This is a genomic window from Chromobacterium haemolyticum, from assembly GCF_002081825.1.
Taxonomy (GTDB): Bacteria; Pseudomonadota; Gammaproteobacteria; order Burkholderiales; family Chromobacteriaceae; genus Chromobacterium; species Chromobacterium fluminis.
This window is the reverse complement of the sequence record NZ_MUKU01000017.1, coordinates 1-57,671: the sequence shown is the minus strand read 5'-3', so window position 1 is coordinate 57,671 and position 57,671 is coordinate 1. Positions and strand designations below refer to the sequence as shown.

Below are 57,671 nucleotides of genomic sequence, written 5' to 3'. Positions count from 1 at the left end.
AACCGGCTCAGTTCGTGATCAACGCGCTGTCGCCGGCCGAGGTCAGCCGCATTATGGTGGATGAAGACAACCACAGCATGGACGTGGTGGTGGAAGAGGAACAGCTGGCGCTGGCTATCGGTCGTAGCGGCCAGAACGTCAAGCTGGCCGCCGAATTGACCGGCTGGTACCTCAACATCATGACCGTTGCCGAGGCTGAAGAGAAGCACCAGGCGGAAGACGCCGCCGTGCGGGATCTGTTCGTGAGCGCCCTGGGCGTGAGCGAGGATGTCGCCACCGTACTGGTGCAAGAAGGCTTTGCCGCTTTGGAAGAAGTGGCTTATGTGCCAATTGCGGAAATGCTGGAGATTGAAGGGTTTGATGAGGAGTTGGTCAACGATCTGCGCAGCCGCGCACGTGACGCTCTTTTAACACAGGCTATTGCGTCCGAAGAAAAGGTGGAAAGCGTTTCCGATGGCCTGCGCGATATCGAGGGCCTGGACGCCGAGCTGGTTCGCAAGCTGGCCGAAGGCGGCGTGATCACCCGGGACGACCTGGCCGACCTGGCCGTGGACGATCTGGTGGACATGACCGGCATGGAGGCCGAGACCGCCCGCGCTGTCATCATGAAGGCGCGTGAGCACTGGTTCGACCAGTAAGGCCTGTCCGGAAAGAATTTACAGAATTTGGGAAGACGCATGGTTTTGACAAACGTAAAACAATTTGCCAGTGAGCTGAACCTCACACCGGAACGCCTGCTGGAACAGCTGGGCGCGGCCGGCGTGAGCAAGCGCTCGCCGGATGACGCGCTATCCGCGCAAGACAAGACCCAGCTTCTAGACTATCTGAAGCGTTCCCACGGCGCGCGCGACGAAGAGTCGCGCATCGCCCTGACGCGCAAGTCTACCAGCGAGATCAAGACCGCCGACGGCAGCACCGTCAAGGTGGAGACCCGCAAGAAGCGTTTCGTGGTGCGCCCGGAAGAGGCATCCGCGGCTCAGCCCGCCGCGGCGGAATCCCGCCCGGCCGAGCCGGTGAAGGCGCCGGAACCGGCGCCGGCTCCGGTGGTGGAAGCCAAACCCGAGCCGAAACCGGAAGCCAAGCCCGAGCCTAAGCCGGAAACCGCTCCGAAAGCGGCGGAAGCCAAGCCCGAGTCCAAGCCGGCGGAAGCGCCGCGCCAGGAAGCTGCCAAGCCGGCCGCTCCCAAGCCGGCCGCGCCGGCGCAGCGTCCCACCGTGGCGTCCATCCTGACCCCGGAAGAGATTGCCTCGCGCGAAGCGGAAGAAAAGCGTCAAGCCGCGTTCCGCGCCCGTCAGGAAGCGCTGATGCGCGAGAAGATCGAACGCGAAGAGCGCCGTCAGGCCGCTCGCCAGGCCGCGCTGCAGCCGCCACCGCCGCCACCGGCTCCCGAGCCGGTACGCGCCGCAGAGCCGGCGCGCCGTGACGAACCGCGTCGCGACGACCGTCGTCCGGCAGGCGACAACCGCGGCCCGCGCCCGGCAGGCGACAACCGTGGCCCGCGTCCGGCAGGCGACAACCGCGGCCCGCGCCCGGCAGGCGACAACCGTGGCCCGCGTCCGGCAGGCGACAACCGTGGCCCGCGTCCGGCAGGCGACAACCGCGGTCCGCGTCCGGCTACGGCTGGCGCGCCCGGAGCGCCGGCGGTGCCGGCCACCGTGGCCGGCCGTCCCGATGCCAAGAAGGGTGGCAGCGGTAACAAGAAGGGCGGCGATCGCTGGGATGACAATAAGAAGGGCGGCCGCGGTCTGAGGACCAAGGGCGGCGATGCCGGCAGCGACTGGAAATCCCGCGGCGGCAAGAACCGTCACAAGCAGAACAATCAGCACGCCTTCCAGACGCCGACCGAACCTATCGTGCACGAAGTGCTGGTGCCGGAAACCATTTCCGTCGCCGACTTGGCGCACAAGATGGCCGTCAAGGCCGTTGAGGTGATCAAGGCGCTGATGAAGATGGGCATGATGGTGACCATCAACCAGGTGCTGGACCAGGAAACCGCGATGATCGTGGTGGAAGAAATGGGCCATGTGCCGAAGGCGGCTCAGGCCGACGATCCGGAAGCCTATCTCGAACTGGGCGGCGGCGAAACCGTGGAAGTGGCCGAGTTGCCGCGTTCCCCGGTGGTGACCGTGATGGGTCACGTCGACCACGGCAAGACCTCGCTGCTGGACTACATCCGCCGCGCCAAGGTTGCCGCGGGCGAAGCCGGCGGCATTACCCAGCACATTGGTGCCTACCACGTGGAAACCCCGCGCGGCATGATCACCTTCCTGGATACCCCGGGTCACGAAGCGTTTACCGCGATGCGTGCCCGCGGCGCCAAAGCCACCGACATCGTGGTGCTGGTGGTGGCGGCCGACGACGGCGTGATGCCGCAAACCATCGAAGCCATTCACCATGCCAAAGCGGCCAAGGTGCCGATGGTGGTGGCGGTGAACAAGATCGACAAGCAGGGCGCCAACGTAGAGCGCATCCGCCAGGAACTGGTATCGCATGAAGTGGTGCCGGAAGACTGGGGCGGCGACACTCAGTTCATCGAAGTTTCGGCCAAGATGGGCCTGAACATCGATGCGCTGCTGGAAGCCATCCTGCTGCAAGCCGAAGTGCTGGAACTGAAGGCTCCGGTGGAAGCGCCGGCCAAGGGCATCATCGTCGAGGCTCGCCTCGACAAGGGCCGCGGCCCGGTGGCCACGCTGCTGGTGCAGTCCGGCACCCTGAAGAAGGGCGACGTGATACTGGCTGGCACCGCTTTCGGCCGCGTTCGCGCCATGATGGACGAAAACGGCAAGGCCATCGAATCCGCCGGTCCGGCGATTCCGGTGGAAATCCTGGGCCTGTCCGACGTGCCGCAGGCCGGCGAGGACGCGATGGTGCTGACCGACGAGAAGAAGGCGCGTGAAATCGCCTTGTTCCGCGCCGGCAAGTTCCGCGACGTGCGCCTGGCCAAGCAGCAGGCGGCCAAGCTGGAGAATATGTTCGCGCAGATGGCGGAGGGCGAGGTGCAAACCCTGTCCATCATCATCAAGGCCGATATGCAAGGTTCGTACGAAGCACTGGCCGGCAGCTTGCAAAAGCTGTCCACCGACGAAGTGCGCGTGGGCATCCTGCACTCCGGCGTGGGCGGCATCTCCGAGTCCGACGTCAACCTGGCGATCGCCTCCAAGGCCATCGTGATCGGCTTCAACACCCGTGCCGACGCCGCCGCCCGCAAGCTGGCGGAGAGCGAAGGCGTGGACATCCGCTACTACAACATCATCTATGATGCGGTAGACGAAGTGAAAGCGGCCTTGTCCGGCATGCTGGCTCCGGAGAAGAAAGAACAGATCCTGGGCACGGTGGAAATCCGTCAGGTGATCCCGGTATCCAAGGTGGGCAATATCGCGGGTTGCATGGTGACCGACGGCATGATCAAGCGCACCGCTTCGATCCGTCTGATCCGCAACCACGTGGTGGTGCATACCGGCGAACTGGATTCCTTGAAGCGCTTCAAGGATGACGTGAAGGAAGTGAAGCAGGGCTACGAATGTGGTCTGATGCTGAAAAACTTCAACGACATCCAAGAAGGCGACCAGCTGGAAGCGTTCGAAATCGTGGAAGTGGCGCGCTCTCTGTAAGCGAGACGCCAGGGGCGGGCGCCGGTCTGACCGTGAGGTCGGCGGGCGCTCGCCTTTTTTAATTTTCGCCGCGAAAACCACGAAATGACATGGCGGTTCGGACCGTGCCATTTCGTGGGTTTCGTGGCCTTGAGCGGCGGCGACGCCGTGCAAAGTTGATTGGAAGTGATATGGCAAAAGCCAAAAAAGGTTTCTCCCGTTCCGACCGCATCGCCGAACAGATTCAGCGCGAATTGGCGGAACTGACCCGCAAGGGTTTGAAAGATCCGCGCGCGGGTTGGATCACCATCACCCTGGTGCAAGTGACCCGGGACTACTCGCACGCCAAGGTGTTCTACACCGTGATGGACGAGAAGACCCGCGAAGCGACGCAGGAGGCGCTGGAAAGCTCCGCCGGCTATCTGCGCTCCGAACTGGGCCGCAGCATCAAGATCTTCACCACGCCGCAGTTGCATTTCGTCTACGACGAATCGGTGGAGCGCGGCATGCACATGACCAGCCTGATCAATCAGGTGGCGCGCGAGGACGCCGAAAAATTCGGCGTCCAGGAAGCCCCGTCCGGCGAGGACGGCGCCGAGGGCAAGGAATGAGCAAGCCGCGCAGCAATCGCCGCCCGATAGATGGCGTGCTGCTGATCGACAAGCCCTACGACATCTCCAGCAACGGCGCCTTGCAAAAGGCGCGCTGGCTGTTGAACGCCGCCAAGGCCGGCCATACCGGCGTGCTGGATCCGCTGGCCACCGGCCTGTTGCCGGTATGCCTGGGCGAGGCCACCAAGTTTTCTTCTTATCTGTTGGACGCGGACAAGGGTTATTGCGCCACGGTGAAGTTCGGCGTGGTCACCACTACGGGCGATGTGGAGGGCGAGGTGGTGTCCGAGCGGCCGGTGGCTTTCGACCGCGACGGCTTGTTGGCGGCAATGGCGGGTTTCCGCGGTGAAATCTCCCAGGTGCCGCCGATGTATTCGGCGCTCAAGCATCAGGGCAAGCCCTTGTACGAGTACGCTCGCGCCGGCATCGAGATCGAGCGCGAGGCGCGGCAGGTGCACATCCGCAAGCTGGAGTTGATCAGCCTGGACGGCGACACCGCGGTGATCGAGGTGCTGTGCAGCAAGGGCACGTATATCCGCACCCTGGCCTGCGACATCGGCGAAGCCTTGGGTTGCGGCGCGCATTTGACCGGTTTGCGCCGTACCGCCACCGGTGGTTTTTCGCTGGACGAAGCCTTGCAGTTGGCCGACATCGAGGCGTTGGAAATGCTGCAACGCGAGGCCTTGCTGCTGCCGGCGGACATCCTGGTGCGCCATCTGCCGGAGGCGGAGTTGGCCGCCGACGAGGCCGGTAAATTCATGCATGGGCAGCCCGTGCGTTTTACCGAAAAATGTGCGAAAATGCAGCGTTTCCGGATTTACCGCGAGGTAAGCCGGGAATTTTTGGGGCTGGGCGAGGCGCGCGACGATGGTCGCCTGCATCCGATCCGGCTCCTGGCGAGCAAGGCGGCGACGTCTTGAACGCCGGCGGCCTTAGGGCCGCGACCGGAGTGTTGATGGGTTGTCGAGGTTTCGGCCTTGCTTGCTCGCTGCACTTGTCGGGTTGAAAAACCCCTACTGATAATTTGGAGTTACCCCAAAATGGCAATGACCGCCGCTCAAAAAGCAGACATCGTTAAAGACTTCCAGCGCAGCGAAGGCGACACCGGTTCGTCCGAAGTGCAAGTGGCTCTGTTGACCGCTCGCATCAACGACCTGACCCCGCACTTCAAAGCCAACACCAAGGATCACCACAGCCGTCGTGGTCTGTTGAAGCTGGTTAGCCGTCGTCGTCGTCTGCTGGATTACCTGAAGCGCACCGATGCCGATAGCTATCGCGCATTGATCGCCCGTCTGGGTCTGCGCAAGTAAGGTTGGGTTTTGGAAAAGTCGCAGCGTGCTGCGACTTTTTCATGCCGCATCAAGATCGCGAGCATTACTGCTGTAACAACGGGGGGAGCCTCTAAAAATTCGGATCGGCGCAACAGGTCGGAATTTTTAGGGGTTCCCGTTGTTTTTTTAGCTTGCGATTATTTGTCACACACAAAAGATTAGGGAAACCCTGTGTTCAATAAAATCACTAAGTCTTTCCAATACGGCCGTCACACCGTGACCGTGGAAACCGGCGAAGTCGCGCGTCAAGCGTCCGGCTCCGTCATCGTCTCCGTTGAAGACACCGTAGTGCTGGTATCCGTGGTTGGCGGCAAGAACGTCAAGCCGGGCCAGGACTTCTTCCCGCTGACCGTGGACTATCTGGAGCGCACCTACGCCGCCGGCAAGATCCCGGGCGGCTTTTTCAAGCGCGAAGGCAAGCAGTCCGAGAAGGAAGTGCTGACCAGCCGCCTGATCGATCGTCCGATCCGCCCGCTGTTCCCGGAAGGCTTCTTCCACGACGTGCAAATCGTCGCCACCGTGATGTCGCTGAACCCGGAAGTGGATTCCGACATCCCGGCGATGATCGGCGCTTCCGCCGCTCTGGCCATTTCCGGCCTGCCGTTCGCCGGCCCGATCGGCGCCGCGCGCGTTGGCTACGCCAATGGCGAATACATCCTGAACCCGACCCGCACCGAGTTGGCCGCCTCCGAAATGGACCTGGTGGTTGCCGGTACCGAGCGCGCGGTGCTGATGGTGGAATCCGAAGCCAAGGAGCTGCCGGAAGCCGTGATGCTGGGCGCCGTGGTGTTTGGCCACGAGCAAATGCAAGCCGCGATCAAGGCCATCAACGAACTGGCCGACGAAGTGAATCCGGTGATGTTCGACTGGGCCGCTCCGGTCGCTAATGAAGAGCTGATCGCCCAAGTGCGCGCCATTGCCGGCGAGCAACTGGCCAACGCCTTCCGCCTTCGTCAGAAGCAAGCGCGCACCGTGGCGATCAACGATGCCTGGAACGCGGTCAAGGCCGGCCTGATCAACGAAAATACCGACACCCTGAAGGCCAATGAGATCAAAGGCATCTTCAAGGGTCTGGAAGCCGAAATCGTTCGCGGTCAGATCCTGGCCGGCGAAGCGCGCATCGACGGCCGCGACACCCGCACCGTGCGCCCGATCAGCATCCGCAACAACGTGCTGCCGCGCACCCACGGTTCCGCGCTGTTCACCCGCGGCGAAACCCAAGCCATGGTGGTGACCACCCTGGGCACCAAGCAGGACGAGCAGATCATCGACGCGTTGGCCGGCGAATACACCGAGCGCTTCATGCTGCACTACAACTTCCCGCCGTACTCCACCGGCGAAGCCGGCCGCATGGGCCCGCCGAAGCGCCGCGAAATCGGCCACGGCCGCCTGGCCAAGCGCGCGCTGGTTGCCGTGCTGCCGCCGGAATCCGAGTTTGGTTACTCGATGCGCGTGGTGTCGGAAATCACCGAATCCAACGGTTCCTCGTCGATGGCTTCCGTGTGCGGCGGCTGCCTGTCGCTGCTGTCCGCCGGCGTGCCGCTGAAGGCGCACGTGGCCGGCATCGCCATGGGTCTGATCCTGGAAGGCAACCGCTTCGCGGTGCTGACCGACATCCTGGGCGATGAAGATCACCTGGGCGACATGGACTTCAAAGTCGCCGGTACCGCCGCGGGCGTGACCGCGCTGCAGATGGACATCAAGATCCAGGGCATCACCAAGGAAATCATGCAGGTGGCGTTGGATCAGGCCAAAGAAGGCCGCATGCACATCCTGGGCCTGATGAAGGAAGCCGTGGACGGCCCGCAAGAGCTGTCCGCTCACGCTCCGCGTCTGTACGTGATGAAGATCAACCCGGACAAGATCCGCGAAGTGATCGGCAAGGGCGGCGAAACCATCCGCTCCATCACCAAGGACACCGGCTGCGAGATCAATATCGAGGAAGACGGCACCATTACCATCGCTTCGGTCAGCAACGAAGGCGCGGAAGCTGCCAAGAAGCGCATCGAAGAGATCACTGTTGAAGTGGAAGTGGGCAAGGTGTACGAAGGCACCGTGGTCAAGATCCTCGACAACAACGTAGGCGCCATCGTGTCCATCCTGCCGGGCAAGGATGGTCTGGTCCACATTTCCCAGATCGCCAACGAGCGCATCAAGAATGTGGCCGACTATCTGAAAGAAGGCCAGATCGTGAAGGTCAAGGCCATCGAAATGGACGACCGCGGCCGCATCCGCCTGTCCATCAAGGCCCTGCTGGAAGAAGAAGCGAAAACCGCGCAGGCGACTGCCGATTCCTTCGGTCTGAAAACCCAGTAAGCCAGCCTGAGCGCCGTTCCAATGCGGAGCGGCCGCCGGCTCAAATCACCCCCTGCCAAGGCAGGGGGTTTTTTACGTCCGCTTTTAGCGCTCGCTTATTGCCGTCATGTAGGGTCTTTATGCCTGTCGCGCTTACTTACATGTCTTTTGATTGGAATTTTATGAATGAAAATGACAAAATCAGACGCTTTTGAATATTAGGAGTGGGTTGATGATGAGAAAAATATTGTTTTGCGCCTTGGTGTTCAATCTATTGCTAGCCAATGTCTGTAGCGCCGAAAGTGTGAAAACCCGCTATGGCACGGTTTCTGAAGATGGCGCCGGCCAACTGCACTTAGGCAAGAAACTACTGCATGACGCGGATGATAATAATATTTATCTGCAAGGAAGCTTTCAGCTCAAGGACAAAGATGTGGTCTTGTTCAACAGCCATTGCGGTGGCAGCGGCTGTGTGGAGCAAAGCTTTTATCTGCTGACGGTAAGCAAGGGAGGTGCCAGCAAAAAATTCAAGCTGGGGGATTTCTCCATGGGTGTCGAGGCGACCGCCCGTGTTGAAGGCGAACGTTTGAAAGTGGTTTTCAGTCCGGAGAACGGTAGACAGGAAACCGTGGTTTTTGATGGTGAAAAGCCGGCGAAGACGGTTAAGCGCGTCAAGTCCAAAGCGGAACTTAGCAAGGAGAACTGCCAGTGGGTTTATAAGTACGCCGATTCATGTGTAGACGCCGGTCAAAACGGAAATGATTGTAATGCAAAGCTACGCGATGATTTTCCCGGCTGGAGCGCACGCGGTATCGCCGAGCTTGATGATAGCTACAAGCCAGCAGCATTCGACAAGGCTTGCCGTTCAATGTGTTTGGCCAAGCGCAAGAATATAGGCTTTGATGCTTTTGCCAAGAGCGTGTGCAAATCGTGATGTTCTACAGGACTAGCTTCTAAAGAGAGCTTGGATATAAAAACGCCGGTACCCGTGAAAGGGGCCGGCATTTTTCATGGTCAGCGTTCAGGGCTGGGCGGGCTTGACCGCCATGCCTCGCGCCAGCAGTTTGGCGCTGTCGCGGCACCAGTCGTCGATCAGGTTTTCCAGGCTCTCCAATTTGACTGGTTCGCCGCGCTGGCGGCTCTTGTCGCTCTTGCGCAGATTGACGCTGCCGGCCAGCAGTTTGCCGCTATTGGCGTCTTCCAGTTGCCCCATGCTGGCCACCTTGGTCAGGTAAGGCTCCTTGCCGGCGGCCAGACGGCCCAGATTGAACACCGCCTTGATCGGCAGGATGTCCAGCGGCGCCACGCCCGGCCGTTCCTGGGCCATGCCGGTGACGGCCACGCGCAGGCGGGCGCTGTCTGGCAGCGCCTCGCGGCTGACCGGGATGCCGACCTTATGCAATTCCTCGGTCATCCGTCGCTGAAAATAGGCGGCGATCCGGTTTTCCTCGCCGCTCTGCAGCAATTGCCAATCGCCGTCCGGCTGGTGACGCATGAAATAGAGCGGCTCCACCACGATGGATTTGTAAGCGTTCAGTTGAGCGTCCGGGGCACGGTACAGCCGTTGCGAGGCATCGCGGTCCGCTGCCTTGAACGCGGTGAGCGGCAGGCTGAACAAGGTTTGCGGGTCTGTTGCGTCCTGGGCCAGTGCGGGCAGGGCGGCCAGCAATAGCAGGCCGAGCGATAGAGTCTTGCGCATGATGCGTTCCTGTTGGTATTGAGTGATGGCGCGCCGTCCGCCCGTAGCGGCGGATCCGGCGGCAACCGCGGCTAGACCGTCGGCATGACGCCGGCGTTCCCCGGCTTCACAGATATTTGCATTCCGCCATCATCATGCTAGCAGCCAGCGGCGGGAGAGCGCGATTTTGATCTTGAGCATTGAATACCACATTAATACCAGTTAGCCTGTGCCCACGGTGGCATGCGGATGACGAATGGGAGGCGGGCGGATAAGCTCCGCCGCGCGGCGCGCCACGCAAATCGCAGAGGTGAGCATGAGGACGAAACAACTATTGGCGGCGGGCCTGTTGTCGGCCAGCGCGCTGGCTTGGGCGCAGCCGGATGTCGCGGCGCTGGCGCGGGATCTGTCTCTGGCCGTAGTGGTGGACAGCAATAAGGGGGCGGCCGCCGGCGCGCCCTGCGTGGAGTTGGGCGCGGACTGGGGCAGCTGTTTGAAAGGGAGGCTGATCCTGCACAACCACGGTTCGGCCGCGGTGCCGGCCAAGGATTGGACTTTGTATCTGCACAGCATCCGCCGGCTGCTGCGCGTGGATAGTCTGGACTTCGAATTGAGTCATCTGACCGGCGACCTGTACCGGCTGACCCCCAAGCCCGGCTTCGCCGGCATCGCCGCCGGCGCCAAGTTGGAGCTGCCGCTGGTGGCCGAGTACTGGATGTTGCACAACAGCGACGTGCTGCCGCGGCCTTACCTGGTGGCGGAGGGTCAGGCGCCGGCGGTGCTGGCGCGCAATGACGATGACGACGCCAGCTATTTGCTGCCCTTGCCGGGCGATGAATGGAAGTCGCCGGCAGGGGAGGCGCGGCCCTTGATGGACGCCGCCGAACGCTATAGAGAGTTTGCGCGCCGGGGCCCGCAACTAGCCGCCGCCGACGTGGCCGCGCGGGTGATTCCCGCCGCGCTGCGCGTCAAGCCGGACGGCGGCAAGGCGGCTGTAGGCGGCCTGAGCTGGCGGCTGCCGGTCTTGCCCCCGGACGCGCGCGCAGCGCTGGCGCAGCGCAGCAGTCAACTGGGCCTGGCCGGGCAGGGCCTGCCGGTCAGCGGCGCGGTGGTCAAGGGTTTGCCGGCCGACATCGCCGTCGCCGGCGGCTACCGCCTGCGGGTGGAACATGGCGGCGCACGCATAGACGCGCATGACGCCGCCGGACTGTTTTACGGCGCGCAGACCTTGCTGGGCCTGATCCCGCAGGGCGGGGGAGAGATCCCGACGCTGACGGTGGAAGACGCGCCGCGTTACGGCCATCGCGGTTTCATGGTGGACGTGGCGCGCAATTTTCGTCAGCCGGCCACGCTCAAGCGCTTGATCGAGCAGATGGCCGCCTACAAGCTCAACAAACTGCATTTGCATCTTTCCGACGACGAAGGCTGGCGCTTGCAGATCAACGGCCTGCCGGAATTGACCGAGGTCGGCGCGCGACGCTGCCACGATCTGAACGAGGATCATTGCCTGTTGCCGCAACTGGGCTCTGGTCCGGACAACCGTTCCGGCGGCGGTTATTTGAGCCGCGAGCAGTATGTGGCGCTGCTGCGTTACGCCAAGGCGCGCTTCATCGAGGTGATTCCGGAGATCGACATGCCGGCGCACGCGCGCGCGGCGGTGATGGCGATGGAGCGGCGCTACCGTCATCTCAGCCAGTTGGGCCAGCCGGAGGCGGCTTCGGCCTACCGGTTGATCGATCCGCAAGACCGCTCCAATACCTTGTCGGTGCAATTCTACGACCGCCACACCTATGTCAATCCCTGCGTGCCCGGCGTGCCGCGCTTCGTTGATAAAGTGGTGTCGGAAGTGGCCGCCATGCACCGCGAGGCCGGCGCGCCGCTCGCCGCTTGGCATTTCGGCGGCGACGAGGCCAAGAATATCCTGTTGGGCGGCGGCTTCCAGGACCTGTCCGGCAAGGAGGCCGGCAAGGGCAAGATTAAGCTGGCGGAACAGGACAAGCCTTGGGAGCGCTCGCCGGCCTGCCGCGCCTTGTTGGCGGGGCAGCCGGGGAAAACCGTCGCCGACCTGCCCTTGCAGTTTGCCGAAGACGTCAGCCGCATCCTGGCGCGGCGCGGCATCGCCACGATGGGCGCTTGGCAGGATGGTTTGAAGGGGGCTAAATCGCCCAAGGACTTTGCCACGGCCAAGGTGATGGTGACCGAGTGGGACACCTTGTTCTGGGGCGCGGCCAAGGAAGCGCACGAGTTCGCCAACAAGGGTTTCCAGACCGTGCTGGCGATGCCGGATTATTTGTACTTCGACTTCCCCTATGAGCTTAACCCCAAGGAGCGCGGCTATTACTGGGCCTCGCGCGCTACCGACAGCTATAAGGTGTTCAGCTTCGCGCCGGACAATCTGCCGCAGAACGCCGAGGTGATGACGGACCGCCAGGGCAAGGCCTTCGAAGTGCCCAGCGAGGCCGCGCCGGCGCGCTTCGCCGGCATACAGGGCCAGGCCTGGAGCGAGGTGATGCGCAGCGACGCCCAGTTTGAATACATGGCCTATCCGCGCTTGCTGGCGCTGGCCGAGCGCGCCTGGCACCGCGCCGGCTGGGAGCGGCCTTATCGCCAGGGCGAGCGTTATCAGCTAGGCGTCAGCCATTTGGTGGACCGCGCGGCCTTGAACCGGGACTGGCAGCAGTTCGCCGCGGTGCTGGGCTGGCGCGAGGCGGCCAAACTGGAAGGCGCCGGCGTCGGCCTGCGCATCGCGCCGCCGGGCCTGGCGAGCGGGGCGGCCGGGGTGTTGACGGAATTCCCCGGCCAGCCGTTGCAGTTCTCGCCGGACGGGCGCAACTGGACGCCGTATCGGCCGGGCCAGGGCGCGGAAGCGCCTTATTGGCGCGGCGTCAGCGGCGACGGCGCACGCTTTAGTCGACAGGAGGCGCGCGGCGGCGACTGAGCGCCGATGCGGGCAAGGCAAGGACGCCCGGGCCGCTGGCCTGGGCGTTTTTCATTGCGAATAGGCGCTTAGGCGTTGATTAAGGCAATAATGTTGATCTATCTTGCTCATCCCGCAGCGGGCCGGAGGGCGGCGTTTACAGCAGGACTGGACACAGTTTCCCTCTGTAATGGATGTTGTCGGACAAAATTTATTGCGCTGTATCAAGGAATGTATACGGCGGTGTCGCAAACCGGATATGGATTTGCGACGGGCTTACCTTAGAATCATTGAAACTTCATGAAATCGTCGATAAAGCCGGCATCACGACCGGCTCAGGATTTCATGAGACGGATAAGAAACAACGATAGAGCAGGAAGGGAACCATCAAGATGAGCAATACTGTAACGCGCGCCGATTTCGACCAAGTCATGGTCCCCAATTACGGCCCGGCCGGCTTCATCCCGGTCAAGGGCCTGGGCTCCCGCGTATGGGACCAGAGCGGCCGCGAATTCATCGATTTCGCCGGCGGCATCGCCGTCAACTCGCTGGGCCATTGCCACCCGCAGCTGGTGGCGGCTTTGACCGAGCAAGCTTCCAAGCTGTGGCACGTGTCCAATGTGTTCACCAACGAGCCGGCTTTGAAGCTGGGCAAGCTGCTGACCGAGACCACCTTCGCCGAGCGCGTGTTCTTCTGCAACTCCGGCGCGGAAGCCAATGAAGCCGCCTTCAAGCTGGCGCGCAAATACGGTTCCGATCACTTCGGCCCGGAAAAGAACCAGATCCTGGCCTGCAAGAACTCCTTCCACGGCCGCACCTTGTTCACCGTCAGCGTCGGCGGCCAGCCCAAGTACACCGAAGGCTTCGGCCCGGTGCCGGGCGGCATCGCCCACTTCGAATACAACGATATCGAATCGCTGAGGGCGGCCATCTCCGACCAGACCTGTGCGGTGGTGATCGAACCCATCCAGGGCGAGGGCGGCGTGATGCCGGCCGACAAGGCCTTCCTGGAAGCCGCGCGCCAGTTGTGCGATCAGTACAATGCGCTCTTGGTGTTCGACGAAGTGCAAAGCGGCGTGGGCCGCACCGGCTCGCTGTTCGCCTACCAGGAATACGGCGTGACCCCGGACATCCTCAGCTCCGCCAAGGGCATTGGCGGCGGTTTCCCGATCGGCGCGATGCTGACCACCGAGAAAGTGGCCAAGAGCTTCGGCATCGGCACCCACGGCTCCACCTACGGCGGCAACCCGCTGGCTTGCGCGGTGGCGTACAAGGTGCTGGAACTGGTCAAGGAACCGGCGGTGCTGGACGGCGTGCGCGCCAAGCACCAGCGCTTCGTCGACGGCCTGAACGCGATCAACGCCAAATACCAGGTGTTCAAGACCGTGCGCGGCATGGGCCTGCTGTTGGGCTGCGTGCTGACCGACGCTTACGCCGGCCGCGCCAAGGAGTTTCTGAAAGCCGCTGAAAAGCAGGGGCTGATGTTGCTGGTGGCCGGCTTGAGCGTGGTGCGCCTGGCGCCGTCGCTGGTGATCGAGGATCAGGACATCGACGAAGGCTTGGCGCGTTTTGAAGCGGCCATCGCCGAACTGACTTCAGCTCAATAAGGGCCTCGCTGCACCGATTCCGGGCGGCCGCCGGCCGCCCTTGCTCCAGACACAATACCGTTATCCGCCCACGTTCCTGCCCCCGGCAGGCGCGCGGGTGATGCTGCGCCGCGGTCCCGCCACGGTCCGGCCGGATTTCAGCGATTAGGGGAGATGTCCCATGCTTACCGTGCGTCCCGTCCGCACTGCCGATCTGCCCGCCATCGAACGCATGGCGGTGGCCAGCGGCATCGGCGTCACCAGCTTGCCCAACAACCGGGAAAAGCTGTTCGAACGCATTCAACAGTCTGTGTCCGCCTTCGAACACGAAGCCATCGGCGATTCAGGCTGCGAATACTATATGTTCGTGCTGGAGGAAGGCGGCCAGGTGCTGGGCACCGCGTCGATCAACGCTTCCGCCGGTTTCGACGAGCCCTTCTACAGCTACCGCAGCGAAATCTTCGTGCACGCCTCGCGCGCGCTGAAGGTCAACAACCGCGTGCACGTGCTGAATATGTGCCATGACCTGACTGGCATGGTGCAGCTGTGCGGCTTCTACGTGGATGGCCATCTGGAGCCCTTGGCCGCCGAGCTGTTGTCGCGCGCCCGGCTGCTCTTCATCGCCAGCAAGCGCGAGCGCTTCGGCCGCCGCGTGATCGCGGAGATGCAGGGCATTCACGACGACGCCGGCCAGTCGCCGTTCTGGAACGCCATCGGCCGCCGCTTCTTCAATATGGATTTCCTGCAGGTGGAGCAGGCTTTCGTCAGCCACAGCAAGACCTTCATCGCCGAACTGATGCCCAGCTACCCTATCTACGTGCCGCTGTTGCCGGACGAGGCGCAGCACGCCATCGGCCAGATCCACGCCAGTTTCGAGCGCTCTTGCCAACTGCTGTGCAACGAGGGCTTCGAGGCCGACAACTACATCGACATCTTCGACGGCGGCGCGGTGCTCACCGCCGAAGTGGACCGGCTGAGAACGCTGGAAACCAGCCGTTGTTATCCGGTGGAAGTGCTGGCCAGCCTGCCGGAGCAGGCGCAGCCGCAGCTGTTGAGCAATCTCGAATCCAGCGAGTTCGCCGCCGCGGTGTGTCGCGTGGCGGTGGTGGACGGCGTGGCCTTCATCAATCCCGACGCCGCCCGCGCGCTGGGCCTCGCCAGCGGCGGCCAGGTTCAAGTGGCCGGTTTGCAGCAGAAGGAGTCCGCAGCATGATGTTCATCCGCCCCGTAGCCCACAAGGACCTGGACGGCCTGATGAATCTGGCGCGCAGCGCTGGCGTCGGCCTGACCTCGCTGCCGGTCAACGAAGAGCGGTTGTCGCGCCGCATCGCCCGCTCGGTGCTGTCTTTCGCCAGCGAGCTGGACAAGGCCGATCAAGGCTATGTCTTCGTGATGGAAGACGGCGCCACCGGCGCCATCGCCGGCATCTGCGCGCTGGAGGCCGCGGTGGGCCTGAAGGAGCCGTGGTACAACTACCGCGTCGGCACCATCGTCCACGCCTCGGAGGAGCTGGGCGTCTACTCGCGCCACGACACCCTGTTCCTGTCCAACGACCACACCGGCCATTCCGAGCTGTGCACGCTGTTCCTGCACCCGGACTACCGCGCCAACCGCAACGGCGGCCTGCTGTCCAAGAGCCGCTTCCTGTTCCTGGCCCAGTTCCCGCAGCTGTTCGGCAAGCTGGTGGTGGCCGAGATGCGCGGCGTGTCCGACGAGGCCGGCCGCTCGCCGTTCTGGGAAGGTTTGGGCCGCCATTTCTTCTCCATCGACTTCGCCCACGCCGATTACCTGACCGGCGTCGGCCAGAAGGCCTTCGTCGCCGAGCTGATGCCCAAGCACCCGGTCTACATCGACTTCCTGCCGCCGGAGGCGCAGGCGGTGATCGGCCAGACTCACGAAAACACCCGCCCAGCGGTGGCGATGCTGGAATCCGAAGGCTTCCGCTACGAGGGCTATGTCGACATCTTCGACGCCGGCCCGACGGTGCAGACCTATACCAGCGAAATCCGCGCGGTGAAGGAAAGCGCGACGGTTGCGGCGCGCCTGGCGGACCCGCTGCCGGAAGGCGACAAGAACTTCTACCTGGTGTCCAACGACTCGCTGGCCGGCTTCCGCGTCATCCTGGCCGAGACGCTGGCGCCCACCCATGAAATCCTGCTGACGCCGGAACAGGCGCAAGCGCTGAACGTGGAAGAGGGCGGCCATCTGCGCTGCGTCGCGCTCTATCCCAAGGAGAATGCATAGTGAGCAGCTTATTCATCAATGGACAATGGCTGGAAGGCGCCGGCGCGGCGCTGAACAAAACCAATCCGGCCGATAATAGCCCGCTGTGGCAGGGCCGCGCGGCCGACGCCGCCCAGGTGGACGCCGCCGTGGCCGCCGGCCGCGCCGCGTTCAAGCACTGGGCGCGCACGCCGCTGGATGCGCGGGTTGCGGTGGCCAAGCGCTTCGGCGAACTCCTGAGCGCCAACAAGGACGCGCTGGCCCGCGTCATCGCCCAGGAAACCGGCAAGCCCTTGTGGGAGGCGCTGACCGAAGTGACCACCATGGTCAACAAGGTGGACATCTCGCTGAAGTCCTACCACGAGCGCACCGGCGAACGCGCCGCCGCCATGGGCGACGCCCAGGCGGTGCTGCGCCACAAGCCACACGGCGTGGTGGCGGTGTTCGGCCCTTATAACTTTCCCGGCCACCTGCCCAACGGCCACATCGTGCCGGCGCTCTTGGCCGGCAACGCGGTGATCTTCAAGCCGTCCGAACTGACGCCGTGGACGGCACAGGAAACGGTGCGCTTGTGGGCCGAAGCCGGCCTGCCGGCCGGCGTGATCGCGCTGCTGCAAGGCGCGCGCGACACCGGCGCGGCCCTGGCCGGCCACGCCGGCATCGACGGCCTGTTCTTTACCGGCAGCTCCGCCACCGGCGCGCTGCTGCACAAGAACTTCGCCGGCCATCCGGACAAGATCCTGGCGCTGGAAATGGGCGGCAACAACCCGCTGATCGTGGAAGGCGTCCAGGACATCGACGCCGCCGTCCACCACATCGTTCAGTCCGCCTTCGTCTCCGCCGGCCAGCGCTGCACTTGCGCGCGCCGGCTGCTGGTGCCGCAAGGCGCCTGGGGCGACGCGCTGCTGGCGCGGCTGGTGGAGGTGGCGGCCAAGCTGCGCGTCGGCAAATACGACGCCGAGCCGGCGCCCTTCATGGGCGCGGTGATCTCCAGCGCCGCCGCCGAGGCGCTGTTGCAGGCCCAGGCCGCGATGCTGGCCGCCGGCGGCAAGGCGCTGCTGGAAATGCGCCGGCTGACGCCGGACGCGGCGCTGCTGAGCCCGGGCATCATCGACACCACCGCCGCCGCGCGTCCGGACGAGGAATACTTCGGCCCGCTGCTGCAAGTGATACGCTACGCCGATTTCGATCAAGCCATCGCCATCGCCAACGACACCCGCTTCGGCCTGGCCGGCGGCGTGTTGTCCGACGAGCGCGCGTTGTACGAGCGTTATCTGCTGGAAAGCCGCGCCGGCGTGGTGAACTGGAACAAGCCCTTGACCGGCGCGTCCAGCGCCGCGCCCTTCGGCGGCGTAGGCGCCTCCGGCAACCATCGCGCCAGCGCCTATTACGCCGCCGATTACTGCGCCTATCCGGTGGCCTCGCTGGAATGCGACAGCCTGACCGTGCCGGCCCAACTCTCGCCGGGGATCACGCTGTGAACGCCTATGAAGTGAATTTCGACGGCCTGGTGGGCCCGACGCACAACTACAGCGGCCTGTCCTTCGGCAATGTGGCGTCCACCAGCAATGTCAGCGCCGCGTCCAATCCCAAGCTGGCCGCCAAGCAGGGCCTGGCCAAGATGAAGGCCTTGCACGACCTGGGCTTCAAGCAGGGCGTGTTGGCCCCGCACGAGCGTCCGGACGTGGCCAGCCTGCGTCTGCTGGGCTTTGGCGGCAGCGACGCCGAGGTGGTGGCGCGCGCCGCCAAGGAAGCGCCGGCCATCCTGGCCGCGGCCTGCTCGGCCTCCTGCATGTGGACGGCCAATGCCGCCACCGTCAGCCCGTCCGGCGACACCGCCGACGGCCGCGTGCATTTCACCCCGGCCAATTTGAACAATAAATTCCACCGTTCGATCGAGCATCCGACCACGGGCCGGCTGCTGCGGGCGATGTTCGCCGACGAGTCCCGCTTCGCCGTGCATCCGGCGCTGCCGGCGCAGATGCACTTCGGCGACGAGGGCGCGGCCAACCACACCCGTTTCTGCGCCGAGTACGACGGCGCGGGGGTGGAGTTCTTCGTGTTCGGCGCGGCGGCTTTCGATGCCCGTTATCCCAAGCCGGCCAAGTTCCCGGCGCGCCAGACCCTGGAAGCCTGCCAGGCGGTGGCGCGCTTGCACGGCTTGAGTGCGGAGCGCGTGGTCTACGCGCAGCAGGACCCGGACACCATAGACGCCGGCGTGTTCCACAACGACGTGATCTCGGTGGGCAACCGTCAGGTGCTGTTCCACCACGAGAAATCCTTCCTCGATCAGCACAAGGTGCTGGCCGAGCTGAGCGCCAAGCTGGCGGCTGTCGGCGGCGACTTTGTCTCGGTGGAGGTGCCGGCTGCGGAGGTCAGCGTCGAGGAGGCGGTGAAGAGTTATCTGTTCAACAGCCAGCTGTTGTCCAAGCCGGACGGCAAGATGATCATCGTGGTGCCGGAGGAGTGCCGTAATCAGCCGCGCGTCTGGACCTACCTTGGCAAGCTGGCCGCCGGCGGCGGCCCCATCGACGAGGTCAAGGTGTTCGACCTCAAGCAGAGCATGCAGAACGGCGGCGGCCCCGCCTGCCTGCGGCTGCGCGTGGCGCTGTCCTCGGCGGAGATCGCCGCGGTCAACCCCAAGGTGCTGATGAGCGACGCGTTGTTCTCCACGCTCAACGGCTGGGTGGAGCGTCACTACCGCGACCGCCTGAGCAGCGATGACCTGGCCGATCCGCAGCTGCTGATCGAAAGCCGAACCGCCTTGGACGAGTTAAGCGGCATCCTGGGCTTGGGTTCGGTGTATCCCTTCCAGCTGGCTTGAGCCAGTATCGCGGCTCTCTGATTACAAGTCAGGTGCTCTAGCAAAACAGGCCGGGATTCCCGGCCTGTTTTGCGTTTGAAGCGGCGGCGTCCGTCCGGATTCGCCGTCATCGTCGTCGGGATGACGACAGATTTTATTCCCCCGAAAACTGTCCTGATTGATGGTATCTATTTGACGATTATCATCTATTTTTGGTTTTTAATGTTGTTTGACATGACAAAAGTCATGTGATAACTTGAATGACATTGGAATATATCGATCGATACGGCTTGCGGAATTCGGCCTCCCAGCCACGGAAGACGGGGGTTTTCGGCGCGGCTGTCCATGGCGGCGTAGCGGCATGGAGTTGGGCGAGCGTGGAGACGAAACGACGCCTGGGGCGTTTCTACAACGGGATACGGCCTGGTCTTTAGTACTGGTCTGGACGAAACAGCGGATGTTCATGCCGGAGCGGGCGGTGTTTCGCCCCCGGCGATGTTTTGGCGGTTTTGCGGTTGTTGTTGATTGCGAATGAGAGTGCCGGTTGGGTTTTCCGCTGCTGCGACGCGCAGTTCATCGCGGCTCCTTTTGTCTTGCATACACTTCGAGTGCCAATACACCATGAAATACCACTGCATCGGCATCGGCAGCGGGCCGTCCAATCTGAGCGTGGCTTCGCTCTTGCATGGCCAGCACGACATCAAGAGCATCTTCTTCGAACAGAAAGCGGCGTTCACCTGGCACGACGGCATGATGATTCCAGGCGCGGGGCTGCAGGTCTCCCTGTTCAAGGATCTGGTCACGCTGGCGGACCCGACCAACCGCTTTTCCTTTGTTTCCTATCTGCATCAGCACGGTAGATTGCTGCAGTTTCTCAATGCGCGATTCGATCAGGTGTCGCGATTGGAATTCCGCGACTATTTGAAATGGGCGGCGGAGAGCAACGGCAATATCTGCTTTGGCGAACGGGTGCTGGAGGTGGATTTCGACGGCGCCGCCTTCGTGGTGCAGACCACGAAGCGAAGGGTGCAGGGCGACAATGTGGTCGTCGGCGTCGGCATTGTGCCGGAGGTGCCGGACTTCGCGCGTTCCTGTCTCGACGAGGTCACGCATTTCCACATTAGCGATTTCGCCGCCAAGGCTGGCGTCGCGGCGGGCAAGCGCGTGTTGGTGATAGGCGGCGGACAGTCCGGCGCCGAGGTGGTGCTGGATTTGCTGCGCCGAGGCGGCGGCCAGGCGCCGGCCGCGCTGAGCTGGTTGTCGCGCCGGGAGAACTACTTCCCGCTCGACGATTCCCCGTTCACCAACGACCTGTATACGCCTACTCATTCCAACTACTTTTACGAGCAGGACGAGATATTCCGCAGCGCCTTCATCAAGCGCAATCTGCTCAGCAGCGACGGCATTTCCGAATGCACCTTGCGCAGCCTTTACCAACAGATCTATTCGCTGCGCTTCATCGAACGCGCGCCTATCGACATCAGCTTGCTGCCCTTCCGCGAGGTGCGCGCCATCGGTCGGAACGGCGAGCGCTGGTCCATTGCCGCCAGCCATTTGGGCGCCAACGCGTCGGAAACGCTGGAAGCGGACGTGGTGATCTGGGCCAGCGGATTCAAGCCGGCGCCCACGCCCTTTCTGCAGCCGCTGCGGGAGCGCCTGGAGCGCGAGGGCGAGGAAATCGCCGTCGACCGCGATTACGCGGCGCTGGGCAAGCTGCCGCGCAATCGCAGCTTGTTCATTCTGAACGCCATCCGCCAGCAGCGCGGCTTGGCCGATCCCAACCTCAGCCTGACCGCGTGGCGCAGCCAGATTGTCATCAACCGCATGCTGGACGCGCCGCGCGTCGACAACGTCGACGCCGCCTTCGTGTCCTGGGCGCCGCTGGCCTCGACGTTCGCGGCCGAGCGCAAGAGCAAGAGGGAATGGGCATGATGGCGCCTCGCATCATCGTCGTCGGCGGTGGCATTCTCGGCTGCACGATAGCCGCGCGCCTGCTGGAGCGCGAGCCGCGGGCCCGGCTCACCCTGGTGGACCGCGGTTTGGTCGGCGCGGGAGCGTCGATGTATTCCGCCGGCGTCCATTTCCCGGTGGGGCGCTCCGAGCGCGTGCGCCAACTGAGCGCGGCCAGCGCGGATTACTACCAGACCTTGCGCGCCCGCCATCCGCAGCTGCCCATGCACGGCTTCGACTTTTTCGTCGCGGCCGGCGCGGCCGACGCCGAGGAGGTCCGCGCCCGCTGCGCCGGCCTGCTGCCCTTGTCGGCGGAGGAAAAGTCGCGCGTCGCGCCGGATCTGCCGGCCGGCCGCGAGCTGTGGCGGATGCCGGACTGTCATGTGACGGATGTGCAGGGGCTGGCCTTATGGTACGCGCAGCGTCTGCGCGATCGCGCCGAGGTGTTGGAGGGCGTCGGGGCCGAGGCGCTGGACGAGAGCGCCGACGGCGTTCGCCTGACCCTGTCCAGCGGCCGGGAGCTGGCCGCCGACGCCGTGGTGCTGGCCCCCGGGCCGTGGGTCAACGAGGGCTGCTGGAGCGGGCTGACCGCCGGGCTAGGCGTCCGCGTCAAGAAAGTGGTGGCCCTGCATATTCAGCGGCCGGCGGAGGAGGGGGCCGCGCTGTTCTTCCCCGCCGAGGACGCTTTTCTGGCGCCGCTGCCGCACCGCGGGCATTGGCTGTTCAGCTACACCTGCCAGCAATGGGACGTGTCGCCGGAGCAGTGCCGGCAGGCCAGGGTGGAGGCCCGCGAGATCGCGGAGGCGCGCGAGGCGTTGAAGGACGTTGCGCTGGAGCTGGCGTCGCTGGCGGGCTCGGGTAGGGTGTTCTGCGACGCCTACAGCCCAAGCCGCGAGCCGCTGGCGCAATACCTCGGCCGGCATCGACGCATTCTGTTCGTCGGAGCGTGCAACGGCTCCGGTTATCGCCTGGCGCCCGGCGTTGCCGCGGAAGCCGTCGCCCTGCTCAACCACACTCTCACCAAGGGGTAGCCGATCATGCACATCATAGAATTGAACGAAGCGCAGCTGGCGCCGGCTTTCGGCATCGAGATGGCTTCCATCGCCGGCCTGGGCGAGCAGGAGCAGGTGCGGCTGGCCTACGGCGTCGTCGAGCCCGGCGGGGAAAGCCAGCCGCACAAGCACGACGAGCTGGAAGCCTTTCTGATTCTGAGCGGCGAAGGCGTCATCGACGCCGACGGCCGCTCCCAGCCGGTGCGCGCCGGCAGCCTGGTGCTGTTCAAACCGTTTGAAAAACACGTGTTGCGCAATACCGGCGAGCAGCCGCTGCGCTTCTGCGACTTCTACTGGCGGGACGCGGCCAAACGCGAGGCCGCCGCGCAAGACAACGGCGCCGCGCGTTTGAAGGGGCGTCCTGTGTTCGTGTTTTCCACGCCGCCCACGCCCAACGGCGACTTGCACCTGGGCCATCTGTCCGGCCCCTATCTGGGCGCCGATGTCTATGTGCGCTTCCTGCGCGCCAACGGACACGAGGCCTATCACCTCACCGGCAGCGACGATTACCAGAGCTATGTAGTGGGCCGCGCCCGTCAGGAAAACAGCAGCCCTCAGCAGGTGGCCAGCCATTACTCGGCGGCGATCAAGTCCACGCTGGACCTGATGGACATCCACCTGGATCAATACACCGTCACCACCCGCGACCCGGCTTACGCGGCCGGCCTGCGCGATTTCTTCTCGCGCCTGGTGCGGGGCGGCGCGCAGCTGCGTTCCGACGCGGCGCTGTTCGACGCCGAAACCGGCGACTATCTGTACGAGGTGGACGTTTCCGCCAAGTGTCCGAGCTGCGGCTCGCCCTGCGGCGGCAATATCTGCGAGGAGTGCGGCGAGCCGAACAACTGCGTGGACCTGGACGCGCCGCGCTCGCGGCTGTCGGACGCGACGCCGGTTACCGGCGCCATCCGCCGCTACATGATCAATCTATCCGCCTTCAAGGACGCGGTGGAACAGCATCAGCGCCTGAGCAAGGTGTCGCCGCGCTTGCAGCAATTGGCGGAGCGGGTGCTGGCGCGCAAGGACTATTGGGTGCCCATCACCCATCCGGCGCAGTGGGGCGTGCCGCCGGCGGAGGAGGTCGAGGGCGAGCAGGTGATCTGGGTGTGGCCGGAAATGGCGTACGGCTTCCTGTACGGCATCGCGGAACTGGGCGGCCGGCTGGGCAAGCCCTGGCAAGCCGACCGGCCGCAGCCGGACTGGAAGATCGTCCACTTTTTCGGCTACGACAACAGCTATTACCACTCCATCCTCTATCCGGCCTTGTACCGGATGGCCTTTCCGGACTGGCAATGCGATATCGACTACAACGAGAACGAGTTCTACCTGCTCGAGGGCCTGAAGTTCTCCACCAGCCGCCGGCACGCGGTATGGGGCAAGGACATCCTGAGCCCTGACAGCGTGGACGCGGTGCGCTATTACCTGGCGCGCACGCGCGGCGAGCAGGAGCGGACCAATTTCACGCTGGACGACTTCCATGCGTGCGTGGAGCGGACGCTCTTGGGCCAGTGGCAGGCCTGGCTGAGCGGCCTGGGCGAGCGCTTGCGGCAGGATTTCCAGCAGCGCGCGCCCGACGCCGGCAATTGGACCGCCGCTCACACCGCCTATTTCGACGCGCTGAGCAATCGGCTGACCAGCCTGAGCACCCATTACGGCGCAGACGGTTTCACGCTCAACCGCGTGGTGGAAGAGCTGGACGGGCTGGTGGCCGGCGCGTTGCGCTTCGCCAAATCGAACGAGCGCATCCGTCGGAATCCAGCGCTGCGCGACGAGTACCGGACCGCGATCGCGCTGGAGCTGGCCACGGCCCGTCTATTGGCTCAGGCCGCCGGCCCCTTGATGCCGCGCTTCGCCCAGCGCCTGGGCCGAGCCTTGGGCATGGAGCGCGTCGACGTCTGGCCGGAAAGCGTGGAGCTGTCGCCGCCGGGCACGCCTTTGAACTTGGCGGAGCAGCGTTTCTTCACGCCGCTGCGCCGGGCGGGCGCGGAGGAGGAAGGGCGGTCATGAGTGAGATGATGTCTCAAGCGCCGCGCGGCCCGGACGTCGATCTGGTCAACGCCATCGCGCTGCGCGGATGCGATGACGAGCGACATGTCATCCGCTTCCCGCAAGACGGCGCGGTGCGCGCCTGGACGCTGGCCGAGCTGGACCGCAAGGCGGCGCGCGTGGCCCGGCGCTTGCAAGCGCTGGGCTTGCGCCCGCGCGACCGGGTGGGCGTTTTGTCCCGCAACCGGATCGAATTCGTGCTGCTGGATCTGGCCGTCCTGAAACTGGGGGCGGTGACCGCGGGCTTCGAGGCCGGGCGCTTCGAGCCGGCGCGCATCGTGGACCTCTACGGCTTGAAAGCTTTGTTCGCCGAGGGCGTGGACCGCTCGGGCGCGGTTTTCGACATCGCCGAAGTGTATGCCTGGGCCGAACACGCCGAGGCGGACGCGACGGAGCGGCCCTTGCACGCCGGCTACGACCCGGCCGACGTGCTGGCGATCAAGTTCACCTCGGGCAGCACCGGCGCGCCCAAGGGTCTGGAAGCCACCGTCGCCAGCGTCAACAGTTCCATCAATGAAGTGCAGGCGATGTTCGGGCATGGGGACGGCGACAATCTGCTGGTGTTCCTGCGGCTGGCCTTGCTGCAGCAGCGCTACTGGATCTATTCGGCGCTGGCGTTTGGACACGACCTCACGCTTTCCGATCTGGATCAGGCGCTGGACATGGCCAAGGCCTGCCAGCCCACCGTCGTCATGGGCGTGCCGGGCTTTTACGAAGCCTTGCGCGCCAGCCTGTCGCAGCGGCACGGGGACGGTGATCCGGCCTCCCGCGGCGCGCAGATCCAGGACGCGCTCGGCGGGCGCGTCCGTTATCTGTGGACCGGCTCCGCCCCGGCCAGCCGGACGGTGCTCGAATTTTTCAACCATGCCGGCGTGCCCTTGTACGAGGGATACGGCAGCAACGAGGCCTGCATCGTCGCCAAGAACCACCCCGGCGCCTTCCGCCTGGGCAGCGTGGGCAAGGTGCTGCCGAACAAATCCATCCGTTTCGACCAGGACGGCGTCTTGATCGTGGCCAGCCGTCATCCGGTCAACTGCCGCTATACCTGGTGCGATCCCGGCGTCAGCGAAAAAAGCTTCCTGCCCAGCGCCGAGGTCAAGACTTGGGACTTGGGCCATGTGGACGAGGACGGTTTCCTGTACATCCACGGCCGCGTGGACGACGTCTTGACCATGGCCAGCGGCCGCAACGTGCTGGCGAGGCCGATGGAGGAGGGCTTGCGCCGGCATCCGGACGTGCACGAATGCGTGCTGTACGGCACCGGCAAGCCCTTTATTACGGCCATCCTGTCCCCGGCGCTGGCCGGGGCGGACGCCGAGGCCTTGCGCCGGCATATCCGGGCGCTGAACGAGGAAGCGTTCCAGGAGGCGCGCATCCTGGCGGCGCTCATTGTCGACGAGCCGTTTTCCATCGAGAACGGCCTGCTGACTTCTCAATTCAAGCCCAAGCGCAAAATGATTCATCAGCGTTACATGGCGCAGCTGGACGACATCTATGCGCGCCACGCGCGGACGCCGGAAGCGTTTTCGGCGGACGCGGCGTATGTGCGGGATGGCCGGGCGCCGCAGCCCTCTTTCTGATACACGGCCCGCTTAAACCTATGCAAGGAGCGATAAATGACTTGGCGTAATTTGAAGGACCTCACCCTGGAAAACGAACGCGTGCGTTTGCGCCGGATTCAGATCGGCGATTACGCGGCGTTTGAGCGCATCGTGTTCGAGCCCGCCATTTGGGAGTATTTCGTCGCTCGCATCCAGACGCCGGACGATCTGGGCCGCTTCCTCGAGCAGGCGATACAGGACACCCTTAACGGCAGCCGCATCGTGTTCGCCATCATCGACCGCCAAACGGACCGCATCGTCGGCAGCACCGCTTACGGCAATCTCGCCGAGGGCGAGCGCCGCCTGGAGATAGGCTGGTCCTGGCTGTGCCGGGACGCGCGGCGCACCGGCATCAACCGCGCGGTCAAGTTCGAACTGCTCAAGCACGCGTTTGAAGCGCTGGAATGCGAGCGCGTGGAGTTCAAGACCGACGTGTTGAACGCCGGCGCGCGCGCGGGCCTGGCCGGCATCGGCGCGACGGAGGAAGGCGTGCTGCGCAGCTTCAACTTCATGCCCGGCGGCCGTCGCCGCGATGTGATCTATTACAGCGTGCTGCGCCAGGAATGGGAGCGGGTCCGCGCCGAACGCTTCCCGACGCTGGCCGCCGCGGCAAGCCGTTGAGCGGCCGGGCCGGCATCAAGATGGACGCCCCCGACATGTCCGTGAGCCCGCCGATGAAAACGGAAGACTTTGTCTTTAGCGCCGGCGAGCAATGGCTGGCCGCCACCCGCGTGCAGCCGGACGCCGGCGCGGCAAGCAGCATCCTCACCCTGCACGGGCTGGGCCAGACCGCGAACCGGCACACCATACGCTATGTGTTGGACCACCTGGCCGGGCACGGACTGGGCTCGGTGTGCTTTGAATTTTCCGGCAACGGCGACAGCAGCGGGGCGCTGGAAGAGGCCTGCCTGCGGCGTCGTTACGAGGAAACGCTGGCCGCCGCCGAACATCTGGACAAGCGCGAGCCGTTGACCCTGATCGGCACCAGCATGGGCGGCCATCTCGCCGCCTGGGTCGCGCCGGTGCTGAAGCCCGCCTGCCTGGTGCTGTTCTGCCCGGCAAGCTATCCGGCCGACGCCGCCGAATCCCGTTTCGACGGCGGCCTGGCCCGTCCCGGCCCCTATCCGGACTCCCCGGCCTATGCCGGCCTGCGCGAATTCAGCGGCGATTTGCTGATCATAGGCGCCGGCAAGGACGCGGTGGTGCCCGCCGAGACGCTGGACGGCTATCTGGTCGCGGCCATGAACGCCCGCAGCAAGCATATTGTCTGGCTGGACGACTGCGAGCATTTCATCCATCGCTGGCTGCCGCATCAGGACGCTTTGCGGCCGCAAGTGCTGACGACGATAAGGGACACCATTCTGCGGGCGCGCGCCCGCCAATAAGACCCACTAACAAAACCCCTGATCCCGCGTTGCGCCTCCTTGTCGTACGACTTGTACTGCCCGCGTCGGCGCGCCTTGGCTCAGGTTCTCTGCGAGGTTTTGTTAGCGGCTCTAAGTCTATTGGAGGAATCCATGCAAAACGCTCCCGTTCTGATCGAAGCGAATATCCTGAAGCGGCGCGATGTCGCCAGCTTGCAGATCGTTGAAAACGCTTTCTCCGACGGCCCCGTCGCTGAGGCCTTGCGCCGGGCGCCGGGCATCGAGCGCCGCCGGGGTCTGAGCAAGGAGGTGTTCGACCGCGAATACCGCCACCAGCAGCGGCCGGTGATTCTGGAAGGCTACGCCGCCGACTGGCCGGCGGTGCGCCATTGGAGTTTCGAGCATCTGGCCCGGCGCTGCGGCGCAACGCCGGTGGTGGTCAACAGCTATAGCAGCCAGCGTTCCGCCCAGGCCAGCTTCGCCGAGTTCGTCGACATGCTGATGCGCAACGAGGGGCCGGAGACGACGCCCATCTATCTGCAGGAATGGTATTACCAGGCCTCCTGCCCCGAACTGGCCGAGGACATGCCGGAACTGGACATCGCCCAATACGATTTCCGCCGCGATCTGTACGGCGAGGTGATCTCCACCAATCACCAGCTCTGGCTGGGCCAGCGCGGCGGCGTCACCCGGCTGCATCAGGACTCCTACACCATAGACGTCATGCATGTGCAGCTGGTGGGGGAAAAGCACTGGACCGTCATGGGGCCGCAGGGGATGTTGCGGGAAACGGAGACGGGGGACGCCGATCTGCAAGCGCTGGCCGACGATCCCGCCGCCCAGTTGATGCAATGCACGCTGACGCCCGGCGACGTGCTCTATCTGCCGGCGCTGTGGTTCCACCGCATCAAATTGCTGAGCAATTCCATCGGCCTGGGTCGGAAGTGCCTGGACCAGGCCAATCTGCAAACCCACATCCGGCAACGGATGGCGGAGCTGCTGGCGCTCGCCCTCAATCCGGAAGAGGTCAAGCTCACCCATCCCGAACTGTTCAATGTGGTGATGATGCGCAACCGGGTCTGGGCCAAGCGCATGGGCATCGATTTGTCGAAACTGCGTCCATGATCCGGCTTTCGTCCCGCGGTTTGGGACACCCATCAGGAGAGAATAAATGAAGCAAGCGCATGTATTGGTTGTCGGGGGATTGAACCACACGCTGGATAGGCTGGAGCAATTGGGCGCCCGCTATTCGATGATGCAGATCCCGGAGCGCGTCAATGAGCGGCAGTACAGCGCGGCCGCCCGTTACGCGGTGATGGATTACGAAGACATGGAAGAGGTGTTGCTGCTGGCGCGCGCCTGGCACGCCAAGGACCCGTTCGACGCGGTGGTGTCCTTCACCGAATACGGCCTGCATCCGGCGTCGCAATGCGCGATCGAGCTCGGCGTCGCCGGAGACAATCTGGAAGCGGTGCTGAACACGCGCGACAAAATCAAGATGCGCGAGCTGCTGGGCCGCCACGGCCTGAGCCCGGTGCGATACCAGGTATGTCAAAACCTGGACGACGCGAGAAGCTTTTTCCACTCGCTCAATGGCGAGGCGATGGTGCTGAAGCCGTTTGCCGGCGGCCTGAGCGAGGGCGTGTTCTTCGTGGATGAGGACGCGCATCTGGAGGAACGCTGGAACGGCTCCCGCGCGGTGATGGACGGGCCGGTTCTGGCCGAGGAGTTTTTACACGGCCCGGAGTACAGCGTGGAGTCGCTGTCCATCAACGGCCGGCATGAGATCGCGATGATCACCGAGAAGGAAGTCACGGCGCTGCCGCGCTTCATCGAGCTGGGCCACCAGGTGCCGGCGCGGCTGGACGAGGCACAGCAGGCGGGGGTCAAGACCTTGGTCAGCCGTTTTCTGGACGTCATCGGCCAGAAAACCGGGCCCGCACACACCGAGATCCGCCTGACGCCGTCCGGGCCCAGGATCATAGAATCGCAAACCCGGATAGGCGGCGATCAAATCTGGGAAATGTGCGAGCTGGTCAGCGGCGTCAATCTCACCGGCGAAACCATGGCGGCGCTCACCGATCTGCCGCGGCCAGCGCGCAAGCCCGCGGCCAAGGCCGCCGCCATCCGTTTCTTCTCCTACGAGAACGCCCGCATTCTGAGCGTGAGCGGCATTGAGCAGGCGAAAAGCGCCCAGGGCGTGGTCCGGGTGGAGTGTCAGCTGCACGCCGGCCTGCGCTGCGAGACGCTTACATCGTCCAACTCCCGCCAGGGCTACGCGCTGTGCGTGGGCGACACGATAGAGCAAGCCGTCACCAACGCGGAGGCCGCGCGCGACGCGGTGCGGGTGGAATGGGCGCCGCTTAGCGTGGAGCAGGGCGGACTTTGAACCGTTTCTTGGATCAACTCGAATAAGAGCCGCTAACAACACCTCGCAGAGAACCTGAGCCAAGGCGCGCCGACGCAGGCAGTACAAGTCGTACGACAAGGAGGCGCAACGCAGGATCAGGGGTTTTGTTAGCGGGTCTAAAGACAGGCAAGCATGAACTCACATCCGGTCCGGCGCAGCGTGTTGTACATCACCGCGCATTACATCATGACCTATCTGGGCTACTACGGCCTGGTCTCCACCCTGGTGGTCACGCTCAACAAGGCCGGGTTCCGCGCGGAACAGATCGCCATGCTGGTCATCCTGTTCACCTTGACGACCAAGGCGGCGAAGATACCGCTGGCGCCCTGGCTGGACCGGATGGCGGCGACGAAGTCCGTCTTGATTGGCTGCGTCATGGCCGCGGCCGGTTTCATGTTGCTGTATTCGGCCAAGGACGTGTATTTGACCGCCTGTGCGCTGGCCCTGTCCGGCACCGGCATTTCCATCAACGCGCTGGCGAGCAAGCAACTGGCCGCGGCGACCAGCGATATGATGGAGAACCGCGCCAAGCTGTTCTCCATCACCTATATCGGCATTAATATCGCGGCGGCGGCGGCGGCGCCGCTGGCCCTGTACCTGGCGGCCAAGGGGCAGTACCAGCTGGTGTTGATCGGCATCGCCGTCTCCTACTGCGTGGCCGGGGTGGTGACCTTCCTGAACTTCGGCAGGCTGGGCATGAAACGCCCTGGCGGCGGCGCGCCGTCGTTTCTAGCCTATTGGAAGTTGCTCTATGTGCCCGGCATCCCTCCCTTTCTGCTGATCAATTTCTTTTGCTGGCTGCTGTACGGCCAGTTGTTCAATGTGCTCGCGCTCTATGTCTCGGAAACGCTGGCCCAGCCGGGCAAGCTTGGCTGGCTGTACACCTTGAACGCCTTGCTGGTGATCGCGCTTCAGCTCTTGGTCACCCATCTGGCCCACCGCTGGAGCGGCGGCAAGCCGCTGGGCATTGTCCGTTCCTCCTACGCCACCTTCGCGTTGGCCTTCATCATGCCCTTCATTCTCCCGGGCTATATCGGCGCGCTGGCTTTCGTGCTGGTGTTCACCTTCGCCGAGATGATGTTCGCGCCCAGCATGGACGTGTTGCTGCTGTCCTTGATCGGCCAGGAAAGCCGGGCGGTAGCTTACAGCGTGCTGTCCATCAGCACCGCGCTTGGGGAGTCGCTGGGCGGGGGCATGGGCGTCGCGGTTTACCGCTGGATGGCGGATTACGGCCATGCCGGCCAATTCTGGCTGGCGCTCGCCGGCTTGTCGCTGCTGTGCATCGCCGTCGCCTATGTGTTGCAGGAGTCGAGCGCCGGCTTGCGCGCGCAGGCGGCGGGCGCGGCTTAGAGAAGCGGAGCAGAGCGTAAACCGCTGCTTAGAGCCTGTTCACGATCTTTCCGAGTGATGGCTCCAAGACATGGAATCCGCTGCGCGGATGATGATTTTCATTGCCGGGGCTGCCCGGCGTGCAGGGAGGAGATATTTGCTTGGCCAAATATCCCCTCCACCCCTAAAGGCCACCCTGCAAGCCTGGCCTGCGGCTTCCCGCCGGTTCCCGTCAAGTCCGAGGCGCGGCTGAACTCGCAGCGCGCTACCGTCGCGCTGCTCGAACAGGCAGCCGCTTAAGACCTCGGACCTGCCACCCGACGGCAGGCTTGACGGGACCCGGGGCGCGTCGGATACGCGGCCTCCTGTGCAGCAAACCGTGTTTCAAAGCACAGACAAAAGATCGTGAACAGGTTCTCAGTGGCGGATCTGGGTGCTGCCGGCTTCGGCCAGCGCCTCCAGCAATAAGGCGGTGCTGGCGCCGGGCAGGTTGAACGGGTCCAGCCGAGCCTGGGCGGAATAGCGCAGCAGCAGCGAGGTGTTGAGTTTTTCCATCATCACCTCCGCCATGCTCCAGTTGGCGAAGCGGCGTTGCTCCACTTCCTGGTATTCCAGCAGCGTCAGACATTGATGGCGCGGGTCGTGGGCCAGTTTCTGGTACAGCAGGTTGACCTCGGCGCGGCCGCCCTCCAGCGATTGAACGAATACGTCCTTGCTGTAGCACAGCACTCCGGTGATGCCCTGGGCCGGATTGTATTTGCGCGCGGCGATCATGATGTCGTCCACCAGATCGCTGTCTATGGATTTGTGCGCGCGGCTGCAGTAAGTCAGGCGTACCAGCATGATGTGCCCCTTGGATGCAAAGAGGCCGCGCCAGACCGGCGCGGCCTCGTTTCATCTTAGTTGCTGCGCGCCGCCTTGCCGGCGGCAAGGGGCTTATTTATGCATCAAGGACAGGAATTCGCGGCGCAGATTGGCGTCGCTGAGGAAGGAGCCGCGCATCACGCTATTGGTCATCTTGCTGTTGCTGTCCTTCACGCCGCGCCAGTGCATGCAGAAGTGGTCCGCCTCCATCACGATGGCCAGACCATCCGGCTGCAGCTTCTTCATCAGCAGGTCGGCGATCTGCGACACCGCTTCTTCCTGGATTTGCGGGCGGGTCATCACCCAATCTATCAGCCGCGCGTATTTGGACAGGCCGATCAGGTTGGAGTGTTCATTGGGCATCACGCCCACCCAAACGCGGCCGATGATGGGGCACAGGTGGTGGGAGCAGGCGCTGCGCACCGTGATCGGGCCCACGATCATCAATTCGTTGAGCTTTTCCACATTGGGAAACTCGGTGCTGGCCGGCATCGCCACATAGCGGCCGCGGAAGACTTCCCTGATGAACATCTTGGCCACGCGCTTGGCGGTGTCCTGGGTGTTGTGGTCGTGTTCGGTGTCGATGACCAGGCTTTCCAGCACGGCTTTCAGTTTTTCCTGAACCTCGGTTTGCAGCTGATCCAGCTCGCCGTCTTCGATGTGGGCGGCGATATTGTCGTTGGCGTGAAAACGGACGCCGGCTTGCTGCAGGCGGCTGCGGATGCGCTGTGAGACCGGCAGATGGTCAACGGTATTGGTCTTGTTCATTGTGTTGGCAGTCTCGGATGCTTATTTATCATTTTGGCGCCGCCATGGCCGGCGGCTCTATCCATTGCGCATGATTTGGGGCGAGGCAGGCGGTGGGCGCCTCCCCGAAAGGCGGCGTGCTTGGAGCCTGGCCGATGCGACAGGAACGCTCCATGTTAGCACAAGCGCCGGAGCGCATCCGCAGCCGATGTCCCTAGTAGAAACCCTTAGCCCATCAGGGCTTGACGCGGAAAGTCCTTAATTTGGCTGGCATGCAAAGTCAATGCCGGCGGCTGGCCGTACATGATCTTGCTGTCCTTTTGGACGGGGGTGGATATGGGGCGGCGAGACCTTGCCGCGGCGGCGCAAGCCTTGTTTGTCGGAAGCGGGCGCGCCGTTCGTCTTAGCGCCAATTCGCATTGGTGTTTTCGACACAGAAAATATCCGGATTGAATTTCCTCCCGCCTGGATTACCACTCACATAACGACGACAACTTATGAAGAGGGGTGGGACGGTATGGATAGTCAACAACGCAACGGCGGGCAACGCTGGGCCCGGGACTATGTGTTCGACGCATTGAGCGAGTTGGGCATTCATCGCATTTTCGGCGTGCCCGGCACCAATGAGATTCCCATCATCGACGGTACGTCCTACCCGGAAAACCAGGTGGAGTACATCGAGTGCCTGCACGAGAACATCGCCATGGGCGCGGCGATGGGATCGGCGCGGATGACCGGCAAGCCCGGCGTGGTGGTGGTGCACGTCACCCCGGGCATCGCCCACGGCATCGGCAATCTGTTCAACGCCTGGCGTTCTCAGGCGCCGCTGGTGATTCTGTGTTGCCAGCAGCAGAACGAGCTGGTCACCCAAGAGCCTTTGCTGGCCTCCAACCTGGTGGATCTGGCGCGGCAATACACCAAGTGGGCGCATGAGGTGCGCACCGAGCAAGAACTGCCCATGGTGTTGCAGCGCGCCTTCAAGGAGGCGATGGCGCCGCCCAACGGCCCGGTATTCGTTGCGATTCCCTGGGAGTTCACCATGAGGCGCATCGGCGACGGCGACCGCCTGCCCGGCATTACCCGCATCTCCCCGCACTTCACCGCGGACGCCGACGCCATCCGCCAAGCGGCCGCCATGCTGCGCGAGGCGGTCAACCCGCTGATCGTGGTGGGCGACGCCGCGGGCTACGCGGAGGCCTGGCCGGAATTGCAGGCGCTGGCGGAGTTGATCGGCGCGCCGGTGTCGCTGCAAACCTTCAGCAGCCTGGCCAACTTCCCCAATGGAGATTACCACTGGCAGGGCGAGCTGCCCGGCGGGCAAAAAGATCTGCAGAAGGTTTTCGCCGGTCATGACGTCGCCTTTTTGTGCGGTTTCAGCAATCAGGCCCAGGTCACCGTGTTCAAGTACAGCGACGGCCCCTTGATTCCGCCCTCGGTGCGTCAGGTTTACCTGAGCAACAACAGTTGGGACATCGGCAAGAACTACTACGGCGAGTGCGCCTTGTTCGGCGACATCAAGGCCACTTTGCCGCTGCTGAACCGGGAGATCGGCGATCAGCCGTCGGCGGCCGCGCGTCAACGCAATGAGCTGTTGCGGCAAAAAGCCGAAGCGCGGCGCGTGCAATGGGACGTCTATCTGCGCGAGGCGATGCAACAGCAAGAAATCTGGGCGGTGGTGATCGCCGACGCCTTGCGCCTGGAGATCAGCGAACGCCAGCTGGAAAAGCAATTCGTCTATGTGCACGAAGCGGTGTCGGATCCGGCGCCTTTCCAATACCTGCTGCCCTTCACCGAAGAGGCCGCCGCGCCGATCAGCTACTACTGCGTGGGCGGCGGCTCCTTGGGCTGGTCCATGCCCGCCACCCTGGGCATCAAGCTGGAGGAGCAAAGCTGCCAGGGCATAGACACCCGTTTCGTGGTGGCGGCCACCGGGGACGGCTCCTCGCTGTTCTACCCGCAAACCTGGTGGACCGCGCAGCACCGCCAGCTGGGCGTGCTCTACATCATCACCAACAACCACGAGTACCACACCCTGCAAATGGGGCTGCAACAAGTGGAGGCGATGTACGGCGACGCGGCCGGCTACGGTTGGCATGCGCGCACCCAGGATCCGGAATACCTGCGCATCCACCGGCCCAAGCCGGACTTCGTCGCCCTGGCCAAGGCCTTTGGCGGCATGGAGGGCGAGGTGGTGGCGCATCCGGAGGCGGTGCGCGCCGCGGTGCGGCGCGGGCTGGACCACGCGCTGGCCGGCCGCGCCTATGTGCTGGACATGCAGACCGTGGGCCTGGACCAGCCGCCGCCCACGCCGCAGCAGGCCAACGCCCGCTACCGCAACCAGCCGCGGCTGGATTGCTTCCACGCGCCGGACGGGGACGCCCAGCGCAACACGGACAACGGCCAGCCGGCCAATGTGCCGGTGATTTTCTGATCCCGGCTTCACTCAGCGAGGACGAGCAAACATGGCTAGCGAAAACATAGACATCGCCATTGTCGGCGGCGGCGTGTCCGGCGTGTACAGCGCCTGGCGGCTGCAACAGCACTATCCCCAGAGCAAGATAGCGGTGTTCGAGGCCAGCGATCACATCGGCGGCCGTTTGCTGTCGGTGCGGCCGCCGGACATCCCCGACATGGTGGCGGAACTGGGCGGCATGCGCATCCTGCCGGAAGTGCAGCCGCTGATTTACGACCTGATCCAGGAGTTGAACGCGCTGCTGCCGGCGCCGGAGCAGATCGAGCTTTACGGCTTCCCGGTGGACGAGCCGCAAAACATCGCCTATCTGCGCGGGGTTTACCTGCGCTTGCAAGACTTCACCACCCAGCCGGACAAAGTGCCGTACCGGCTCAACTTCCTGGACCGCGGCCAAACCGGCGGCGCCGTCATCATCGACGCCATCGAGCAAATCGTGCCCGGCATCACCAATAAATCGCTGACGGAGGAAGAGCGCCGGCTGATGGCGCAGAGCGCCAGCTTCGGCGGCGTGCCGCTGTACCAGCAGGGTTTCTGGAACGTGTTGTTCCGCGTGATCACCGGCGAAGCCTATGAATACGCCGAAGACACCGGCGGTTACGACACCACGCTGTGCAACTGGAACGCCGCCGACGCCATCCCCTGGTTTCTGTCGGACTTCGGCGTATCGGCCCAATACATGGGGTTTTGCAACGGCTTTCAGCAAGTGCCGCGGGTGCTGGCCCAGCTGTTCGAACAAGCCGGCGGCGAGGTGAGGCTGGAAGCGCCGGTCAGCGGCGTGACGCGCAGCGAGCAGGGCTTTCAGTTTCAGACGCCGGGCGGTACCGTGTCCGCCAAGACCCTGATCCTGGCAATGCCGCGCCGCGCGCTGGAGCTGCTGTCCGCCACCAGCCCCTGGCTGCAGGAGTCCGCGCGCTTCCAGCAATTGACCGCCAGCGTCACCCCGCGGCCGCTGTTCAAGCTGTTCACCACTTACAACAGCCCCTGGTGGCTCAATACCGGCTACAGCAAGGCCGACGGTGAATACGTGCCGGTCAAGTCCGGCCGTTCCGTCACCGATTTGCCGGTGCGCCAGACCTATTACTGGCCGCGCAGCAACGGCCAGCCCGCCTTGCACGGCCACGCCATGTTGCTGGCCAGCTACGACGATGGCGACAACACCGGTTTTTGGGACGGCTTGCGCGGCCGTCGTCACAGCGCCTGGAAGAAGGGCCTGGAGGTGGCCGAGCTGGCCGATCCCTTCATCGGCGCGGACGACCATGTGCGCGCCAATGAACTGAGCTGGCACCGCTACAAGGCCCCGCGCATGATGACGGAAGAAGTCACCCGCCAACTGACGGTGATGCACAGCCTGTCCTACACGCCCAAAGTGCGCAACGCCGCCTTCCGCGACTGGGGCGACGATCCGTTCGGCGGCGGCTGGAACAGCTGGAACATCGGAGTGAAAAGCTGGGAGGTGAAACGGCAGATCATCCAGCCGCTGGACGGCCAGCCGTTGTATGTGTGCGGCGAAGCCTATTCCGACGCCCAAGGCTGGGTGGAGGGCGCTTTGCAGACCGCGGACATGATGTTGGCCAAGCTGGTTTGAGCACCTGTTCACGATCTGCCGCGCTGCGGCGAGCGCTGAGACAGGAGGGTTGAATCGCTTCCGGAAGCGGGGCAGGGTCTGCCTGTCCCGCTTGGCGCGCGGCCCGGCGCGCGCTACCATATCGCTTTCGCGCGGGGCCGACCCCTTGCGTGACCCAATCTTTCCCCGAGGTCTTAGTCCGATGCGCCATTGATGCCGCCGTCCCCCTGGACGGCCACGTTCTCCGCCCCCTGCGCGCAGGGGAATGTTTGGCATCCCTGGAAGCTTCATGACGCACACCCATCTCACTTTGGACGACGTGTCCTATCTGCTGCCTGACGGCAGGGTTCTGTTCAGCCATCTCAATATGAGGTTTCACGCCCAGCGCATCGGCCTGGTGGGCCGCAACGGCGTGGGCAAGACCGTGCTGGCGCGCTTGCTGGCAGGAGAACTGCGGCCCAGCGCCGGCCGCTGTCTGCGCGGCGGAACGGCGCATTACCTGGCGCAGCGGGCCGGCGCGCCCCGGGGCGACACCGCCGCCGGCCTTGCCGGACTGCAAGCGCCGCTGGACGCGCTGGCGCGCATTGAGGCCGGCAGCGTCGACGCGCGGGATTACGAACTGCTGGGCGACCGCTGGGACTTGCGCCAAAGCCTGGAGCGGGAATGGCGGCGTTTCGGCCTGGGACATCTGCGCCCGGAAACGCCGGCCGACGCGCTCAGCGGCGGCGAAGCCGCGCGGGCGGCGCTGTGCGGAGCCATATTGTCCGACGCCGACTTTCTGATCCTGGACGAGCCCAGCAATCATCTGGACCGGAATCAGCGACAGGCCTTGATCGAACAATTGTCGCTCTGGCCGCGCGGTCTGCTGGTGATCAGTCACGACCGCCGCTTGCTGGCCGGGATGGAGCGCATCGTTGAACTATCGCCGCAGGGCCTGGCCAGCTACGGCGGCGCCTACGATTTTTACGCCGAGCACAAAGCGCAAGAGCAGGCGCGGGTGCTGCAAACGCTGGAGCAGCGCAAACAGGAGCGCTTGCGCGGCCAGCGGGCGCTACGCGAACAGCAAGAGCGGCAAGAACGGCGTCAGGCCCGCGGCGAACGGCGCGGCCGCGAAGCCAACCAGGCCAGCATTTTGTTGGACCGCCAGCAGCAGCGCAGCGAGGACAGCGCCGGCAAGTTGCGACGGCAACAGGCCGCGGCGCGGGAAGGCCTGGACCAGGCGGTGCGCGAGGCGGCCCGGCGAGCGGAGGGCGATGCGGCGGTCGTCGTGCACGCCTTGCCGCAGGGGCGGGCGCTGCGGCGCACCGCCATTGTTCTGGACGAGGTGGAACTGCCGTTCGCGCCGCCGGCCACGCGCCGGATCGGCCTCAGCCTGGGCGGCGGCCGCCGCATCGGCGTGCTCGGCCCCAACGGCTGCGGCAAGTCCACCCTGCTCAAGGTGCTGGCCGGACAACTGCGTCCGGTCGCCGGCCGGGTTCGATCGCCGGCCGCCTGCGCCTATCTGGCCCAGGATCTGGACGGGTTGGATCCTGGCCGCGGCGCGATCGAGCAACTGCTGGCGCTCAACCCCGCGGCCGGGGAAAGCCGGCTGCGCATGTTGCTGGCCCAACTGGGGCTGGACGCCGAGCGGGCGGCTCGGCCCTGCGGCCTGCTCAGCGGCGGGGAGCGGCTGAAGGCGGCGCTGGCCTGCGCGCTCTACGCCGATCCGCCGCCGCAGTGGCTGTTGCTGGACGAACCCAGCAATCACTTGGATCTGCCGTCGCTGCAGGCGCTGGAGGCGATGTTGCGCGGCTACCACGGCGGCTTGCTGGTGGTGTCGCACGACGAGGGTTTCCTGGACGCGCTGGGCCTGGACGGCTGGCTCACGGTGGACGAGGGCGGCTGGCGGCTGTTGGACGGAGCGGAGCGGGAAAAGCGCGTCATCAATCAAGCTTGGTTTTAGGTAATTTAACGTACAGATATATTAAAAACGCATGAATATAGTTAAAGCGCTGACGAAAACCGTCGGCGCTTTTTCATTCCAGTGATACGCAGGCTGGCTGGATGACGAGGCGGATGGGCGAGGCATTTGGGTGGGTGCGGAGATTCCCCGGGGGTGCGGCGGCCGCTGAGCGGCTTAGCGGCGAAGGTCCCTTGCCGGCGTGAAGCCGATCGGGAGCGCGGATCGCATATTGCCTTCAGTCGCAGAACGCGCCGCCGGTTTCCGCTCCATCCAGACGAAGGCGTCGCCAAGCCAAGCACGCCTCGGTCACAGTGCTCAAGCCAGGAGGACACCATGGCCCAACCGGAAGTGAACAAACTGCTGATGCGCGCGGTGAGCGATAACGATTTCCGCGCCAAGTTCTTGTCGGACCCCGTCGCGGCGGCGAAGGACGCCGGCGCAAACAGCGCAACCGTCGCCGAATTGAAAAAGATCGACGTCGCGCGCCTGCGCGCCCAGTTCGATCACCTGACCCGGGTGTCCGGCGATTTGTTGGCCGGCTCGGTGGTGGCGGCCGGGCATAGCCGCGACTGGAGCGACCGCAGCAATATCCACGACAACGACGGCCACATCCACGACAAGGCGGCCAGCGTATTTTCCCCGGGCGATCTGGTCACCAATCCGGCGGTGTCCACCACGCTGAATCCGGCGGCGGTGCGCGACGCGCTCAAGGACCCGCTGGTGCTTAAGGAAATCGAAAACAACCCCCAGATCAAGGCGGCTTTGAAGCGCGGCGTCAAATAGCCGCGCGGCGAAGCGGACCCCGGCGCGGCTGCCGCGCCGGGACGGATTTTCTGGCGGCCCGCTTGCGGGCTTCTTGGTGGGGCGACGGCGATGATCATCCGGCTGACGGCTTCCTGCAACAACAAATGTTTCTTCTGCATCGTGGACGACGAGATCGCCCAGCGCGCTTTTCGGCCGCTGGAGGAGATTGCGGCCGAGCTTGACCAGGCGGCGCCGGACGAGGAAGTGGACATCTTCGGCGGCGAGCCCACCATAGACCCGGTGTTCTGGGAGGTGCTGCGCGAAGCCTTGAAAACCGGTCGCCGCGTCAGCCTGGCTTCCAATGTACGGCTGTTCTCCCACCGCCCGTCGGCGGAGCGGCTGGCGGCCATGGCCGACGGCCGGCTGGAAGTGCGCACCAGCCTGATGGGCCACAACGCCGACCTGCACGACAAGCTCAACGGCGTGCGCGAAGGCGCGTTCCGGCAAACCCTGCAGGGCATCCGCCACCTCAGCGAGCTGGGTTTCGACATCCAGACCAATATCGTGATCCTGGCGGAAAACGTCGAACACCTGCTGGCCACCGGCGTGACCGCGGTGGAGGCCGGTTCGTCGCGGCTCAAGTTCAGCGGCACCGTGCGCACCGGCAAATTCATCGACTCCATCGCCGACCCGGCGCTGGTGCGCGAAAGGCTGCGCGCCATCGTGCCGCTGTTCCGCGCGCTGGGCGTGCCGGTGAGGCTGGAGAAACTGGCGCCTTGCCTGATACCGGATTTTCTCGACCTGCTGATCCGGGATTCAGATCCGGCGGTGGACACCCATCCCTGGTACGAGAAAACCCGCGCCTGCCGCGGCTGCCGGCTGGCCGACGCCTGTCCGGGCGCCGAGCGCGGCGCGCTGATCCGCCACGGCCAGGATTGGGTGCGGCCGCTGGCCGAAATCCCGGCGGAGCTGATAGACGAGGTGCGCGTCGCCGCGCTGGAGCGTTATCAGCCGCGGCGCGACAAGCCCTTTCTGCGCGTGCTGTTCGATCATCAGGACCTGTCCTCGCTGGGCCTCATCGCCAGCTTCTCGCGCCAGCATCCGCAACTTTATCTGATCGCCTGAATCCGCCACTCGTTTGCGAGGCCCGTCATGAACCACGTAGTCACCCCGATTCGCCCGATTGAAGGGCCGGCGCCGCGCGCCGCCGCGGCCGCGCCCGCCCAGCCGGACCGGGCCGGCATGGAGGAGATTTTCGCCGACTTCCGGCTGCGCGACCGCTGGAAGCCCAATTACCGCGCCCGGGACGTGGGCGACGGCGTCTTCCTGTCCAGCGACCAGGGCAGCTGGGCGCTGCTGAGCCGGGACGAATACCGCGCGCTGCGCAGCATCGCCCTGCCCAGGGCCTTGCACGATCTGCTGGAGGAGCGCGGTCTGATCCTCACCGCGCGCAACGCCGACAGCGTGATGCGCGCCTATGAAGACTGGTCCGCCAACTACTTTCCCGGCACCGCGCTGCACATCATCGGCATGACGCGGCGCTGCAATCTGCGCTGCGCCTACTGCCACGCGGCCGTGGTGCGGGACAGCTCGGACCCGGCCCGCTACGACCTGGACGAAGCCACCGCGCGCGCCATCGTCGACTTCGCCTACCAATCGCCGTCCTCGCGCATCCATTTCGAATTCCAGGGCGGCGAAGCCACGCTCAACTTCGGCGCGGTGCGCTATCTGCACGCCTACGCCATGATCAAGAACCTGGCGCACAAGCGCGCGCTGTCCTTCTCCATCGTCAGCAACGGCGTGGACCTGCCGGACGAAGTGCTGGACTATCTGGCGGCCAGCCGCATCAACATCACCACCTCCATCGAGTTCGACGCCGCCGAGCACCCGTCGCTGCGCGTGGACTGGGAAGGCCGCGGCCATTGGGACGACATCCGCCGCAACCGCGCCCGCATGCGCGACCGCGGCCTGGACGTGCCCTCGCTGATCGTGGTGGGGCGCAACAATCTGCACAAGTTGCGCGACTACGTCGACTTCGCGGTGGCGGAAGGGCAGTCGTCCATTTTCTTCTCCCCGGTGCAGAAAATGGGTTTCGCCAAAGGCAAATGGGACAGCGTGGGCATGGAGATGGACGAGTTCTTCGACGCCTGGCGCGACGCGCTGGACTACATCTTTTCGCTGTGGGATCAGGGCATCTTGCTGGAGGAGCGCTATTTCTCGCTGGCGCTGGAAAAGCTGTTCAACAACCGCGACGTCAAATACGTGGACTTCCGCAACCCCAGCGGCATGGTGCTGGGCAATCTGGCCTACGACCATCTGGGCAATGTCTACGGCTGCGACGAAGGCCGCGGCCACGCGGATTTCCGCATCGGCAACGTGCACACCGACAGCTACGCCGCCGCGGTCACCTCCGACAAGGCGCGCCAGCTGGTGTCCTACTCGCTGCGCGAGCACGACGCCTGCCAGGTGTGCGCTTACCGGCCTTATTGCGGCGTGTCGCCCATCGTCAGCAAGGGGGAAACCCATTCGCTGGACCCGCAGCCGCTGACCAGCTCCTGCTGTCAGCGCACCCGGCATCTGTTCGACTTTGTGACGCGGCTGATGCGCGAGCGCCCGCAGCGCATCGACCAGGCGCTGACCATCATCCGGATGAGCACCCAATGAGCGGCGCCCGAGATCGGATCGCCGGCGAACTGCAAGCCGGCGGCGAAGGCGCGCGCATCGCGGTGGAGGCGCTGGCGGTGCTGGCCGGCCTCAAGCCGCTGGCGCGCTTCACCGCCGGCCGCGACAGCGCCGCGCGGCTGTGCGCGCTGCTGGACGCCTGCGGCCTGCGCCACGGTCAATATGTGCCGCCGCCGGACGACTGGGGCTATCGCCACGCCACCGCGGCGGAGCGCGCCGCCTTCAGCCGCAGCGACGTCCGCGTTTATTACGCGCTGGACGCGGACGCTTTGGAACAAGGTTTGGACGCCCAGCGGAGGCAAGACAACGTGGCCTTGGGGCGGGCGCTGGGCTACCCGGCCTGCTGCATCGCCGCCAACGAATACTTCGGCGCCGCGCCGATGACCGATCTGCTGCGCGTGGCGCGCACTCCAGGCCGGCGCGACTGGCGGCTCAATGTTTTCCTCACCGAGATGGAAGTGGGGCGCGGTTCGCCGTATTACCTGATTTCCCACTTTCCCTGCCATCTGGGCTGCCGCGCCAGCATAGCCTACGCCGCGGCGCTGCTGGACGCGTTGCGCGAAACCGTTCCGGCCTTCGCCGCGCAACTGGAGCGACTGCTGCCGCTGCCCTTGCTGCTGCGCGACGAGGAAGTGCCGCCGGAGGCGCGGCGTTACGGCAATTTCGGCGCGCAACTCTACGGCGGCGGCGTGGGCGACGCGGTGTTCTACCAGGGATGGCGGCCGCTGCGCTCCAGCGATCGCCTGCCGGAGGCCCGGCTGGACCAGGGCGATTGCATTGAATGGCAACAGGAGGACTTATGCGTGCTCAACGCGCGGGACGGGCGCGAAGTGGCGAGGCTGCCCACGGAGCGCTGGCATTTGGTGGCCTTTCAATAAGAACGGCGGCGGCCGCTTCGCCGGAGGGCTTGCGCGCCATCTTGCCGCAACTGACTCAGGCGGCGCGGGTGGACCTGGCGTTGACCCTGGCCGGCGCCAAGCCCCTGGCGCGGGTGTCCTGCGCTTACCGCGACGCGGCGCGCGTGATCGACGCGCTGCGGCGGCTGGGCTTGCACGCCCGCCGCTGGGAACGGGCGCTGCGGCCGGCGGTGGCGGATGCCGACGACTACGTGGTGTCCGCCGTGGCCAGCGACGAGGCTGCCGCGCCGGACGCGCGCGCCTTCGTCTTCGCCGCCCGCGACGGTGAATTGGCGGAACTGGCGGCGCGCTTCACCGACAACGACATTATCGCCGGCAGGCTGTTGGGTTACCCGGACTGCTGCGTGCAAGCCTATCTGGCGCATCGCGAGCATCACCACGCGCGCCTGGAGCCGGTCTTTGCCGGCAACGGCGGCGCGCTGCCCTACTGGACCAACACCATGCTGGACGTGTTCGGCTGGCATCTGCTCAGCCACTTTCCCTGCCGTGCCGACTGCGAGGCCAGCCGAGCCCAGGCGATGCGCCATTGGGAAGCGCTGTGCCGCGTCGACCCCGGCTTCGGCCTGGCCGCGGTGCGCCATCTGCGCAGCCTGGTGCTGCGCCACCCGCGCTTGGGGCTGGTCTACGGTCAGCCGATGGCGGACGGCGGCTTGCTGCTGCTGGGCGGCTCCGCCGCCTTCCGCGCGGAGCTGGGCGATGTCGAGCGGGTGAGCTATCAGGCCGGCCGGCTCAGCCGTGGCGGCCGCGCCGTGAGCGGCCTGGAAGCTTTCGACTTCACCGCGGGCAGCGACGATGTCCACCCCATTTGACGACCTCGTCGCCAGCGCCGCCTGCCCAGGCGATCCGGACGGGCTGGCGCTGTTGGAAAGCTGCGCGGCCCAGGCCTGGCGGCAAAGCCTGCGCGTTTTCCTTGAGCGCGCCGCGCCGGGCATCGCCTTGCCGGCGGGCGCGGAGCGGGTGTTGCGGGACATGGCCGAGGCGGAGCCGGACTTCGAACGGTTGTGGCACCCGTCGCTGGGCGCGCTGGTTCAGGCGGGACGCCAGCCGCGCGCCGGTTTCCTGCTGGCCTGCGCGCTGGAGATCGCCTGGCACGCGCATCAGAGCGGCGTCGCGGGAGAATGGCGCGCGCATTGGAACCCGCCGCGCACCCTGGTGCTGCCGGACCGGATCGTCGACGTCCGCGCGCTTCGCGTCTCCGCGGACGGACGACGGCTGAACCTGAGCGCCGCCGGCGCCGACGGCGCGCGGCTGGCTTTGAGTATTGAGTCGCGGTGCTGGGGCGGAGCGGATAGAAGCCCGACGCTTGCCGCCTATCCGGCGCGCACCCCGGACGACCGCCGACAGCCCGCCGGCGAGCCGGACGCGGCGGCCGCGCAGGCGCTGGCCGCCGGGCTGGCCTTGCTCGATCAGGGCGCGCCGGTCTACGGCCCCTGGGTGCGCCGTCTGGCGCGCCTGGTTCGGCCGCTGCGGCGAAGCGGAGGTCAGGTGTCCAGCTGGAGCAGCCTGCACTATCCGGGGCTGGTGTCGATGACGCTGTTCGCCTCGCCGTTGGATATGGCGGAAACCTTGGTTCATGAAGCCAGCCACCAGCACTTTCACTTGGTGGACCGGTTGTTCCCCCTGGTCGAGCGCGGCGTCGAAGAATGGCTGTATTCCCCGGTCAAGCGCTGTCGGCGCCCGGCCCTCATGTTGCTGTTGGCCTATCACGCCTTCGGCAACGTGGCGCTGTTTTTCGACGCCTTGCGGCGCAATGGCGGGCTGGCGGATGCCGATTGGCGTCATCACATGGCGGATTTGCAAGACTGGCTGCCGCGGATGGCCGCCGAGCTGGAACGGGCGCGCAGCCTGAGCCCGGCCGGGCGGCGCTTTCTGAGCGCCCTGCAGCGGCGATTGCGGCCGTTGACGGTGCCGGCGGAGAACTTGAGCGAGGAGATTGCGCGATGACCCCTGAAATCGCCCGCGCCTATTCCAGCCCTTTCGAAGCCTTCGACGAGGACTGGCACGCCGGCTGGACGCGGCAACTGCGCGGCCGGCAATTGAACGCTTTTCTCGAGCATTGGCGGCCCTTGTTGCAGCGTCACGCGCCCGGCGTCGCGCCGGCGCTGTCGGAGATGGCCGCCGCCATGCTGGCAGCGGACGGCGCCGACGCGGCCGAGGCCGCGCGGCTGACCGAACTGGCGGCGCACCCGTTTTGCAATCTGCAAGCGTTGCGCGACGAGGAGGCCCGGCAGCCGGATCTGCTGTTGTCGCGCGCGCTGCAATGCGCATTGCACTGGAGCGCGCACCGGCCCGGACGCGAATTCCACCTGCGGCTGTCCCGGCCGCTGACGCTGGGCTTCGCCGGTTACGCGTTGCCGGCCGCCGTGGCCTACCGCGTCAGCGGCGACGCGAAACGGCTGGAAATCCTGCTGGACACGGCCGCGCACGCGCAACGCGGCTGCGCTTTCGAGCGCGCGGAAGTGGGCTGGCGCAGCGTGACGGGGCCGGCGCGCAAACTGCCGGCCGTCGCCTTGGGCGAAACGGGGCCGGATATTGTGCTGAGACCGTTGCCGCGCAGCCTGCTGAACCCGGACCCGGAAGTCGTTCCGCCCGGCCCCGGCTGCGCGGCCACCCTGGGCCGGGCGGTGGCGCTGATTGCCCGTCATTCCCCGGCTTATCACTGCTGGATCGCCCGCCTGTTGCGCGTGGTGTCCCCGCTGCGGCTGGAGCCGGGCAAATTCAACAGCGAAACCTATTCCATGCTCAACGGCGCCTTGTACATGACCCTCCATCCGGACCCTTTGCGCTGCGCCGAAACCCTGGTGCACGAAGTCAGCCACGATTATCTGCACCAGCTTGCCGCGATGGGGCCGCTGAGCGATCCCTCGCTGGGCGAGACCTTTCATTCTCCGGCGCGCGGGGTGCCGCGGCCGACGCTGGGCATACTCAAAGCCCACCACGCCTTCGTCAATGTGCTGATTTTCTATTACCGGCTGATCATGGCCGGCGTCGAGGTGCACAGCGAGCTGGCGCGCAATGTGTCGGAATTGGAAGACTGGCGCGCCCAGATGGAGGACTCGCTGGACCGGGCGCGGGCGTTGACCGCGCTGGGACAGGCGCTGTGGCGACCTCTGGCGCAGCGGGCGGACCAGTTCCGCGCGCTGGCCGGCCGCGACGCCTCGGCGCATTGCGCATAGGGGCGAACCATGTTGGAAAACGTCTTGTTCTTTGAGCAACCGTACCGCCACTTCCTCTGTTTCGACACCTTCGACGAGACGGTGGCGGCACAAGCGGGCGCGGTGCTCAGCGGCCCGCTGCCCTGGGAGGAGCGGGTGGGGGATTTCTTCGTCACCTATCGGCTGGATCTGCGCCGGCTCTATATGTTGAGGCCGGACGCGCCGGCCTTCGTGCGGGACGATTTCCTGGAGGCTTTGCGCGAACAAATGCAAATCCTGTTCGAGGTGCCGTTGTCGGCGGACGACATCCAGGTGCTGGGCCACCGCATGGTGCCGGGGCAGCGCATAGGCGTGCACAACGACAACCCGGGCCTGGGCTACGAAGGCTACCGCGTGGTGGTGCAATTCACCCGCGACCACAGCCCGGAAGACGGCGGCCTGCTGAATATCCACGCCGGCGACGAGCCGGAGGCCGTTTACCAGAGCATCCGCCCCTATCCCAATATGGCCTTCGGCTTTGAGATGAGCGCGCACTCCTACCATTCCGTGTCGCCGTTGACGCGGCGGCCGCGCGACGCGCTGATTTTCAATTTCTGGCATCAGGGCAATACCCCGGCGGTGGAGCGCAGGGTACGGCAAACCCTGGCGCCCCTGTTTCCGGACGCGGCGTTAGTCGCATCCGATTCCGACGAGCGCGGCCTGCACCGCGACGGAGACGTTCCGGCAACGCCAAACTGGCCGGCGCCGCGCGCGGCGCAAGCACTGTTGGCGGAGTGGGGCATGGGCGGCGCGGCACAAGCGGGCGGCTTGCTGTTGGCCGCCGCCCGTTCCGGCGCGCCGGAGCCCGTTCGCGCGCCGGAGGTGAGCGCGGCCATGGCGCGGCTGGGCTTCGCGCCCGGCGCACCGCTGCCGGTGAGCGAGGCCATCCACGCCGCCGCGCAGGCCAATGTGGGCTTAAGCACCGATCCGGATACCCTGCGCGCCGCGCTGGTGCTGGCGGTGTGGGTGGCCAGCGCGCCCAGCCGCATGTTCACCCACGAGCACTGGCGCCGCTGCGCCGCCCAGGTCCGCCCTTGGGCGCACCGTTTGCCGATGCGCGCGATGCATCTGGCCGAGACCTTGTTCCCCGAATGGCCGCCGGCGGGGGCGGGCTAGGGCGGCTGGCGTCCGCTCAAGCCTTGCCGGCGGCGATCCGGAGCGGCGCCATGGCGACGGACACCGAAGCCAGCAGGCGCTCGCGCGGCACGCCGTCGCGCGCCTGCACCGAGATGCCGTGCAATTGCGCGGCGTAGAAATCGCCCAAGGCGTCCACATCCGTATCCAGCCCCAACTGGCCGTTGGCCACGCCGCGCCGCAGGCGGTCTATCACCGATTGCGTGCGCTCCTGTCGCTGCGAACGCAGCCATTCCAGCACGCCGTCGTTCTGTTCCGAGCAATTGGTGGCTGCCGACACCACCATGCAGCCGCCCGGCGCGTCATGCCGCGTATAGAGCGCGACGGCGTCCCGCAACATCCGCTCGATGGCGGAGGCCACATCGCTCTCCTGGCGCAGCGCCAGATCGGCGAAGCCGCCGTCCCCGGCGGCGTAGAGCGCCACCGCTTCGCGGAACAAGCCCTCCTTGCTGCCGAAGGCCGCGTAGATCCGGGCCGAGGCAATGCCCAGCGCCGCCACCAGGTCGGACATCGACGTGCCCTCGTAGCCGCGCCGCCAAAAAGCCAGCATCGCCTGTTGCAACGCCTGGTCCCGGTCAAACTCTCTGGGCCTGCCCGCCATCTTTTCGCCTCGCTCAAATGTTATCGGACAGAATTTTATCGCGCTCCGCCGTTGACGTGTAGCGTTGCCGACGTCTATTATTTGTCAATCGACAAACAATTGACAACGACACATGAAAACACTCAAGGGACCCAGCCTCCATCTGGCTCAATTCGGCGCGGATCAAGCCCCGTTCAATACCCTGGACGGCATTGCCGGCTGGGCGGCGCGCACCGGCTTTAAAGCCCTGCAAATTCCGGCATGGGATAGTCGCTTCATCAATGTGGAGCTGGCCGCCGCCAGCCAGAACTATTGCGATGAGATCAAGGGCACGCTGGCCGCGCACGGTTTGGAGCTTAGCGAGCTGACCACGCATATCTTCGGACAACTGGTCGCCGTGCACCCGGCTTACGACGCGATGTGCGACAACTTCGCGCCGCCGAATCTGCGCGGCAAGCCGGCGGAGCGCACCGCTTGGGCGTTGGAGCGTCTGCGGATGGCGGCCCAGGCCTCGCGGCGGCTGGGGCTGAGCGAAATGGGCACGTTTTCCGGCTCCTTCGTCTGGCCGTATTTGTTCCCCTTTCCGCAACGGCCGGAAGGCTTGATCGAAACCGCCTTCGAAGAACTGGCGCGGCGCTGGCGGCCGATTCTGGACGCTTGCGACGAACACGGCGTCAACCTGTGCTACGAAATCCACCCCAGCGAAGACCTGCACGACGGCGCCAGCTTCGAACGCTTCTACGAGCTGGTGGACCAACACGCGCGCTGCAAGATGCTGTTCGACCCCAGCCACCTGGTGCTGCAGCAACTGGATTACCTCGCCTACCTGGACATCTATCACGAACACATTCGCATGTTCCATGTGAAGGACGCCGAATTCCGCCCCAACGGCCGGCAAGGCATCTACGGCGGCTACAGCGGCTGGATGGAGCGCGCGGGTCGTTTCCGTTCGCTGGGCGACGGCCAGGTGGACTTCAAGGCGATCTTCTCCAAGCTGGCGCAGTACGACTACGAAGGCTGGGCCGCGCTGGAGTGGGAATGCTGCCTCAAGGACCAGGAAGACGGCGCGCGCGAGGGCGTGGACTTCATCAACCGCCACATCATCCACGTGACCGAACGCGTCTTCGACGACTTCGCCGGCGCGGCGGTCGATCAAGCGCAGATCCGCGCGATGCTGGGCATCGCCTGACTTCCATCCACTTTTCACTGCGAGACTACAGATGTCGGCACTTCCTCTTATTGATACCGAACCCGATTTCACTCATGACTATGTGCGGCTGGACGGCCAGCGCGTCCATGTGGTCACCGCCGGCGTGGGCCGCCCGGTGCTGCTGATCCCAGGCTGGCCACAAACTTGGTTCGCCTGGCGCCACGTGATGCGCGCGCTGGCCGCGCGCGGCTTTCAGGCCATCGCTGTCGACCCGCCGGGCACCGGCTTGTCCAGCCGGCCGGACAGCGGCTACGACACCGGCGCCGTCGCCGCCGCCTTGCATCAGGTGATGCTGCGGCTCGGCCACGCCCGCTATCCCGTGGTGGGCCACGATGTGGGCATGTGGCTGGCCTACGCGCTGGCCAGCGACCACCCCGGCGTGGTCAGCCGGCTGGCGCTGACCGAGGCGGTGATCCCCGGCCTGGCGCCGGCGCCGTCTATCTTCGCGCCGCCGGAGGAGAACATCTTCCTGTGGCACTTCATGTTCAACCAGCTGACCGACTTGCCGGAAACGCTGATCGCCGGGCGCGAGCGCGCCTATCTGGACTTCATGTTCCAGCGCTGGTCGTGGCGGCGCGACCGGGTGGCGGCGGAGGTGTATATCGACGCCTACTCCTCGCCGGGGGGCCTGCGCGGCGGCTTCGCCTACTACCGGGCCATCCCGGAAACCATTCGTCAGAACCAGCGGCGCGCGCAAAGCAAGCTGACCATGCCGGTGCTCGCCATCGGCGCCGAGCACGCCACCGGCAAGGCCCCGCTGGACACCATGCGCGGCCAGGCCGACGACTTGCGCGGCGTGGTGATCCCGGACTGCGGCCACTTCATCATGGAGGAGGCGGCCGACGAGTTCATCGCCGAGCTGCTGCCCTTCCTGGAAAGCGAGGACTGAGCATGCCTTTGGACATCAAGATCCAGCAGTGGCTGGAGCAGGCGGCGGCGGGCGACGCCGCCGCGCCGGCGGACATGGCGCAGCTGCGCGCCGACACCGACGTCGGGCTGCGCCAACTGCACGGCCCGCTGGAACCCGTCGCGCGGGTGGAAGTGTTTCAGGCGACGGCGCGGGACGGCCATCCGCTGCGCATCATCGGCTATTGGCCCGAGGCCAGCGAGGCGGCACAGCCGGCGCTGCTGTTCGCCCACGGCGGCGGCTGGTGCCTGGGCTCGGCCGAGGTCTACGACAACCCCTGCCGCGCGCTGGCCAAGGCCACTGGCTGCGTGGTGCTGTCCGTCGATTACCGGCTGGCGCCGGAGCACCGCTATCCGGTGCCGCTGCACGATGTGTACGACGCGCTGTGCTGGGCGTTTGAAAACGCGCAAGCGCTCGGCCTGGATCCCGCCCGGCTGGGCGTGGCCGGAGACAGCGCCGGCGGCAATCTCGCCGCCGCGGCCTGCCTACTGGCGCGCGATCACGGCGGCCCGTCCATCGCCCATCAGTTGCTGATCTACCCGGCCTTGAACCACAAGATGGACAGCGCCAGCTACCAGATCTACGGTGAGGGCTATTACCTGACGCGGGAGTTGATGCGCTCCTGCTACGTCACCTATCTGTCCGCGGAGGAAGAGGGGGCGTCGCCCTATGTCTCGCCGCTGCTGGCGACCCGCCTGGAAGGCGTGCCCGGCGCAACCATCCTGACCGCCGAGTTTGATCCCTTGCGCAGCGAGGCGGAGGACTACGCCGCGCGGCTGAACGCGGCAGGCGTCAAGGCGACGGCGCGGCAGCTGGACGGCATGGTCCATGGCTGCATCCACATGCTGGGGCTGACGCCGGCCGCCAGCGCGCTGTTCGACATCGCCGGCGCGGAGGTGAGGGCGGCGCTGGGCGTGGACGGCTGATTTCGTTCTGTGTACTGAGCACCAAGGAGCGCTGGGCGCTCCTTGGCGTCTATACTAGGCGATTGATGCGGTTCAATAAGTTGTGCAAAGTCTGCCGCACTTCGGAATTTCTGTTTAGAGCGGCCAACAACAAGCAGTTCTACGTCTGAGGTGACGGGAGTCGAGGCATTGGGGTACTCATAAACACTGTTCTAGGCAGATCTAATCTGACAAATCGTCTCGATATTGGTTAAGCACTTCTTGTTCTTGCGCGTTCATTTTATATTTCTTATCTAGCTTTTTAAATTTCCGTTTTGCCATGTCGCATGTCTTATTGGTCTGCTTAACGAGCTTCATCTGCTCAGAGGTCTTCTCTCCGCTCAATTCGCCAGATAGATGAACACAGATTTCGGCGCTATCTACAAAGCTCTTCACATCAGGCTGCTGCGGGACAGCCTCCGATGCTATCGCTCCCCCTGCAATTAAGCATATAGCCAGAGATGTCCACGCCAGCGATCTCAGTGTTTTCATTTTCACCTTCCAGCAGTGGATCTGTGTGGCTTATTCAAATTTTCCAGGCAGCCTAACAAAGCTGCTCCGTGCTTACCTTGTAAGCTGCATTGAAAAGTCACAGCGATCTTGCATCTGAAAAACTACTGTTTCACCGTGATAGTCTGCACGGGATTTATATACTTCTTTCCCGCACGCCAACAACTTGTATCCTGCCCCGATAGACGGCTTGCCGCTTCTTGAAACCAAGGTGAAGTTGCCCCGATAGTTCCCGCGGCCCACAACTTCTACAAAGCGCACGGCATTCATATTAATATCAAAAGGGGGCGATACAAATTGGCTTCTTCCTTGGTTATCCGTCCGCCCCTGCAAAGAAATCGCAGGAGCTTCGCCGCTGGACTTCGGGTCATGGACCTGAAGTAAATAAGGAGTATTTTTGAGCACTCTTCCCGTCTCCGGGCTATGTAGCACAAAATAGCAGCCTTTATTTATACTTTGCTCGCCTTGTCCCGCTTTATCTACTGGCGATGAATGACATTGATAAGTCGCTTTCATCGCGGCGCGAATCGCCTCAGGCTCAAGTGGCTTATTGACAGCGCAACCCGTTGCCATTAACACAGCAGGCAATACTCCAAAATAGGTAACAATCTTAGAAATATTAATCATAGAGAAATTGCCCTTGCTAATTGCAATATCGAAAATTAATAAATTGAACTGCGGCCTCGCATAAAGCCAGAGACTATTTTTGGCGGTGAATGTTGACGCGGATTGACCGATGTTGTCACCCGTTACGCCACTTAAATTTATTGAGCTACCGGGCGAACTCGGATGGACTTAATCACGCTTTCATAGAGACGCTGCATTTGTGCTGCACTTAAAGATGATTCCCCCGTAACACCGGCTACGCCTTCACCAGAGGTAAGCTGTATCGAGACTTTGGGATTGAGAGGGTTATCAAAGCCCCCCTGAGCTTCCCACGTAAAATTATGTGCAACACCCATGTCGTTGTCAGAGGGGAACTCATTTAGAGATTCCTCACCTTGCATTCCATTTACCGTTCTAGCCCCCTTTCTGATTGCCTTTATCTTGCCAGGAAATCGCTCATCCAGTTTTGCTGCCTTTTGCCTTTCCAGCAAGGATGGCTCTGGCTTTGACAGTGTGAAGCTGTCTATGCTGAACCAAACATCCGGATTATTCTTCAAGGCAAAAGTGATTGAAGCCATCTCAAACTGTGGCGATTTTCCATCATTGGAGACAAAGCCATTTGCAATGCAAAAACCGGCCTCTTTCGGAATGTCTCGATCCGAGCGATAACGAATCCCTTGTAGGTAGGCCTCATGCTCAGAAAGTGTTTCCTGGATGTTTTTTTTGTTTAATGCACGGACTGAGGAAAGTGCAGTGTATCCATTTCCTAAAAATTTATAGGCATCCAATGAATAAATGAGTCGTCCAAATGGTTCTGACTTTGCTAACACCAATCTCTTGTCTGGTGAGTTTGAAAATCGAGTTTCCGCAAACTGATCTTCATATTTGTCATCCTCGTTTTTTAAGGTGAGTTCTTTTTTCTCCGCCAGCTTAAGCATGGCTTCCCTACTAATTTTTTCGGTTTTTATTGATGCAGCAATATATTTATTTCCCTGTCCCTTGAGTTCTGCTTCATGCGGAATGTCAACTAAGTAACGACCAAAGCAGTAGGTTTTCATTTTGTCAAACATCTTATTCTCCGCAGCATAAAGAGCAGGGCTGGTCATCAATAAGGCAAGCAATAAAGCAAGTCGATTCATCGTGGCAGTCCTTTAGTATGCCTTGGGCGGAGGGGCTTGTTGAACGATTTTGGCAATGCCATAGACTGTAGCTTGAATCGCATATTTGTTTTTGTAGCTCATTTGATGGTCGAACCCCGACATGCTAAATACTGCTTTGGGTGTCGGTTGCAGCTGGGTTAGCACTTTGATATGGCAACGCGACCACTACGGCTTTTAAACTTATTGTGTTGTTGGTCGAGCTTGGAGGGACTTAATTACGCACTCCTAGAGATGTTACATTTACATTGAATTTAAAATGACTTCAATGGTTTTTTCTTGTGATTTTTTGCTAGAGAATACGGCACATAGAAAGCCTCCTCCGGCAACTGCTACCGAGTCAGGGTAGGGTTGCTATCAAAAGATGCTGAGGCGAAGGCGGCTACACAGAAAAGCGGATAGATTGGTATTGCATGATCAGGAGGGATGATTATTTTCATCCCCCTTTTCAGATCGATAAGCTGAATATCGCAAGCGATCAATAAGTATCAAGGGTCTTATTGAGTGCCAGTTACCGGTCGCACACGAATAGTAGACGTAAGCTTGTCCCAAAGAGCCACAGCCTCATCATCCGTCAAGCTTGGGTGAGCCACACCCGCAGTGTTACCAGATACGCCCGTATTCATCTTTATTTTAACGACCGGGTGGAATGGATCATACGAAGGCTTGCCGGCATACTTGAAAGCAAACTCATGAACGGAAGGATAATCTCCCTTAGAAGGCATTCTGGCAAGCGCCTCATCGCCATTCCATCCTGCAATTTCTCGCGGGCCTTTTTTTAGCATCGCAATGCTGTTCCAAAACAGCCCCTCTCCCTGTTCTGTATAAGTCTCTTGCGTTTTCTTTAGAGACCAATCCAAAGTATTATCCTGACGGAACCTATCCGTCTTAAACGAAGACAGTGAGAAGGTTACATCAGGAAATTCAGGAAACCGGAAGCCAATAGAGATACGTTCTTGGTACTTTGGCGTATCGCCTGAAACAAAGCCAGCCTCAATACAGATGCCCGGCGTCGTTGGAACTTCATTATCAGTACGTACACTCAGCCGACTGGCAACATCTTGCAATATAGCCACATCCTGTTTGTATAGGCTTTTATCCTCCCTTAATCCCATAGATGCCGTACTGTCGCTCACGGCCAGGAGAGACTGCGGAATAGTTTGCACGTAGGCATTTTTCCCCAACTTAATGTAAGAGTGCAATTGCGCAAAGCCTGTATCATTAGATGACTTATATCCCACGACAATCTTACTACTCGGATTAGGTCCATCGAATACACCAATCAACATAGAAGGTTCAGAAAGATGTTTTTCTGATGCAATTTCCTTGATCTTATCTTGCACTTCCCCCACAATTTTATATCCTTGATCAGGATACGACACGATCTCAGCACTAATTTCGCTTGGCCCCCAAACGACCTGAGCACCTTTGGGGACATCTATCAAGTAGCGACCAAAGCAGACCGGCTTGGTTTCTTTGAGTAGGGTGTCAATTCTTTTTGGAGTAGTTGCCATTGCGTACGTCCGATTACGAAGAGGGTCAGAGTAAATACGATGGGAGACGGCAAGTATTGCAACGGCAGCACCTATGCATGCCAGTCCCTTCCAAGGGATTCGAGTGGACATCAAGCACCTTCCCATTTCATTTGCTTGGCAATTTGAACAATGCTGTACAGAGTGGATGCCAAGGCGTTCTTATCTTTATAGCTGGCCTGATGCTCATAACCTGTTTGACGAAAAACCCCTTTGAACTTGCCACTATTTAGTTGGTCGTCCGCTGAGCGCATCGGCACTGTTTGATCCCCTGGATCGGCAGGATCACGAATAAATGCAGCGATGCTTTCCGGATACATCCCTCCACTCGGCTTTGCCTGCGGATGTTGCAGCTGTAGATTTCCTTTACCGGAGTCATAAACAATGTCTAGCGAGTCTGGGCTAGATATCGGTTTACTGCTTTTTACTTCCCAAACCACTTTTTGGAATGCCTTTCTTTTGGCATCGCAGCCATAATGAGCATAGCTGTTAGGGTGATAGCAACCTGTTAAGGTCTGATGAAAGTCCCTGGCACTTTTCAGATGCTGCCGAGTAAACTGAGCACCCGCCCGATTTTGTCCAGCAGGGTTAATCCATTCTTCCCGAAGCATGCCCCACCACACGTCAGAGCGGCTATAAATTTCCTCATACGGGTCTGACTGCGGCAGCTGTTTCAATGTTTGGCCATGGGTGCTTACAATGTGTAGCCAGTTCGCGCCATAAGCAATGCTAGGCAATAGTTGAAGCCCCCCGGGCGCATTGCCCAGTACCGCCATCACATCAGGACCGCTACTACCCAGCACCGCCTTTTCAACCATGTTACCGCTTTCAAACCCGGCCAGCATCCGCCGATAAGCCGCGGGTGCACCTGTGGCGGGCATCACCCCATGTACGATCCCCAATATCTTGTCTTGCAGATTGCCATAGCTGGGATGCCCTAGTGCCCGCCCCACCAAGCCCCCCATCGAATGGGTAACAATAATGACTTTTTCACAGCGGCTGTGCTTCTGATAGCCACTTATCAGGTCATGAATACGCTTGGCAATTAATTTGGCTGAGTCGCCATTTGATTGCAGCCAGTTGTAGCCGAAGGCATGTACAGGAAACCAGCAGCCTTTCGACGCTTGTTTGAGGTCAGCTTCAGTCAGCTTAGGAAGGCTGCTTGCCGCCTGCCAGGCCTTGGGGTCCGCATCCACAATATCCTTCCAACCCGGCTGTAACTTGCCGTTGGTGAACATCCGATTGAGCAGACTCTCGCAGGTATTCAACATTTGTCCATAGCTACTGAACATGACTTCACCCCAGCCCCTTTGGCGGGCATCTTCCTGACTCAGGTGAGTCGCCTTTCCCGGCTTTACATTGCCATGACGCGACGCGGCGCTCTCCTTGGGGTCTCCGGTAGGGTTGGACTTAGGGTCATAGAGGTCGACGACCGTTGCCGAGGGGTCAAGCGTAAGTTGACGCTCCGCAGCATCCGCAAATATAAGTGAACCTGCTTCCTTCAATTTATCAGGATTCCACGCCACATTATTCTTTTTGCTTAACCGCTGCTGTCTCTCCGCCGTCATCCGCAAATTACTGCCCATAATCCCCGGAATAAAGATGACGGGAATTACACGGTCTGGGGCAAGGTAATGATTTTGCTGGGTATCCGCAATATTGGGCGACAGAGCGCCTTCACTCTGCCGTACACCGTTCTTGCCAATTTGACCATTGATAGGTTGTTGTATCGCCATGATGAACAGGTCTCTCGTTTATTGTTCGGGCAGCAGTTCCAGCTTGTAACGAGCAAAGCCGAGTTCAGACTTCAAATGCTGGGCAAAGCCAGAAGCATCCGTCTTGCCGCTTAAGACGCGACCATCCTCCAACTTCAGCCGATATTGGCGATTACCAATCGGCTCGCCCCCGCCTTGCCAGAACAATTGTACTTTCTGATCGTGATCCGCCTTGCTGGATTGGAGAGCATTTTGCGGGCTGACACTGGCCGGCCCCGTCATCGCGTGGCTGGCGGCATGCTGGGTATGCGTGGCCGATGTCTTAGTGGTGATCCCGCCCCCATACTCCGCGCCGGCATTCTGTGCGGTGATATTGACCTGAGGCCCTTCAATACTGACAGCCTTCAAGCCCACCAGACGTAAGCGCTTGGCGGCGATAATTTCAATGTCGTCATCCTGCGCTTGGATGCGAATCGCGCCTGAGGCGGAGATAAGCTTCATGCCCAACTGCATCACGAAGATGGACAGAGATTGCCCCACGCGCATGCGCAGATGCTGGCCTATGCTCTGGTTGCTATCCTTGGCGGCAATCAAGTCATGCGTGCTGCCTGTTGCCATCGAGATGTTCGATTCGCTGGCCAGGGCAATGCCTTCCGGCGCGCCGAGGGCCAGAATGGCTTTGTGCCCACTCTTGGCTTCCTTGGCGGTATTGCTGCCGCCTTCCCATTGTTTGACGTCTTGCGCCAGTTGCTCTTGCGGTTTGGTGTCGGTCTCATCCGCATGATGCACCTCCGCTTGCTTGGCGAGAGACTTCGCAATGGACAGCGCCATCTCCAACTGGCCTATCAACTCCTCTCGGTCCAGTTGGTTGCCGCCAGCGCCTTCACGGCCATAGGCGCTGACCAGAACCCCTTGAGCGGCCCGGATCGCGCCTGACAAATCCGTTCGCAACTCAAAGCCGTTGCCGCGTGGCTCCGCTTTCCCGTCTTTGCGGGGATGCGTCAAAAAGCCCTGGTTCAACTGGGTCTTGCCCGACTCACTGGAAAGCTTGGCGCGGACTTCTCCGGGGGTATCATCAAACAGCAGTTCGCTGTAGCCGCCGCCTTGATGCTCTTTAGACTTGATGCCGGAGAGGGTCTTGTTCGCCGGCAAAGCCCCTGCGCCGCTAAAGTCCGGCGAGGCGTGGCTGCCGTTATAGAGCACGCCAACAACCACCGGGCGGTCAATGTCTCCTTCCAGAAAGTCCACCAAGACTTCCTGACCGATGCGGGGAATGAACTGATGCCCCCACGCCGCCCCGGCACTAGGCATCACCACTCGAATCCAACATGAGGACTTGTCATCCATCGCCGCGCCGATGCCGGGATGCTCTTCAGGGCGCTGCCAATGGAATTGCACCTTGATGCGTCCGAATTGATCCGTATGCACCTCTTCGCCGGCCGGCCCCACCACGGTAGCGGTCTGGC

The 57,671-nt window shown here is 63.3% G+C and carries 46 protein-coding genes (1 of these 46 running past the window's edge); 36 read left to right on the top strand and 10 right to left on the bottom strand.

Features of this window, described 5'->3' with window-relative positions:
* From nusA to B0T39_RS14160, 7 genes are all read left to right on the top strand, one after another.
* Window positions 1-638, top strand: the final stretch of a protein-coding gene (gene nusA / locus B0T39_RS14190) for a transcription termination factor NusA (protein ID WP_081547690.1). The gene continues 841 nt to the left of window position 1, outside the view; only the last 638 of its 1,479 coding nucleotides appear in the window; its start codon lies off the left edge, out of view; its stop codon occupies window positions 636-638.
* Between the two features lie 39 nt (window positions 639-677).
* The gene (infB, locus tag B0T39_RS14185) at window positions 678-3,611 is read left to right on the top strand and encodes a translation initiation factor IF-2 (protein WP_081547688.1); all 2,934 of its coding nucleotides are present in this window, start codon (window positions 678-680) and stop codon (window positions 3,609-3,611) included.
* A gap of 170 nt (window positions 3,612-3,781) precedes the next feature.
* A complete protein-coding gene (gene rbfA, locus B0T39_RS14180; RefSeq protein WP_081547686.1) occupies window positions 3,782-4,201 on the top strand; it encodes a 30S ribosome-binding factor RbfA in 420 nt (139 codons plus the stop codon).
* Entirely contained in the window at window positions 4,198-5,121 is a 924-nt protein-coding gene (gene truB / locus B0T39_RS14175; protein ID WP_081547684.1) for a tRNA pseudouridine(55) synthase TruB, read from the top strand. The genes rbfA and truB overlap by 4 nt, the downstream gene beginning before the upstream one ends.
* A gap of 120 nt (window positions 5,122-5,241) precedes the next feature.
* The gene (gene rpsO, locus B0T39_RS14170) at window positions 5,242-5,511 is read left to right on the top strand and encodes a 30S ribosomal protein S15 (RefSeq protein WP_019104449.1); all 270 of its coding nucleotides are present in this window, start codon (window positions 5,242-5,244) and stop codon (window positions 5,509-5,511) included.
* 192 nt (window positions 5,512-5,703) lie between these two features.
* A complete protein-coding gene (gene pnp, locus B0T39_RS14165) occupies window positions 5,704-7,848 on the top strand; it encodes a polyribonucleotide nucleotidyltransferase (RefSeq protein WP_081547682.1) in 2,145 nt (714 codons plus the stop codon).
* A gap of 211 nt (window positions 7,849-8,059) precedes the next feature.
* Window positions 8,060-8,761: a hypothetical protein gene (locus B0T39_RS14160; protein WP_141111231.1), complete on the top strand. Its 702-nt coding sequence runs from the start codon at window positions 8,060-8,062 to the stop codon at window positions 8,759-8,761.
* 87 nt (window positions 8,762-8,848) lie between these two features.
* On the opposite strand, the gene B0T39_RS14155 is transcribed toward B0T39_RS14160, so the two are convergent.
* The gene (locus B0T39_RS14155) at window positions 8,849-9,526 is read right to left on the bottom strand and encodes a DUF3313 domain-containing protein (RefSeq protein ID WP_081547678.1); all 678 of its coding nucleotides are present in this window, start codon (window positions 9,524-9,526) and stop codon (window positions 8,849-8,851) included.
* 295 nt (window positions 9,527-9,821) lie between these two features.
* Between B0T39_RS14155 and B0T39_RS14150 the strand changes: the two genes are divergently transcribed.
* From B0T39_RS14150 to B0T39_RS14080, 15 genes are all read left to right on the top strand, one after another.
* Window positions 9,822-12,443 (top strand): family 20 glycosylhydrolase, encoded by a 2,622-nt coding sequence (locus B0T39_RS14150; protein WP_081547676.1) that lies wholly within the window; start codon window positions 9,822-9,824, stop codon window positions 12,441-12,443.
* A gap of 371 nt (window positions 12,444-12,814) precedes the next feature.
* Complete coding sequence (locus B0T39_RS14145) at window positions 12,815-14,029, top strand: aspartate aminotransferase family protein (protein WP_081547674.1); 1,215 nt, start codon at window positions 12,815-12,817, stop codon at window positions 14,027-14,029.
* 160 nt (window positions 14,030-14,189) lie between these two features.
* Window positions 14,190-15,221, top strand: a complete 1,032-nt coding sequence (aruF, locus tag B0T39_RS14140; RefSeq protein ID WP_081547672.1) for an arginine/ornithine succinyltransferase subunit alpha — start codon at window positions 14,190-14,192, stop codon at window positions 15,219-15,221.
* Window positions 15,218-16,252: an arginine N-succinyltransferase gene (astA, locus tag B0T39_RS14135; protein ID WP_081547670.1), complete on the top strand. Its 1,035-nt coding sequence runs from the start codon at window positions 15,218-15,220 to the stop codon at window positions 16,250-16,252. Before aruF ends, astA begins: the two co-directional genes overlap by 4 nt.
* A complete protein-coding gene (astD, locus tag B0T39_RS14130; protein ID WP_081547668.1) occupies window positions 16,252-17,712 on the top strand; it encodes a succinylglutamate-semialdehyde dehydrogenase in 1,461 nt (486 codons plus the stop codon). The genes astA and astD overlap by 1 nt, the downstream gene beginning before the upstream one ends.
* On the top strand, window positions 17,709-19,055 hold the full coding sequence (gene astB / locus B0T39_RS14125; RefSeq protein WP_176219556.1) for an N-succinylarginine dihydrolase: 1,347 nt from the start codon (window positions 17,709-17,711) through the stop codon (window positions 19,053-19,055). Before astD ends, astB begins: the two co-directional genes overlap by 4 nt.
* A gap of 600 nt (window positions 19,056-19,655) precedes the next feature.
* On the top strand, window positions 19,656-20,966 hold the full coding sequence (locus B0T39_RS14120; protein WP_081547664.1) for a lysine N(6)-hydroxylase/L-ornithine N(5)-oxygenase family protein: 1,311 nt from the start codon (window positions 19,656-19,658) through the stop codon (window positions 20,964-20,966).
* A complete protein-coding gene (locus tag B0T39_RS14115) occupies window positions 20,963-22,015 on the top strand; it encodes an NAD(P)/FAD-dependent oxidoreductase (protein WP_176219555.1) in 1,053 nt (350 codons plus the stop codon). The genes B0T39_RS14120 and B0T39_RS14115 overlap by 4 nt, the downstream gene beginning before the upstream one ends.
* Window positions 22,016-22,021: 6 nt before the next feature.
* Window positions 22,022-24,040, top strand: coding sequence for a class I tRNA ligase family protein (locus B0T39_RS14110; RefSeq protein ID WP_081547660.1), 2,019 nt, complete (start codon window positions 22,022-22,024; stop codon window positions 24,038-24,040).
* Window positions 24,037-25,659: an AMP-binding protein gene (locus B0T39_RS14105; protein WP_081547658.1), complete on the top strand. Its 1,623-nt coding sequence runs from the start codon at window positions 24,037-24,039 to the stop codon at window positions 25,657-25,659. Before B0T39_RS14110 ends, B0T39_RS14105 begins: the two co-directional genes overlap by 4 nt.
* Window positions 25,660-25,695: 36 nt before the next feature.
* Window positions 25,696-26,301 (top strand): GNAT family N-acetyltransferase, encoded by a 606-nt coding sequence (locus B0T39_RS14100; RefSeq protein WP_081547656.1) that lies wholly within the window; start codon window positions 25,696-25,698, stop codon window positions 26,299-26,301.
* A 35-nt stretch (window positions 26,302-26,336) separates the two neighbouring features.
* Complete coding sequence (locus B0T39_RS14095; RefSeq protein WP_176219554.1) at window positions 26,337-27,065, top strand: alpha/beta hydrolase; 729 nt, start codon at window positions 26,337-26,339, stop codon at window positions 27,063-27,065.
* A 132-nt stretch (window positions 27,066-27,197) separates the two neighbouring features.
* Window positions 27,198-28,169 (top strand): cupin-like domain-containing protein, encoded by a 972-nt coding sequence (locus B0T39_RS14090; protein ID WP_081547652.1) that lies wholly within the window; start codon window positions 27,198-27,200, stop codon window positions 28,167-28,169.
* Between the two features lie 46 nt (window positions 28,170-28,215).
* Window positions 28,216-29,433 (top strand): ATP-grasp domain-containing protein, encoded by a 1,218-nt coding sequence (locus B0T39_RS14085; RefSeq protein WP_081547650.1) that lies wholly within the window; start codon window positions 28,216-28,218, stop codon window positions 29,431-29,433.
* A 153-nt stretch (window positions 29,434-29,586) separates the two neighbouring features.
* A complete protein-coding gene (locus tag B0T39_RS14080) occupies window positions 29,587-30,804 on the top strand; it encodes an MFS transporter (RefSeq protein WP_081547648.1) in 1,218 nt (405 codons plus the stop codon).
* Between the two features lie 396 nt (window positions 30,805-31,200).
* On the opposite strand, the gene B0T39_RS14075 is transcribed toward B0T39_RS14080, so the two are convergent.
* Both B0T39_RS14075 and folE read right to left on the bottom strand, forming a co-directional pair.
* Complete coding sequence (locus B0T39_RS14075) at window positions 31,201-31,626, bottom strand: BLUF domain-containing protein (protein ID WP_081547646.1); 426 nt, start codon at window positions 31,624-31,626, stop codon at window positions 31,201-31,203.
* Window positions 31,627-31,719: 93 nt separating this feature from the next.
* Window positions 31,720-32,415 carry a GTP cyclohydrolase I gene (gene folE / locus B0T39_RS14070; protein WP_081547644.1) on the bottom strand — a complete coding sequence of 232 codons (696 nt, stop codon included), beginning with the start codon at window positions 32,413-32,415 and terminating at the stop codon, window positions 31,720-31,722.
* A 496-nt stretch (window positions 32,416-32,911) separates the two neighbouring features.
* On the opposite strand from folE, the gene B0T39_RS14065 reads away from it, so the two are divergent.
* From B0T39_RS14065 to B0T39_RS14015, 11 genes are all read left to right on the top strand, one after another.
* A complete protein-coding gene (locus tag B0T39_RS14065) occupies window positions 32,912-34,825 on the top strand; it encodes a thiamine pyrophosphate-binding protein (protein ID WP_081547642.1) in 1,914 nt (637 codons plus the stop codon).
* A gap of 31 nt (window positions 34,826-34,856) precedes the next feature.
* Window positions 34,857-36,452 carry a flavin monoamine oxidase family protein gene (locus B0T39_RS14060; protein WP_081547640.1) on the top strand — a complete coding sequence of 532 codons (1,596 nt, stop codon included), beginning with the start codon at window positions 34,857-34,859 and terminating at the stop codon, window positions 36,450-36,452.
* A 268-nt stretch (window positions 36,453-36,720) separates the two neighbouring features.
* Window positions 36,721-38,373: an ABC-F family ATP-binding cassette domain-containing protein gene (locus B0T39_RS14055; RefSeq protein ID WP_081547638.1), complete on the top strand. Its 1,653-nt coding sequence runs from the start codon at window positions 36,721-36,723 to the stop codon at window positions 38,371-38,373.
* A gap of 333 nt (window positions 38,374-38,706) precedes the next feature.
* A complete protein-coding gene (locus B0T39_RS14050; protein WP_081547636.1) occupies window positions 38,707-39,156 on the top strand; it encodes an Os1348 family NHLP clan protein in 450 nt (149 codons plus the stop codon).
* A 90-nt stretch (window positions 39,157-39,246) separates the two neighbouring features.
* Window positions 39,247-40,242 carry a radical SAM protein gene (locus tag B0T39_RS14045; protein ID WP_081547634.1) on the top strand — a complete coding sequence of 332 codons (996 nt, stop codon included), beginning with the start codon at window positions 39,247-39,249 and terminating at the stop codon, window positions 40,240-40,242.
* Between the two features lie 27 nt (window positions 40,243-40,269).
* Entirely contained in the window at window positions 40,270-41,781 is a 1,512-nt protein-coding gene (locus tag B0T39_RS14040) for a radical SAM/SPASM domain-containing protein (protein ID WP_081547632.1), read from the top strand.
* Complete coding sequence (locus B0T39_RS14035; RefSeq protein WP_081547630.1) at window positions 41,778-42,677, top strand: hypothetical protein; 900 nt, start codon at window positions 41,778-41,780, stop codon at window positions 42,675-42,677. The genes B0T39_RS14040 and B0T39_RS14035 overlap by 4 nt, the downstream gene beginning before the upstream one ends.
* A 29-nt stretch (window positions 42,678-42,706) precedes the next feature.
* A complete protein-coding gene (locus B0T39_RS14030) occupies window positions 42,707-43,525 on the top strand; it encodes a hypothetical protein (RefSeq protein ID WP_043591681.1) in 819 nt (272 codons plus the stop codon).
* Window positions 43,509-44,660: an aKG-HExxH-type peptide beta-hydroxylase gene (locus tag B0T39_RS14025; RefSeq protein ID WP_081547628.1), complete on the top strand. Its 1,152-nt coding sequence runs from the start codon at window positions 43,509-43,511 to the stop codon at window positions 44,658-44,660. The genes B0T39_RS14030 and B0T39_RS14025 overlap by 17 nt, the downstream gene beginning before the upstream one ends.
* The gene (locus B0T39_RS14020; protein WP_081547626.1) at window positions 44,657-45,892 is read left to right on the top strand and encodes an aKG-HExxH-type peptide beta-hydroxylase; all 1,236 of its coding nucleotides are present in this window, start codon (window positions 44,657-44,659) and stop codon (window positions 45,890-45,892) included. The genes B0T39_RS14025 and B0T39_RS14020 overlap by 4 nt, the downstream gene beginning before the upstream one ends.
* A 9-nt stretch (window positions 45,893-45,901) precedes the next feature.
* A complete protein-coding gene (locus B0T39_RS14015; RefSeq protein WP_081547624.1) occupies window positions 45,902-47,026 on the top strand; it encodes a 2OG-Fe(II) oxygenase in 1,125 nt (374 codons plus the stop codon).
* Window positions 47,027-47,042: 16 nt separating this feature from the next.
* On the opposite strand, the gene B0T39_RS14010 is transcribed toward B0T39_RS14015, so the two are convergent.
* A complete protein-coding gene (locus B0T39_RS14010; RefSeq protein WP_081547622.1) occupies window positions 47,043-47,645 on the bottom strand; it encodes a TetR/AcrR family transcriptional regulator in 603 nt (200 codons plus the stop codon).
* Between the two features lie 112 nt (window positions 47,646-47,757).
* Between B0T39_RS14010 and B0T39_RS14005 the strand changes: the two genes are divergently transcribed.
* The 3 genes from B0T39_RS14005 to B0T39_RS13995 are packed head-to-tail and all read left to right on the top strand — an operon-like array spanning window position 47,758 to window position 50,667.
* On the top strand, window positions 47,758-48,813 hold the full coding sequence (locus B0T39_RS14005; RefSeq protein WP_081547620.1) for a sugar phosphate isomerase/epimerase family protein: 1,056 nt from the start codon (window positions 47,758-47,760) through the stop codon (window positions 48,811-48,813).
* Window positions 48,814-48,844: 31 nt separating this feature from the next.
* On the top strand, window positions 48,845-49,723 hold the full coding sequence (locus tag B0T39_RS14000) for an alpha/beta fold hydrolase (protein WP_081547618.1): 879 nt from the start codon (window positions 48,845-48,847) through the stop codon (window positions 49,721-49,723).
* Between the two features lie 2 nt (window positions 49,724-49,725).
* Window positions 49,726-50,667 (top strand): alpha/beta hydrolase, encoded by a 942-nt coding sequence (locus B0T39_RS13995; RefSeq protein ID WP_081547616.1) that lies wholly within the window; start codon window positions 49,726-49,728, stop codon window positions 50,665-50,667.
* 201 nt (window positions 50,668-50,868) lie between these two features.
* Here B0T39_RS13995 and B0T39_RS13990 read toward each other — a convergent pair whose 3' ends face one another.
* From B0T39_RS13990 to B0T39_RS13980, 6 genes are all read right to left on the bottom strand, one after another.
* Window positions 50,869-51,177: a hypothetical protein gene (locus tag B0T39_RS13990; protein ID WP_081547614.1), complete on the bottom strand. Its 309-nt coding sequence runs from the start codon at window positions 51,175-51,177 to the stop codon at window positions 50,869-50,871.
* Window positions 51,178-51,249: 72 nt separating this feature from the next.
* Entirely contained in the window at window positions 51,250-51,822 is a 573-nt protein-coding gene (locus tag B0T39_RS25105) for a hypothetical protein (RefSeq protein WP_141111230.1), read from the bottom strand.
* Window positions 51,823-51,959: 137 nt separating this feature from the next.
* Entirely contained in the window at window positions 51,960-52,940 is a 981-nt protein-coding gene (locus tag B0T39_RS25100) for a T6SS immunity protein Tli4 family protein (protein WP_141111229.1), read from the bottom strand.
* A 515-nt stretch (window positions 52,941-53,455) separates the two neighbouring features.
* The gene (locus B0T39_RS25095) at window positions 53,456-54,472 is read right to left on the bottom strand and encodes a T6SS immunity protein Tli4 family protein (RefSeq protein ID WP_141111228.1); all 1,017 of its coding nucleotides are present in this window, start codon (window positions 54,470-54,472) and stop codon (window positions 53,456-53,458) included.
* 110 nt (window positions 54,473-54,582) lie between these two features.
* Window positions 54,583-56,226: a lipase family alpha/beta hydrolase gene (locus B0T39_RS13985; RefSeq protein ID WP_081547612.1), complete on the bottom strand. Its 1,644-nt coding sequence runs from the start codon at window positions 56,224-56,226 to the stop codon at window positions 54,583-54,585.
* 18 nt (window positions 56,227-56,244) lie between these two features.
* Window positions 56,245-57,671: DUF2345 domain-containing protein (locus tag B0T39_RS13980; protein WP_141111227.1), on the bottom strand; the 1,427-nt coding region annotated here is incomplete at its 5' end.

Bases quoted from the DNA above. Each gene is read 5' to 3' on its own strand.
- infB (WP_081547688.1), top strand. From the start codon at position 678: ATGGTTTTGACAAACGTAAAACAATTTGCCAGTGAGCTGAACCTCACA.
- rbfA (WP_081547686.1), top strand. From the start codon at position 3,782: ATGGCAAAAGCCAAAAAAGGTTTCTCCCGTTCCGACCGCATCGCCGAA.
- truB (WP_081547684.1), top strand. From the start codon at position 4,198: ATGAGCAAGCCGCGCAGCAATCGCCGCCCGATAGATGGCGTGCTGCTG.
- rpsO (WP_019104449.1), top strand. From the start codon at position 5,242: ATGGCAATGACCGCCGCTCAAAAAGCAGACATCGTTAAAGACTTCCAG.
- B0T39_RS14160 (WP_141111231.1), top strand. From the start codon at position 8,060: ATGATGAGAAAAATATTGTTTTGCGCCTTGGTGTTCAATCTATTGCTA.
- B0T39_RS14155 (WP_081547678.1), bottom strand. From the start codon at position 9,526: ATGCGCAAGACTCTATCGCTCGGCCTGCTATTGCTGGCCGCCCTGCCC.
- B0T39_RS14150 (WP_081547676.1), top strand. From the start codon at position 9,822: ATGAGGACGAAACAACTATTGGCGGCGGGCCTGTTGTCGGCCAGCGCG.
- B0T39_RS14145 (WP_081547674.1), top strand. From the start codon at position 12,815: ATGAGCAATACTGTAACGCGCGCCGATTTCGACCAAGTCATGGTCCCC.
- aruF (WP_081547672.1), top strand. From the start codon at position 14,190: ATGCTTACCGTGCGTCCCGTCCGCACTGCCGATCTGCCCGCCATCGAA.
- astA (WP_081547670.1), top strand. From the start codon at position 15,218: ATGATGTTCATCCGCCCCGTAGCCCACAAGGACCTGGACGGCCTGATG.
- B0T39_RS14120 (WP_081547664.1), top strand. From the start codon at position 19,656: ATGAAATACCACTGCATCGGCATCGGCAGCGGGCCGTCCAATCTGAGC.
- B0T39_RS14115 (WP_176219555.1), top strand. From the start codon at position 20,963: ATGATGGCGCCTCGCATCATCGTCGTCGGCGGTGGCATTCTCGGCTGC.
- B0T39_RS14110 (WP_081547660.1), top strand. From the start codon at position 22,022: ATGCACATCATAGAATTGAACGAAGCGCAGCTGGCGCCGGCTTTCGGC.
- B0T39_RS14105 (WP_081547658.1), top strand. From the start codon at position 24,037: ATGAGTGAGATGATGTCTCAAGCGCCGCGCGGCCCGGACGTCGATCTG.
- B0T39_RS14100 (WP_081547656.1), top strand. From the start codon at position 25,696: ATGACTTGGCGTAATTTGAAGGACCTCACCCTGGAAAACGAACGCGTG.
- B0T39_RS14095 (WP_176219554.1), top strand. From the start codon at position 26,337: ATGTCCGTGAGCCCGCCGATGAAAACGGAAGACTTTGTCTTTAGCGCC.
- B0T39_RS14090 (WP_081547652.1), top strand. From the start codon at position 27,198: ATGCAAAACGCTCCCGTTCTGATCGAAGCGAATATCCTGAAGCGGCGC.
- B0T39_RS14085 (WP_081547650.1), top strand. From the start codon at position 28,216: ATGAAGCAAGCGCATGTATTGGTTGTCGGGGGATTGAACCACACGCTG.
- B0T39_RS14080 (WP_081547648.1), top strand. From the start codon at position 29,587: ATGAACTCACATCCGGTCCGGCGCAGCGTGTTGTACATCACCGCGCAT.
- B0T39_RS14075 (WP_081547646.1), bottom strand. From the start codon at position 31,626: ATGCTGGTACGCCTGACTTACTGCAGCCGCGCGCACAAATCCATAGAC.
- folE (WP_081547644.1), bottom strand. From the start codon at position 32,415: ATGAACAAGACCAATACCGTTGACCATCTGCCGGTCTCACAGCGCATC.
- B0T39_RS14065 (WP_081547642.1), top strand. From the start codon at position 32,912: ATGGATAGTCAACAACGCAACGGCGGGCAACGCTGGGCCCGGGACTAT.
- B0T39_RS14060 (WP_081547640.1), top strand. From the start codon at position 34,857: ATGGCTAGCGAAAACATAGACATCGCCATTGTCGGCGGCGGCGTGTCC.
- B0T39_RS14055 (WP_081547638.1), top strand. From the start codon at position 36,721: ATGACGCACACCCATCTCACTTTGGACGACGTGTCCTATCTGCTGCCT.
- B0T39_RS14050 (WP_081547636.1), top strand. From the start codon at position 38,707: ATGGCCCAACCGGAAGTGAACAAACTGCTGATGCGCGCGGTGAGCGAT.
- B0T39_RS14045 (WP_081547634.1), top strand. From the start codon at position 39,247: ATGATCATCCGGCTGACGGCTTCCTGCAACAACAAATGTTTCTTCTGC.
- B0T39_RS14040 (WP_081547632.1), top strand. From the start codon at position 40,270: ATGAACCACGTAGTCACCCCGATTCGCCCGATTGAAGGGCCGGCGCCG.
- B0T39_RS14035 (WP_081547630.1), top strand. From the start codon at position 41,778: ATGAGCGGCGCCCGAGATCGGATCGCCGGCGAACTGCAAGCCGGCGGC.
- B0T39_RS14025 (WP_081547628.1), top strand. From the start codon at position 43,509: ATGTCCACCCCATTTGACGACCTCGTCGCCAGCGCCGCCTGCCCAGGC.
- B0T39_RS14020 (WP_081547626.1), top strand. From the start codon at position 44,657: ATGACCCCTGAAATCGCCCGCGCCTATTCCAGCCCTTTCGAAGCCTTC.
- B0T39_RS14015 (WP_081547624.1), top strand. From the start codon at position 45,902: ATGTTGGAAAACGTCTTGTTCTTTGAGCAACCGTACCGCCACTTCCTC.
- B0T39_RS14010 (WP_081547622.1), bottom strand. From the start codon at position 47,645: ATGGCGGGCAGGCCCAGAGAGTTTGACCGGGACCAGGCGTTGCAACAG.
- B0T39_RS14005 (WP_081547620.1), top strand. From the start codon at position 47,758: ATGAAAACACTCAAGGGACCCAGCCTCCATCTGGCTCAATTCGGCGCG.
- B0T39_RS14000 (WP_081547618.1), top strand. From the start codon at position 48,845: ATGTCGGCACTTCCTCTTATTGATACCGAACCCGATTTCACTCATGAC.
- B0T39_RS13995 (WP_081547616.1), top strand. From the start codon at position 49,726: ATGCCTTTGGACATCAAGATCCAGCAGTGGCTGGAGCAGGCGGCGGCG.
- B0T39_RS13990 (WP_081547614.1), bottom strand. From the start codon at position 51,177: ATGAAAACACTGAGATCGCTGGCGTGGACATCTCTGGCTATATGCTTA.
- B0T39_RS25105 (WP_141111230.1), bottom strand. From the start codon at position 51,822: ATGATTAATATTTCTAAGATTGTTACCTATTTTGGAGTATTGCCTGCT.
- B0T39_RS25100 (WP_141111229.1), bottom strand. From the start codon at position 52,940: ATGAATCGACTTGCTTTATTGCTTGCCTTATTGATGACCAGCCCTGCT.
- B0T39_RS25095 (WP_141111228.1), bottom strand. From the start codon at position 54,472: ATGGCAACTACTCCAAAAAGAATTGACACCCTACTCAAAGAAACCAAG.
- B0T39_RS13985 (WP_081547612.1), bottom strand. From the start codon at position 56,226: ATGGCGATACAACAACCTATCAATGGTCAAATTGGCAAGAACGGTGTA.